Annotated in this window: 31 protein-coding genes (1 of these 31 only partly in view); 1 reads left to right on the top strand and 30 read right to left on the bottom strand. The window is 45.5% G+C overall.

Going from position 1 to position 57,671, the window contains the following annotated elements; translation table 11 throughout:
• From AB6735_RS17010 to AB6735_RS17115, 22 genes are all read right to left on the bottom strand, one after another.
• Positions 1 to 457, bottom strand: the 5' portion of a protein-coding gene (locus AB6735_RS17010; RefSeq protein WP_090463484.1) for a glycosyl hydrolase. Its footprint begins 2,900 nt before the window's first position; the window shows 457 of its 3,357 coding nt (coding positions 1-457); the start codon lies at positions 455 to 457; the stop codon falls past the left edge of the window.
• Positions 454 to 3,762: a glycoside hydrolase family 2 TIM barrel-domain containing protein gene (locus AB6735_RS17015; RefSeq protein ID WP_218128194.1), complete on the bottom strand. Its 3,309-nt coding sequence runs from the start codon at positions 3,760 to 3,762 to the stop codon at positions 454 to 456. Before AB6735_RS17015 ends, AB6735_RS17010 begins: the two co-directional genes overlap by 4 nt.
• A complete protein-coding gene (locus AB6735_RS17020) occupies positions 3,759 to 5,957 on the bottom strand; it encodes an alpha-L-rhamnosidase C-terminal domain-containing protein (RefSeq protein WP_090463480.1) in 2,199 nt (732 codons plus the stop codon). The genes AB6735_RS17015 and AB6735_RS17020 overlap by 4 nt, the downstream gene beginning before the upstream one ends.
• A 3-nt stretch (positions 5,958 to 5,960) precedes the next feature.
• On the bottom strand, positions 5,961 to 7,550 hold the full coding sequence (locus tag AB6735_RS17025; RefSeq protein WP_370997020.1) for a sodium/solute symporter: 1,590 nt from the start codon (positions 7,548 to 7,550) through the stop codon (positions 5,961 to 5,963).
• Between the two features lie 8 nt (positions 7,551 to 7,558).
• Complete coding sequence (locus AB6735_RS17030; RefSeq protein WP_090463477.1) at positions 7,559 to 8,638, bottom strand: Gfo/Idh/MocA family protein; 1,080 nt, start codon at positions 8,636 to 8,638, stop codon at positions 7,559 to 7,561.
• Between the two features lies 1 nt (position 8,639).
• Positions 8,640 to 9,353, bottom strand: coding sequence for an L-rhamnose mutarotase (locus AB6735_RS17035; RefSeq protein WP_090463473.1), 714 nt, complete (start codon positions 9,351 to 9,353; stop codon positions 8,640 to 8,642).
• Positions 9,350 to 11,272, bottom strand: coding sequence for a hypothetical protein (locus AB6735_RS17040; protein WP_370997021.1), 1,923 nt, complete (start codon positions 11,270 to 11,272; stop codon positions 9,350 to 9,352). The genes AB6735_RS17035 and AB6735_RS17040 overlap by 4 nt, the downstream gene beginning before the upstream one ends.
• A 7-nt stretch (positions 11,273 to 11,279) precedes the next feature.
• On the bottom strand, positions 11,280 to 12,164 hold the full coding sequence (locus tag AB6735_RS17045) for a sugar phosphate isomerase/epimerase family protein (protein WP_370997022.1): 885 nt from the start codon (positions 12,162 to 12,164) through the stop codon (positions 11,280 to 11,282).
• Between the two features lie 3 nt (positions 12,165 to 12,167).
• The gene (locus AB6735_RS17050) at positions 12,168 to 13,568 is read right to left on the bottom strand and encodes a S9 family peptidase (protein WP_090465704.1); all 1,401 of its coding nucleotides are present in this window, start codon (positions 13,566 to 13,568) and stop codon (positions 12,168 to 12,170) included.
• A 259-nt stretch (positions 13,569 to 13,827) separates the two neighbouring features.
• Positions 13,828 to 14,958 carry an exo-alpha-sialidase gene (locus tag AB6735_RS17055; RefSeq protein WP_090465701.1) on the bottom strand — a complete coding sequence of 377 codons (1,131 nt, stop codon included), beginning with the start codon at positions 14,956 to 14,958 and terminating at the stop codon, positions 13,828 to 13,830.
• A gap of 7 nt (positions 14,959 to 14,965) precedes the next feature.
• Positions 14,966 to 15,691 (bottom strand): DUF3826 domain-containing protein, encoded by a 726-nt coding sequence (locus tag AB6735_RS17060; RefSeq protein WP_255366838.1) that lies wholly within the window; start codon positions 15,689 to 15,691, stop codon positions 14,966 to 14,968.
• 12 nt (positions 15,692 to 15,703) lie between these two features.
• Positions 15,704 to 18,460, bottom strand: coding sequence for a family 78 glycoside hydrolase catalytic domain (locus AB6735_RS17065; RefSeq protein ID WP_370997023.1), 2,757 nt, complete (start codon positions 18,458 to 18,460; stop codon positions 15,704 to 15,706).
• 3 nt (positions 18,461 to 18,463) lie between these two features.
• Positions 18,464 to 21,250, bottom strand: a complete 2,787-nt coding sequence (locus tag AB6735_RS17070; protein WP_370997024.1) for a glycoside hydrolase family 2 protein — start codon at positions 21,248 to 21,250, stop codon at positions 18,464 to 18,466.
• An 8-nt stretch (positions 21,251 to 21,258) separates the two neighbouring features.
• Positions 21,259 to 22,686 (bottom strand): sialate O-acetylesterase, encoded by a 1,428-nt coding sequence (locus AB6735_RS17075; protein WP_370997025.1) that lies wholly within the window; start codon positions 22,684 to 22,686, stop codon positions 21,259 to 21,261.
• Between the two features lie 29 nt (positions 22,687 to 22,715).
• On the bottom strand, positions 22,716 to 24,551 hold the full coding sequence (locus tag AB6735_RS17080) for a six-hairpin glycosidase (RefSeq protein WP_090463461.1): 1,836 nt from the start codon (positions 24,549 to 24,551) through the stop codon (positions 22,716 to 22,718).
• Positions 24,544 to 25,494, bottom strand: a complete 951-nt coding sequence (locus AB6735_RS17085; RefSeq protein WP_370997026.1) for a glycoside hydrolase family 43 protein — start codon at positions 25,492 to 25,494, stop codon at positions 24,544 to 24,546. The genes AB6735_RS17080 and AB6735_RS17085 overlap by 8 nt, the downstream gene beginning before the upstream one ends.
• On the bottom strand, positions 25,495 to 26,880 hold the full coding sequence (locus AB6735_RS17090) for a glycoside hydrolase family 140 protein (RefSeq protein WP_370997027.1): 1,386 nt from the start codon (positions 26,878 to 26,880) through the stop codon (positions 25,495 to 25,497).
• Positions 26,881 to 27,071: 191 nt separating this feature from the next.
• Complete coding sequence (locus tag AB6735_RS17095) at positions 27,072 to 30,170, bottom strand: DUF6298 domain-containing protein (protein ID WP_370997028.1); 3,099 nt, start codon at positions 30,168 to 30,170, stop codon at positions 27,072 to 27,074.
• Between the two features lie 237 nt (positions 30,171 to 30,407).
• Positions 30,408 to 32,069, bottom strand: coding sequence for a polysaccharide lyase (locus AB6735_RS17100; protein WP_090463455.1), 1,662 nt, complete (start codon positions 32,067 to 32,069; stop codon positions 30,408 to 30,410).
• 56 nt (positions 32,070 to 32,125) lie between these two features.
• Positions 32,126 to 33,934, bottom strand: coding sequence for a RagB/SusD family nutrient uptake outer membrane protein (locus AB6735_RS17105; protein ID WP_090463451.1), 1,809 nt, complete (start codon positions 33,932 to 33,934; stop codon positions 32,126 to 32,128).
• Between the two features lie 12 nt (positions 33,935 to 33,946).
• Positions 33,947 to 37,132 (bottom strand): SusC/RagA family TonB-linked outer membrane protein, encoded by a 3,186-nt coding sequence (locus AB6735_RS17110; protein ID WP_090463448.1) that lies wholly within the window; start codon positions 37,130 to 37,132, stop codon positions 33,947 to 33,949.
• Positions 37,133 to 37,236: 104 nt separating this feature from the next.
• Positions 37,237 to 37,902, bottom strand: coding sequence for a DUF3826 domain-containing protein (locus tag AB6735_RS17115; RefSeq protein ID WP_090463445.1), 666 nt, complete (start codon positions 37,900 to 37,902; stop codon positions 37,237 to 37,239).
• Between the two features lie 433 nt (positions 37,903 to 38,335).
• On the opposite strand from AB6735_RS17115, the gene AB6735_RS17120 reads away from it, so the two are divergent.
• Entirely contained in the window at positions 38,336 to 39,229 is an 894-nt protein-coding gene (locus AB6735_RS17120; protein ID WP_090465686.1) for an AraC family transcriptional regulator, read from the top strand.
• Between the two features lie 78 nt (positions 39,230 to 39,307).
• On the opposite strand, the gene AB6735_RS17125 is transcribed toward AB6735_RS17120, so the two are convergent.
• The 8 genes from AB6735_RS17125 to AB6735_RS17160 form a co-directional block, all read right to left on the bottom strand.
• Entirely contained in the window at positions 39,308 to 40,234 is a 927-nt protein-coding gene (locus AB6735_RS17125) for a dihydrodipicolinate synthase family protein (protein WP_090463441.1), read from the bottom strand.
• A gap of 12 nt (positions 40,235 to 40,246) precedes the next feature.
• Positions 40,247 to 41,803, bottom strand: coding sequence for a sodium:solute symporter (locus tag AB6735_RS17130; protein WP_370997029.1), 1,557 nt, complete (start codon positions 41,801 to 41,803; stop codon positions 40,247 to 40,249).
• Between the two features lie 358 nt (positions 41,804 to 42,161).
• On the bottom strand, positions 42,162 to 44,561 hold the full coding sequence (gene galB, locus AB6735_RS17135; RefSeq protein WP_370997031.1) for a beta-galactosidase GalB: 2,400 nt from the start codon (positions 44,559 to 44,561) through the stop codon (positions 42,162 to 42,164).
• A complete protein-coding gene (locus AB6735_RS17140) occupies positions 44,558 to 45,679 on the bottom strand; it encodes a glycosylase (RefSeq protein ID WP_370997032.1) in 1,122 nt (373 codons plus the stop codon). Before AB6735_RS17140 ends, galB begins: the two co-directional genes overlap by 4 nt.
• A 12-nt stretch (positions 45,680 to 45,691) precedes the next feature.
• On the bottom strand, positions 45,692 to 48,454 hold the full coding sequence (locus AB6735_RS17145; RefSeq protein WP_370997033.1) for a family 78 glycoside hydrolase catalytic domain: 2,763 nt from the start codon (positions 48,452 to 48,454) through the stop codon (positions 45,692 to 45,694).
• An 8-nt stretch (positions 48,455 to 48,462) separates the two neighbouring features.
• The gene (locus AB6735_RS17150; RefSeq protein ID WP_370997034.1) at positions 48,463 to 52,065 is read right to left on the bottom strand and encodes a malectin domain-containing carbohydrate-binding protein; all 3,603 of its coding nucleotides are present in this window, start codon (positions 52,063 to 52,065) and stop codon (positions 48,463 to 48,465) included.
• 1 nt (position 52,066) lies between these two features.
• Complete coding sequence (locus AB6735_RS17155) at positions 52,067 to 54,865, bottom strand: glycoside hydrolase N-terminal domain-containing protein (RefSeq protein ID WP_370997035.1); 2,799 nt, start codon at positions 54,863 to 54,865, stop codon at positions 52,067 to 52,069.
• A 5-nt stretch (positions 54,866 to 54,870) separates the two neighbouring features.
• Entirely contained in the window at positions 54,871 to 57,618 is a 2,748-nt protein-coding gene (locus tag AB6735_RS17160) for a hypothetical protein (RefSeq protein WP_370997036.1), read from the bottom strand.
• Positions 57,619 to 57,671: the final 53 nt, after the last annotated feature.

The raw sequence follows: 57,671 nt of genomic DNA on the forward strand, positions 1-57,671 counted from the left end.
CAACCTCAGTTTTTGACCATACTACTTTTTGCATGGAAAGTTCAGGAGTTATCCAGGGGCCGCCTGCCAGCGCGAAACCATCGCTATCGTGCATGGCTAATTTTACACCTATTCTGTCGGCTTCCTGCATGGTAAATTTCACCATAGCCCACCATTCGGGGCTTAACTGCTTAATTGACGGCGTAAGATATGGCGGATTAGCCGGCCCTTTGATAGGCATTAAATAAGCCCCGGCAATACCGGCTTGCTTCATGGCCAGCAGGTCGGCAGTGATACCTTCCCTACTTACAGCGCCTTGCATCCAGTACCAGAACACCCAAGGCTTTGCCGATTCGGGCGGGTGTAGAAAAGCTTGTTTCAAAGCATCTTTTTGGGGTAACGGTTTGTGCTGCTGGGCCATCCCCTGAACAACCAGGAAGCACAGGCAAATACCGGTTATAAAAACGTGCTTCCTCATTGCGTTTTGTTAAATTTCATTTGATACGCCGCTTTTCCGGCAGCATCGGGTTTGCCCTGATAAGTCTTCAGATAAAAGCTGTAACCATAGTTTTTTGCCGGGATGTGGTACTGCTCCAAGGGCTCGGCTACTTCCGACCAGCTATCATTACCACCTACGCCCATTTGTACCAGATCGATATTAAGGGTTATAAAACCTGCATCCTGGAGTTTATTGGTGTGTTTTGCCTTTTGGATGTTTTCTTCGGTATAAAGCCAGGCGCTCATGCTGAGCAGGCTATCGGCAGTTACCACCAAGCCGCCGGTTTTATGGTGCAGCAGCATCCAGCGTACATCGGTGCGGTTACCGTTTTCCTGCGGTACCACATAAGGCTCCATGAATTGACTGATTGGTTGTGAATAGGTCCCCGCTTCCGAACCCGTACGCCTGTCAATATAGTTTTCATAAGGTCCCCGAGCGTAATAGCTAATATTACTGTCAGCCTGTGCTATCCCCATCTGCATACCAACTTTGGGCAGGTTTGGTAAACCCGTTTTAACATCAAGAAAATAAGAAACTTTTAACAACCCATCACCGCGAATGGTGTAGTTTATCTTTACCGAAGCGCTATCATTCAGCATAGAATAAATGCTGGTTATGATCACCGAACCGTCGCCGGGTTTAGAGACTGAAATCTTTTTCAATACAGGCACAGCATTAAACCACGCCTTTAGTTTTTTCTCCATTTTCCATCCCCGGTGGTCATTATCGGTAACCGGGCGGGTAAAATGAGGCAACAGCGGCGCAAATACCTGTTGCTGCCCTTTGCTGATATAGGAATTTAAAGCCCCGTTAACTTTACTGATGCCTATCTCAAAATCTTTACCACTGACGTGGTACACTTTGTCATCTTCTGAGATTTTCACTGCCGAATATTTTTTAGCATCAGGATGAACCGCTGAAAATTCGGGCTTAGTCAGCTGAAACTGATCGCTTGCTATTTCATAACCTTTAGCTGCCCATGGCTTATTTTCAGCAAGGGTAAAATGGATATCGACCAGGTATTCATGATTATGCTTTAAATTGGGCAGGTATCGTTTTATGCTGATGATGGTATCATGCCCGGCCGCAAGGTTAATGCGGGGGATTGGTTTATTAAGAATAACGTTACCATCTTCCCTAACCTGCAGGTCCACATCATAATCGGCCAGTGAAGCCACACTATGCCAATTTTTGATGCGGATGGTTCCTTTATCAGCGTCAAGCAGTTCGCAAACTGCGGGCTGAAAAACATGCTTGCACTCATATATCGCGGGCTTCGGCCTGCCGTCGGATGCTACAATGCCTTTGATGGTGAAATTATCAAAATAACGTTCGCCATAGTCACCGCCGTAGGCGTAGTAAGCCTTACCCGTTGAATCATGTTTTAGCAATCCCTGGTCTTTAAACTCCCAGATAGCCCCGCCAATTATCCGCTTAGTTGATCGCCATTGGTCCCAAAACTCTTTTAAATTTCCGTTGGAGTTACCCATCGCGTGCGAGTACTCCACAAAAAATATCGGGCGGTTATCGCCATTTTGTTGATTGGCCAGCAAGGGGGCGGTGTAAATTCCGGGATACATCCGGCTCACGATATCCACATAAGGCTGATCAATGGGGTTTTGCAGCCGATGCGAATGATCATTAGTTTTGGGATAGCGCGGATCGGTTGGATCGATATAGCCTTCGGCCTGCGGTGTGCCCTGTGCAGGCTCATAATGAACCGGCCGGGTAATATCAAAATCATGGATCCAACCGGCCATAGCCGCATGGTTTGGCCCGCGACCGGCCTCATTCCCTAAACTCCAGATGATCACGCTTGGATGATTTTTATCGCGCATCACCATCCGGGTTGCCCTATCGAGGTAAGCGCCGGTCCACATCGGGTCGTTACTTAGTTTTGAGCCAAGGCCATGTGTTTCGAGATTGGCTTCGTCTATGACCAGTATACCGTACTCATCGCACAGATCGTACAGGTACGGATCCATGGGGTAATGACTGGTGCGGATGCAATTAAAATTGAAGCGTTTGATGGTACGCACATCATTCAAAATGTCCTCACGGGATAGCGCTTTGCCTTTTACCGGGTCATGATCCGGCCGGTTTACGCCGTACAGGTAAGTCACTTTACCGTTGATGAGCAGCTTGCTATCCTCTTTGCTAAACTCAATACTCCTGATCCCAACCTTGCAGCTTTTAACCTCCAATGTTTGACCGGCACTGTCAACTAAAGATAAGGTAAGTGTGTACAGGTTCGGCTTTTCATCGCTCCATTTTTCCGGGTTTTTCATGGTGGTTTCCAGCAGACCGAACTTTACATTATCCAGCCGCGGATAGATCTCGTTGATGATGCTTTCCACACTCCGCTCCAGGGGTTGTTGAAGTACTTCTTTATTGTTCCTATCAAAAAGCCGGGCCTCAATTTTATAGCCGGGTACAGCTTTACCGGTCAGGTTTTCGATCCGTGGTCGAATACTGAAAACGGCGTCTTTATATTGTTTATCCAGTTTGGCCTGCCATTGAAAATCTGCAATCCGCAATTTGGGCTCGGCCAGCAACATCACCTCCCGGTGGATGCCGCTCATGCGCCATTGATCCTGGTCTTCCAGGAAATAACCATCACTCCAGCGGATCACCTGCACAGATACCACGTTTTCGCCTGCTTGCAGGTATGGGGTAATGTTAAACTCCGAAGGTAAAAAACTATCCTCCCCATAACCCAAAAACTTGCTATTCAACCAAACCTTAAAGCCTGAACTTACCCCGCCAAAATGCAGGGTGATGTTCATATCCTTCCAACCGGCAGGCAGGGTGAACGTACGCTGATAGCTGCCAACGCCATTATAATCTTGCGGTATATGCGGCGGGTTAACCGGGCGGAAAGGATAAACCGCGCTTTTATAAATAGGTTTATCGTAACCCTGCATCTCAATACTTGAGGGTACGACGATCTTTTTCCAGCCGCTTACCCTACTTTTATAAAAATCTTTTGGGGCATCGGCAGGTTTAGCTGCATAACTAAAATCCCAGTAGCCGTTTAAGGATAGCATCCTGCCTGATTTTTCCCTATCGCCCGCCAGCGCATCTTTAATGTTGCTGTATGAATACCCGGTAGCCCGTGCAGCATCCCGGTTGATACCATCAACCAAGGGGTTTTCCCATGGTTCGGCATCATAAACCGCAGGCACATTTGGGATAGGCGCGGGTGTTTTATCAACCAGCTGCGCGTAAAGCCCGGTTGACGAAAATGCCGTTAGAAACAGGATAAATAATCGCTTCTTCATCATTTCTTCGCGCTATAGCTTACAGTATACTGTTTTTGCTTTTGGATGGTAAGTTCATAGATGCCGTTTCCTTTTGCAGTTAATTCCCCCTCCTCACAAACCGGTTTCGATGTACTCGCAAACCGAAGCAGACCGGTTCCTGTGCCGCTGTTTACCTTGATTTGTTTGATGCTGCATGATACTTTAATATCGCCATTGGCGGTAGGCACACTGCCTTCCATCCATTGTAAACCACCCAAGTTAGGCTCGATAACATATTGCTGATAGCCCGGCGCCGTTGGTTTTACACCGAGATAATATTTTCCTAACAGGTATATCGGGCTTGCTCCCCAGGCATGGCACAGGCTTTTGCCAAACGGACGCCCGTACATGGCGTAATGCTCGGCACCGGTTTTAGTGGGGTTATACTCTTCCCAAAAAGAAGTTGCGCCGAGGTTCAGCATCCCTCCCCAGTAATCCTTCATTTCTTTCAGCACATAGCTTTGTTCGCCCATGGCGCAAAGGGCCTCGAGCTCGTAAAAGCGCATGTAGGGGGTGGTGATCTTCTGGATCTTATCGTTCAGTAATACATATTTTTTTACCTCCTGCTGCTGAGTGTCCGTCAGGTAATTGAAAAATATGGAGAACATATTAGTGTACCGGGTTACATTATCGCTTTGTTTACCATCAATTATGCTGTGCACAAAAGCATGTTTTTCTTTGTTCCAATACAGGTCAAAGATCTTTGATTTCAATCCGGTTGAGAGTTTTTGATATTGATCGTTGCCTGTTTTATCGTCCATGATATTGGCACATAAGGCCATGGTTTCGAGACTGCGGCAAAGCAGCAATTGTTCAAAGCTTACTTCTCCCTTTTTGCTCAGTTTATCGGCCCAGTCAATAAATACCCAGTCGCCGGGCAGGCCTTCCATCAGTCCGTTTTTGTCGCGGCGCTGCAGGCAGTAGCTCATCAGGCTTTGCATGCGCGGGTACATTTGTTTGATAAAACTTTTATCGCCGGTATACTGGTAATAATCATAAATACCCATGAACCAGTAAAAGGTATAATCCATAATGGTATTGATATGACTGGTTACCGGGTCTTTACCGCGTAGGGCATACAGCGTGCGCGTTACCGTTGGTGAGTCAAAGTACAGGTAATAATTCATGAGGTAGCTTTGATAAGCATCGCCCGACCAGATCCACCTGTCCCTCTTGATCCCATCGATAAAAAACTCCCTTGTATTCAGGTGCAGGGTATAAGCCGAAACATCCCAGATCTTATTGATCTGCTCATCCGAACATTTAAAACTCCCCCGCTGCTCAACCGGCGAATACTCATAAAACATGGAAACGCCATCGCCACTTACGTTGTCATCAAACAACACATTGATGTAACGGAAAGCGCGCGAGCCCTCCATAGTATAATCAGCTTTTTGAGGCTGATCTATGTGAATGCTATCCAGCAATTCGCAGGTTGCTGTAGCTAAAGCTTCTTCTTTGGACTCGCCGTAGCAGAGTTTAACGTTCCCTTTTCCTTTCAAGCCGATGAGTTTCGCATAACCGAAAGTTTCCTTACCAAAATCTACCAAAATGGAATGCTCTTTTCGCTCAGTCTTTTCCGGTTTGTGCTCCTCCGTAGGCAAACGGAATGCTGAAGGTAATTTATCTGCCGAATCAAAGTTCCAGTTGCCGGCGTTCACGTATTTGGTGGCCGATACATCAGAGGTTTTGCCCGATTCATCAATCCACTCCTTATCTTCATAGGTTACCAGCCAGGAGGTATCTGACATTAGCTGCTGCCCCTTAACAAATATGGCGGGTGCAGCAGCCTGGTTATAAACTTTGAGACTAAGCCTGTGCCTGCCAGCCGGCATATGAATGTTTTTTGGATAACCTGAAAAAGCCTTTCCATCAAGCTTTACATTGTATTGCCCTTCAACGGCAAACTCAACAGTTTCAGCATTTGCAAGCGTAAAATCCTTATGAAAATCAACCAGTACATAATGACTGTCCAGCTTCCAGAACGGCGGAAAGAAGGCCCCGCGCTCGGTGCGGCGGTTCTGCATCCGGTTACTCAGCCATACTTCATAATCGCCGGGATACCAGATCCAGGTTGCCTTTTGCGCTTTAGCTGTATCGGCAAAAAACATCAGGCTCAGCAGTATGACCAATACATATAGTTTGTTAAATTTTATATGGATAGATGTTTTGTACATAGTTTAATGTCCGTTGAAAATGAGGTATAAAGCAATCATCACTATTGTTAATAGTGCCCAGGCCACTTTTACGCGCCTGGTAGGCTTCGCGGTATTGTGTATTTCGGATAAGGTGGCCCTGTAAACTGTTGGTTCTTTATCGAGCAGCGAGATCAGGACCGCCGATATTGCCAGGAAGACAAAGATGAAGAACGACAGCATCAGGTAATGCGGCCAAAAACTGTACTTTGCGGATGGCAACACCCATAAATAAACCACACCGGTGCCAAGACTAAAAGCCGAACCCGCTGACAGGATGACATTTACAGCTTTACGGGTAGTACGTTTCCAATAAACCGTAAGCAGGAAAACCACGGCCAGCGGCGGCGCAATAAAGCCCAATACCGATTGAAATACATCGAACAGGTTGAGGCCTTTAATGCTGTCAATTGCCAGCGCCATGCCTATAGCAAACAGGCAGCCGGCAATTACGGTATAGCGCCCAACCCTGATGAGGTCTTTGTTAGTAGCGTTAGGATTGATCTTTTCAGCATAAATATCCATGGTGAATACCGTGCTCAATGAGTTAAGCGATGAACCGATGGTACCCACCAAAACAGCGATCAATACCACAATAACCAGCCCGTTCATACCCGGCGGGAAGAGATTGGTGACCATAGTCATATAGGCCAGTGCCGGATCGCTCAGATGTGGGTAGAGGATAAAGCACAGGATACCGGTGAGGATGAACAACGGCAGGGATAATATTTTGAGCCAGCCAATAAAGTTAACGCCGAGCTGTCCCTGTTCCAGGTTTTTAGCACCCAATACCGATTGTACCATGGCCTGATCTGTACAGAAAAAAGCTACTGCCGATACCGGGTAACCCAGCAAAATAGCATACCAGGGATATTTAACATCACTTGCCGGGTGAATCAAGTTCCAGTAATTATTGGGCGTTTGATGAAATACTGCTGATAACCCGCCTGCTTTGTTTACTCCCAGCACAGTTAAAATTAATGATACGCCAATGAGCAACAGCATCTGGAATACATTTACTTTGGCGATAGCTTTTAAACCGCCGGTAAAGGCAAACAAACCGGCAAATGAAACCAGTACAATAACGGATTGCCACATGGGGATCCCGAGGATCTGCCTCACCAGAAATCCACCGGCAAACAGACCTAAGGATAGCCACGAGATGAGCATTTTGATCAAAGCGTACCAGGCCAGGATGTTACGGGTAGAATCGCCATAACGGTTGCCCATAAACTCGGGCATGGTTGATACTTTGGCAGCGATATATTTCGGCGCGAATACCAGCGCCAGCAGCATCAGGAACACAAAAGCATACCAATCAAAATTTACGGCTACGATGCCTGTACTGTAACCGATGCTTGCAAAAGCCAGCAGCATGGACGGCCCCACGTTGGTGCCCCACATATTAAAACCAATACTCGCCCATCCCAGCGATTTATTGGCCAGGAAAAGCGTTTCATCCGTTTTGTTTTTATTGCCGAAACTGGCGCGATAACCGATTACCATTAAAACAATTAGGTACACAGCCACAACGGAGTAATCTAACAGCGTGAGGCGCGATACGATATTGCTCATGCCCAATATCATGCGCTTAACTCATTTACGGTTAAATTAAATTCGGTGAGGATATCATCAACCTTTACGGGTTTACCGCTTTGTAAGGAGCGGTCCATAGCTTGCAGCAAAGCGATAGTACCGATGCCTTCTTTAATATCGGGATAAGCTGTATAGCCTTGGGTGATACTATCCGCAAAATATTCGAGGTAATTTTGATACTCGCCGGCGTGGTGGCTTTTGCCCTCAAACCTGAAATAATGTTTCAATTTATGTTCCCAGGTTAGGATGCGCTCTTCGCCGGTATTATCGGTGATGGCATAGCGCAGGTCCATATAATCACCCTGGCTACAGCCTTCGGTGCCGCGTAAAATGCAGCTCATCTCACTGTCGCGGGTAACGGGCTGCACCGGACCGGTATAACAACCGCTTACACGTGCTATCCTACCGTCCTTCGCTTTGAAAATAAAGTGCATCGTATCCGGGTTCTTGAGGCCTCCTTTTGCTCCGTTAGAGCTCAGCATGCCGTAACCCATCACCTCTTCAATATCGGGCAGGTACCAGCGGATAAAATCTACCGGGTGGCTTAAGCCCCCGTACAACCACTTAAAAGCCTGCTGTAACGACCATGGCTTCTCCAAAAACCACCGGTGATCTGCATGGTAATAAGCCTCTACCGTGATCAAATCCCCTATTAAACCGGCTTCATAATCTTTGCGTTGTTTTTTCATTGGCTCAAAAAAGCGGGAGCTTTGACCTACAAATACATTTTTGCCGCTTTGTGCAACCAGTTCAAGCAGTTCGGCGGCTTTGCTCAGATCATCAATAAAAGGTTTAGTGCACACCACATGTTTGCCATGCAATAAAGCCTGTTTAACATGTTCCGCATGCAGATGATCGGGCGTATAAATGGCAATGATATCTATTTCAGCATCATTGAGCAGGTCCTGGTAACTGGTAGTGTAGTTATGAAAGTTAAATTCTTCGGCGCGTTGTTTGCACAATTCAATATTCTTGTCGCACACCATTTTCAGTTCAAGCTTATCGCTTTTCAATACTGCCGACATGGTGCTGCGCCCTTCGCCTAATCCTAATATTCCTATTTTCATTTTATAATGATCGTTTAGTGTCGCTGTTGTCTGTTACCTGTTTAAAAAATACCCATATCTCGCCCTTTCGCGTGCCGGGCACACCTTCCTGGTATTTTTTCATCAACCTGTTCCAATCGTTTACCCGCGGGTTATTTTCGATGGTTTTAGGATTGAGGTCGTCAAGCTTTTTGCCTTTCGGGATACTGATCACCAGCATCAGCCGACGCCCGTTCCTGAATACCAGTAATTGCTGAAAACCGGCATTACAAAAGCCCTTAGCCACCTCGGGCCAATTTTTAAACTGGGTAATGTGGTAATCGATATATTCCTGCTGCAGGCGTTCATCATTAACCAGGTTCGCAGTGAGTATAATATTATCCCATTGCTTAGCAAGGCCACTCCCGCCGCAACGCTGTTCGCGGTTAAAATCATAAAACGGGCTGCTGTAAACCGTAACCTGGCATGATGGGTATACCGCCCGAGCGCTGTTTTGGATGGATGCCGTATTTAAATGCTTGCCATAAACAATGAGATGATTATCCCAACGGTAAACAGCCGAAGCCGGTAACCCCTGCTTACGGGCGATATTCAATAAGGCCGCATAATTGAGTTGCTTGCCTTGCGAACCCGTCACTTCGATAATGGCATAAGGGTTTGAAGCTGCTTTTACATCAGATGCCAGCAACAGTAAAACCGCCGTTAGCCAAACTATATATGCTTTTAATATTTTCATTCTGTTTTATGATTGATTGGCCGGTTGTCCCGATTTATTGATCTGTATTGGAACAGGTAGCGATAAGGCACTTCCAACCCGGCGGCATTTTTGATGACCACATCAACCTGCGGACCATTATTTTCCCAAACATTGCCGGGGCCGTTTGCATTCTTGAGGAATTTATCGGCCGGGCACCAGTTGTTTTTTAGCGTGATGTATGACGAGCCCTCGTCGGTATACAGGTAAAACCAATGCTGCGGGTCATGCGCGTAAGGGGCTTTGTAAATGCTGTCGACATAGTTATTGCTGATCACCGAACCGGGCTGGGCCGAGAGCGTATAGATGCCGGCCACATCATACATATTACGGGCATAATGATGAATTTTGTTGGCCATGATGCGGTTATCGCTCATGGCATTGATAGTCTTTGTCCAGCCCCAACCCATGCTGATGCCGGTGTAGTTTACATCACAGACCTCGTTATGCGTTATGCTGATGCCTTTTACATAACCCGCACCAATGCCAACGCATCCCCAATCTTCATTAGTGGCATCAATTATCAGGTTATTGGCGATGGTATCATTGGTGCAGATCTCCCGTTTATCAGTTGGATTATAAGGCAGGTGAACTTCCTGTGCCTCATCGGAATATATACCGTCGAGGACTGCCGTACCGCCGATATCTTTAAACAGACATCCCTTAACCACATCATTATGCATACCGCGTTTAAAATCCAGCCCAGTTGAGGCCATATGTTCAAAACCGCAACCATCAAAAGCGATGTGCGATGCATAAGCCACCTCGACAGCAGCTTTCGGTCGACCTACCCATGCCTGGTTTTCCAGCCCTTTTTTATCCGGCGTGCCGGGGACTTTTAACTTGTAAGCATCCAGCATATACATCCCGGCCTGGTGAGGTACTAAACCCTCTTTTGATGGCCGAAGCCAGCTGCTGTGCTCAAAACTGATATTTTTAAAGCCGAAATAATTTACCGGGCGGTCAAGAGTGCCTTCCATTTTTACTAATGTTTCCAGTTCCGGCACAGCCACAATAGCTGTTTGCAGATCCTCGCCTTTGCGTGGGATATAATAGATCTTATTGGCCACGCGATCATGATACCACTCACCCGGGTGGTTCAAAAAACCGATAGCATTGCTAAGATAAAATGCCGAATTGCCCGTTTTTTTGGAGATCCATGGTGCGGGCCATGGGTGCTCCGACTGGATGCGGCTTTCTGGCTGGTAAAACGATAAGCGGGCACTATCCCCCATTACTTTAACAGCCTTAACCCGCAAAATGGCAATTGCCCACCATTGGTGAATAAACATTTCCATGCCACTGATATGTGAGGCATCCAGCGAAGCCGCTGATGGAATAATACAGGTTTCGGTTTTGTGATCCCAGGAAAGAATGCGGTTCATTACCGGGGCATCGGTATCACGAGCGCGGATCGCCTTTACGTTATTTACCCAAAGCTGTCTGAATTGTAAAGGTTCATCGCCAATCATTGGCGCATCTGCTTCCCAAACTTTGCCTTTAGCTTCGGCGGGCAAACCGGGAATCACTGTATTTACTTTACGCCATCCCGTTACAGTAACGCCGCCGCTTAAAACGGTTTTGCCTATACCTTCACCTTCAATAATGGTCGGGCTATCGGCTGTACCTGAATCTTCCGGGCGGACAAATAAAGGTTCAGCTAACTGGTAAACTCCCGCTAATACTTTAATATAGATGCCGCCTTTTATCGGTTCATCATTTAATCGCCTCAGTTCACGGGCTTTTCGGAGTGCCATAGCTACGGTTGCCAGCGGTTGCTGCTGGGTTCCGCTATTTTTATCGGAGCCTTTTGGCGATACCCAAATCTCGGCCGCAAAAACGCTACCGGTCAAAATAAAATTTGACAGGAGCATCAAAACAACTATGCGGCAGCGCTTCATTTATGGTTTAGTTAGTTTGAAATATTGACTTTACATATGTGGTATTGGCGCTGAAATTCCACTTTACATTGCGCGGGTCTTTGGCGTCGCGTGAGCGTTCGATAACCAGCCAGCCCGTCCAGCCCATTTTATCCAAAGTAGCCTTTACTTGCTCCATATTTATTTTTGGATCATTTTGCAGCCAAACACCATCATCATTAGTGCAATGGATCTGAACGATATTATTTTTGCCCAACACCTTAAGCTCGCTGCTCAAATCGCGACCGTTCCTGATAGCATTTTCAAAATTGAAATAGCTTTTAATAGCTAATGAGCCTACATCTTTGAGTAGCTGTAATTCGCCTTTGGCATCCAGCGCGGTTTCAATGCCTATTACAACACCCGCCTTTTCGGCTATTTTGCCGACCTCCTTTAAGCGGGCAACAATAGCGGGCCGCAATTCAGGAAATTTCACTAAATCGCCCTTTACGCCCATCGGCAAAAAGCCAACCTTAACGCCCATTTGTTTCATAGTGTTGATGCAATCAGTAACCGCCTTAATCGCTGTTGGCCGCTCGGCAAATGACTGAGCGAAAAAGCCGGTCATGCCCATGGAAGGGATCTCCAAATCCAGCTCTTTTGCCTTTTTCTGGAATACTTTTTTAATGGAATCATTGGCCAGTTGGTTATCAAAAGTTTCGCGGTCGCCAAGACCACCCATATCTACCTCAACGCCATCCGCACCGATATCTTTAACCAGCTGAAACGCCCCTAACTTTTGCCGTTTAAGGATCATCAGATCAACGACCGCTACTTTATAGCGTTGCTTTGATTCCGTTTGTGCAACCGACGGTGGGCCAAAAGCACACATCATTAATCCTATCCACAACCCCGGGATCAATCTGTTTTTCATAGTTTATTTTTTTGTTGCCTGTCCAAATACTTTTTCCAATTGCTCAAATCCCTTTATAGCATTCGATGGGAGTTTTTCGCCTTTATCACCAAATACATACATAGCGGGTTCTTTTTCAATGGTGACCTTTCCATCATCGAAACCACCTTTACTATCTTTAATTTTATTAATGTCGAGATGAAAGTTTTTGGCTATAAAGGCGTACAACGCCGCTCTTTTTGAAGGACCAAAATCATGGCCTTCATTGGGCAGATGTACATTTTCTACTTTATTGGCAGCACCGTAATAGCCGTACATTTTTTGGAGGTAAGGAAAATCATGTTCGGGCATATTGGCTGTCCAGTCTTGCCCGTCGGAGATCAGTAATTGCGGGCGCGGTGCAGCCATGGCAGCTATTTCTACATTATCAGTCCCGTTGCCGCATTGGTGAATTGGCATCCCGCTTTCGCAAGGGCATCCCCCATAAAAATAAGATGATACCGATACAACAGGAGCACTTAGTTTGATCCGGTCATCCATGGCAGTCATTAACACGGTATGGCTTCCACCGCCCGAGCCTCCGCTAATTGCCACCCGTTCAGGATCGGTTTCCTTAAGCGATAGCACATAATCCAGGATCCGGATAGCGCCAAGTGCCTGGATAGTTTGTGCCAGGCTGCGACGATGATCTTCATCCTTAAATTGCAGCAGGGATTCGCCCCAGGCAAAAAGGTCATAGCTATAAGCCATAGCCCCCATCCGCGCCAGCGAGGCACAACGGATCTGGCAATCGGCGCGGTAACGCTGGTGTTCCCAATGCCCATCAGGACTTAAGATCACCGGGATCTTTCCTTTTATTTTGGATGGTTTATAAAGAGAGCCGTTGATGTACAACCCAGGCAAAATTTCGATAGCGATATTCTCAACCGTGTAACCGTCATAGATCCGTTTAGGTGTGATGATGGGTTTTGAAGCAGGTTTAGCAGGCAAGAGCGATAGTTCCAAAGCTTTATACAATTGGGGTTTCAGTATCGCTTTACGTTGTTCCCAGCTATCCCGGTCGTGGTATTGGGCGGCTATTCTGTCAAGCTCCTTCCAGCCATCGCTTACCGACCAGCGGAAGTATTCATATTCCTTCAGTTTGTACCTGCCTAGGGCTTCCTTATTCACTTTTAAATCGAGCGGAGTAAGGATATTGGCCAGCGTGGTATCTACATTGGCCCTGAAACGCCACTGGGCATAGTTAACCCATTTATCATTTACCTGCGCAGGGGTATATTTGATCTTTACGTGGTATTTTTCCTGTACCTCATTAAGCACATCTTTCAGGGTTTTCCTGTACATGGCGTCTGTTGTTTGCTGCGCATGGGCAGTGAAACACATTGTTGTGAGGCAGGTTAGTTGTATGTAGATTAGTTTTTTCATCGCTTTATTTTTTTTGTGTAGACGCATCACATGCGTCTCCTTTAGGACAAGTGGCTTTACAATTAATTTGCTCACGGGAGACGCATGTAATGCGTCTATACATTTAAACAATCAATCAAATAAAGTCCCGACTTACGATGTTTTAAAAACTTCGTAAGCCTTAGCCTGCCTGTCAGAGGGTCGCGCGTAAAGGTCTGCCCACCATGCTTCGAGGGCATCAGTATGATACCCCGTTCAACTTGCTGCCATTTTCTCCACCTTACAAATCCTTAGTTTCACCACTGGCCACCGGAAGTGTATAACCCTCCACCTTAGGCCAAATACCATCTTTTATTTCTTTCAGCTCCAACTTTGAAGGGTCAATAACCACATGCTTTATCTTTTGCCGGCGCCAGGTATAAACCACATGTACCATACCATCCGAAGTTTGGATAACCGATGGATAAGAATACTGGCTGATAGGCGAATCCTCCAAAATCAACGCCGCATACCACGTAACACCATCTTTGGAAACAGCCACATTAAGCGGTGTACGGGCACCTTTGGCCAGATTTCCCGGCGGCAAAACATGGTTGTAAACCAATAGCTGCCGACCGTCTTTTAATGTCACCGCATCTGTACCGGAGTTATTATTTGGCAATGAAGTTTTCTCCAAAGCAGACCATGTTTGTCCATTATCTTTAGACCATGTGCTGAGAATAGCCCTGTTCTGGCTGCGGCAAAGCGCCTGCAACCTGCCATCTTTATAAGTTAAAATACTCGGCTGTATGGCTTTCATGTCTTTACCGTCACTGATCGGGCCTATCATCGTCCAGTTTTTGCCGAAGTCTTTAGTGGCTTCAAAATGTACCTGCCATGCTTTACCTTCCGTGCTTACCGGGCTCAGCAATGTGCCATCTTTCAATAACACAGGTTTGTTTTTGATCGGCCCTAAAAAGCCTTCTGGCAAAGCTTTCTGCTCCGACCAGCTAATGCCGCCGTCTTTGGATGTTTTTATAAAACCCTTCCATTTTGCCGGACTTGGGCCTATTTTATAATAAAGCTGTAATTCACCTTTGGGTACCTGATATAGTACCGGGTTCCAGCAGGCATAGCGTAAGGTATCGTTTTGGATGCCGTTGGCAACATTAATACCTTCCGTCCATATGCCATTAACAAAACGGCTCACCCAGATACATACATCGGGGTTGCGCTCCTTAGTGCCTCCGAACCATGAGGCTACAAGGCCGTTTGGTGTTTCGGCGATGGTTGCCGCGTGGCATTCCGGGTAAGGTGCTTTCTCATAAATAAACTCATCTTTGATAATGCCCTTGCGCCATGGATTTTGGGCAAATGCATTAGCTATGAATAGGCAAGCCCCGATACTGATAAACAAGATCTTTTTTAGCATCGTATTATTATTTTTGAGTGACAGCTTTATCTTTTGCCGCTTTATCAGCAGCCTTTTTTGCAATGATGGCCTTGGTGTAATCGCCATATAGCTTGTGCCAGTTACGGCCGTTGCTGTTGAGGTATTGTTCGTTTTTGGTTTTGTAGATTTCGAATATGGCCGATACCTGTTTGATATTTTTAAAATCCACGGCCTGTTCGCGGGCCTGTTTCAGGTTAGCGAGAATGGTTGCCTCTTCAACAGTCGTCAGATCAGGTATTATGGATTTGTAGCCGGCCAAAGTAAAAGCCACCTTACCGATGGTATATTTATCAAGCACATTTTCCACCTGCTCTTCGGTTAAATCGGCACGTAAACCGGCCATCAGGTTTTCGTGAACAGATTTCGGCAGGGACGAATTGATGATGATCTGCCTGTCCATTGTGCTCAGCATCTTGCCCGTTGCAGGGTCAATACCTGCGGGAACCATTTCATATGAATGGTTGTTGTTCCAATCGCGGATTGCCTTAAGGTGGGTTGCTATTACATTTTTTACACGGATAGTCTTTGCTGTATCGGTAAGGGACAAGGAGGCAACCCAATCGGTAGCTTTTTTATCAACTTCGGCATCGGCTTTGGCCTGGGTCTCCGGCGTTGGAATTGATTTGGCCGCCTGCTGTTCCTGAGCATTAACAGTGCTTGAAAGCGAAAGCAATGCAATCAGCATAATACCCGCAATATTTAATTTTTTCATATCGATGTTTCTTTAATACTTAGCTTCAAAATCATAATCACCTGAACCTATGCTCAAAATGGCACGGCCATTTTCCATCTTCAGGGGCTTAATTTCTTTTATCCCTAATATTTTAGCCCCGCCCTCGGTTACTTCACTTATATTTTTTGCAGGCACATAAACCCGGGCCGAACTATTTGGCGGCACAGTGACATGCCAGTTAAAACTTTTTTTGGTGCTGGTATAATTACTGCGCACAAGGCCATAAGGCGTTTGGTACGAGGCATTAACACTATCCAATTCGCCAGTAATTGCGGGCTGCATAACCAATTGCTTAAAACCGGCATTAACTGTTTTTATACCGGCTATGTCCTGGTAAAACCAGGCAATCAGATCGCCCAGCAGCATAATGTGGTTACGGGAGTTCATAGCCGGGTTAGCGGTATCACCGTTCCACAATTCCCAAATAGTGGTTGCGCCCCTGTTGGCCATATAACCCCAGCTCGGGTAAGTTGTATTGGAGGCTATCCTCCAGGCCAGGTCAGGGCGACCAAATTCGGTAAGCCCCCGCATGAGCCATTGGGTGCCAATAACGCCCGTGCTGATATGGTCATGAGCGTCATTTATTTTTGCTACTATATTTTTAAATACAGCTTGTTTATTGGCAGTTGGAGTGATCCCGAAATACATCGGCAGCAGATTGGCCGTAACTGTATTATTGCTGTATTTTGACGTGGTTTTATCAAAGTATTTATCATTAAATGCTTTACCGATATTCTGTTTTATTGTGGCGAAAAACTGCGCATCAGCAGGTTTGTGCAGCATACGGGCAAACTTTTCCATCAGGCCCGAAAGATTGTAATAGTAAGCTGTCGCGATCAGTTGCCCATCGGTGTTAAGCGAAGAATCTTTGGCATGGATCAGCTCCGGAGATTCAGGAGGTACGCACCAGTCGCCATATTTATCTTTGGTGACAATGTTGTTTTTCATGTATTTAAACCGCATGTAATCCATCCACTTTTTCATGGAGGCATAGTTCTTTTCGATAGGCGCTTTATCCGCAAACTGCCGGTAAAGCATATCGGCCACCAAAATATAAGTGCCAGGCCAGGTCATGTTATCGCTGTAATAATTCCAGTAGGCCGGGGCTACGTCCGGTATAGCGCCGTCCGGCTTCTGCGATTGCGCGATATCATCCAGCCATTTGGCATAGAAATTATCGTTGGCGAACACAAAACTTTCGCCCAGCGAACCAACAGCACGGTCGCCCAGCCATGGCATCCGTTCGTTACGCTGCGGGCAATCAACCGGCATACCTTTATAGTTGCTCAATATTCCCCAATAAGCATTATGATAAATCTTGTTGACGATATCGTTGGATGTTTCGAAATGGCCGATGGTCGGCAAGGCATCGTAAACAACATGTCCCTCAAAATCATTTAATTCGGGCTTACCGGGATAACCGCTGATCTCCACATACCGGAATCCGTGATACACAAATACGGGGTGCCAGATCTCTTCTGCTCCACCTTTCAGCGTATACACATCGGTTACTTTGGCGTCGCGCAGATTGGCTACATAAAGCTCATTGTTAGGCTGCACGGTTTCGGCATATCGAAGGGTTACTTTATCGCCCCTGTTCCCTTTCACCCGCATTTGAAGCCAACCGGCCATGTTTTGCCCCAGATCCAGGATCCATACATCTTTTTTCAATTGATTGATGCCGATGGGTTTGATGGTATCCATTACCCTGATGGGCTCGTTCATCTGCGCATCAAGCTTGCCGCCGGGTGCCTGTACTAATTCGGCCTTAAGCCATTGGCTGTCATCAAAGCCTGGCTTGCTCCATCCCGGAAATTCTTTGGTGGCATCGTATTCCTCGCCATCATACTCGTTATTGGTACGGATAGGGCCATCGGCAGTGAATTTCCAGTTGTTATCGCTTATGATGGTTTGCTTTGTACCATCATTATATTCTACCTCCAGTTGCAGCAACATTTTTGGAAAACCAAACTCCTTGATCTTTTTAGGCTTGTATTTTGGGCGCATGGTAAAATAGCGGCCATTGCCCAATACCGTTCCGATGGCATTGTCACCTTTTTTCAAGTGATCTGTAACATCAAACGTGTTGTACTTGACAGATTGGGTATAATCCGTAGGGGCCTGGGCCAGGACCTGGTCACCAATGAGTTGACCGTTCACATATAATTCGTAATGGCCAAGACCAACTATATAAGCCGTAGCTTTTTTAATGCCCGGCTTCAAATCAAACTGGCAACGGTAATACCGCGCCGAAAGACGGGAAAACTTCGATACGCTATCCCAGGCAAAACCGCGGTCGCAGCCTATCCATTTGGCTTTCCAGTCGGTGGGGTTTAAAAGGCCTACACTCCATTTTGCCGGTTTGCTCCAGGCCGTTGCACCATTGTTAGTCCACACCCTAACTTTCCAGTAACACGCTGCACGGCTATCTAACGCCTTACCCGAGTAGTTAACCATAACAGATGCATCAGAACTCACTTTATGCGAATCCCACAGGTCACCCCGCCCTGCTGTTAACTTTTCGGGAGTTGAAGCTACCAGGATTTGATAGGCTACCTGGTTTGTGTTACGAGCATCACTTGTGATCTGCCAGCTTAAGCGAGGCTTTATTGTGCCGATGCCTAAAGGATTGTTCAGCATTTCACAGCGCAGGTTTTGTAAACCGATGCGGCTATCCGCATAGCAATTGCCGGGGCAGTTTACAATAACCGCAGCAGCCAAAATGAGATATGTGAATATCCTTTTCATTTATTATTTACCCGAAAAATCAAAATACAGGTTGAGCGTGAGCGCATCTTCTATATTCCTATCGTAATTAAAATATTGGTTCTTTTGGCCCCCAGGCCCAAGTTTTTCAGGCTTTTGCGATTTGGTTCCTATCGGGGTTATACCGTGCATAAACGAGATATCGCCCGAAGGAAAAAGCGGGGCAGTGTTGTACACATTTTTAGGATTGGCTGGGTTAAACAACCTCATGAACACATCCCTGCTATTGCAAACAATGGTTACCGGCTGCCCGGTGGTTTGCAGTTTCATCCAGTAGAGGTTGGAGTAATAGCCTTTAAATTCGGGGTAAACGACCTTGCCTTGCCCGGTTATGGTATTGTTGTAAGTTTTATCCCAAACGCCCAGCGAAGTACCTTTCATCCGGTTTTTCCATACCCGGTAAGGGCCATCGCCCATATAAGTAACACCTTTGATCTCTTTTTCGGGGAAAGAAAAATTGACACCCATCAGGGTGGCTTCCTCGCCAATAGGCCAGTATTTAACAACAAGCTGCACCCAGCCCGATGGGTAGATCGTCCACTTTAATAAAGGCTCGGATTTTTTAGGTGGGAATACTGCTTCAACTATTAGGTTATCCCCATCGTAATGATAAGTGAGTTTTTGAAAACCTGTTTGATCCTGCCCTTCAACTAATATTGGCCCGTTGTTAAAAGGGATATCGCCTTTGGCATTTTTTACACTAACCAATATGCCCGAATTGCGGTTAAAAGCCAGCTCTATACCATTGCCGGTTCTCACATTATACAGCGAATCGGTTTCGCTGATCAGCGCTTTGTTTCCTCCTGTTTTGCTAATGATACGGTTGGTGATTTGATCATGACTGCTTATCGGAAAACTCCATGTAAACAGTTCATGCTTGTTTACATCAAATGCAGAGATATACAGTATATCAAAATTTTGCCAGCCTTTGGGTAGTTGTAATTGCAGGTTCCCATACTGCCGCGGTGCAACATCCGGCGAAGCGATGCTACCGGTTTTAGTTTTTGAACTGGCACCATTGGGCGTAGCCAGTTTATAACTGAATGTGCATTGTTTGAGGTTGGTGTAAGAATATCTGTTCTCTAAGCGAAGCGCGGCATTGAAAGCTGGCGTTATCTCCCGAGGTTCAAGATAAACTGGACTCCAGATCTCTTTGATGGCGTAGTAACTTCCCTCTTTTTCATGATACGGGCCGATGATTCCATCGGGGCCGTGATCGCCGTCGCTGTCGAGTTCGCCGTTCTTATCGGTGCGAACCACAGCTTCATCAGCAAAATCCCATATAAATCCACCTGCCGAAATTGGCGTATGCCACATCTGTTTCCAGAAATCATCTAAACCAGCACCAGCACCGCCGTCGTACAGGCCATGTAAAAATTCGGTTGGGAAAAATATGTCATGACCGTTGATGCCGGTATTGGTACCGTAGTCATAATTGATATAATGCTGTGTATTTGTTCCCCGGAAGATGCCCCATGGGTGGACCAGCGGCCGTTTCTGAATATCCAACTCATCAAACCAATGATCGAGGTTAAAGTTAAAACCGCCTTCGTTACCATTATCCCACACCACAATGGAAGGGTGATTAATATCTTTTTCGATAAGTTCCTTTGTCAACTTTGAACCAACTACGTCATCATAAGCGTGGTGCCAGCCAGTGAGTTCGTCTAACACAAAAAGGCCTAAAGAGTCGCACACATCCAGGAAATGATCATCGGGCGGATAATGCGACATGCGTACGGCGTTCATGTTCATATCCTTCATCAGCTGTACATCTTCAATGCTGATCTTTTTATTGAGCGCCCTGCCTGTTGTCGGCCAGAATGAATGGCGGTTTACGCCTTTAAATTTAATCTTCGCGTTGTTTACGTAAATGCCGTCGTGCGCCCTAAGTTCAACCGTACGGAAACCGATGCGCTGTTTTACTGTATGAACAGCTTTGCCATTCTCATTCAGCGTAAATACCACATTATACAGGTTAGGAAACTCCGGCGACCATAATTTAGGCGAAGCAAGATGCATACTGATATAAGCAACGGTGTCACCAGCATTAACCTTCACAAAAAACGGAGCGCCGAACTTTTGCCCTGCCTGTGTATAAACTTGCCCTGTTACCGAGCCCGATTTTACAGAAACCAGTCTGAGTTGCGCCTTTATATTACCATTAGCTTTAGCATCAACAGCATAGTAGCTGATGTGAGATTTTGGCGATGCTTCCAAAAATACCGGCCTGAAAATACCGCCAAAGATCCAGAAATCACCCTTGCGCTCGGCCGCGTTCACCGATGCGTTGGCAGAATGTTTAGATACCGTTACCTCCAGCAAGTTCGGTTTACCGTAATTGAGCAAAGCGCTTACATCATACTTAAAACGGTAAAATGCGCCCTGGTGAACTGGCCCTGCCGATTTGCCGTTTAATTTCACCTCAGTATCGGTCATAGAGCCATCAAAAACAATATTGATGGCTTTGCCCTGCCATGATGCAGGCACATTAAACCCGTATTTATAAAGGCCTTGCTCTTTACCCTTTACACTATCCTTCGCAAGTCCATAATTGTATTTGCCAAAGCCTTGAAACTCCCAATTTGATGGCACGGGGATGGTAGTCCATTTGCCGGCGTTATTGCCCCCGGTACAGTAAAACTGCCAGTTTACGGTATGATCGCTGCCGGTGCCCGACAGGAACAGCTTTTGTGTTTCCTGGGCACGGGCTGCTATCCCGCTTATCACAAACAGCAAAATAATCCATATTTTAAAACAGGCAGATCTCATTAGTATATTCAGTTAGCAGTTAAGGTAAACTTCAAAGGGTTATCCGTGCGGAAGGATGCAGCAGGCAAACCATCCTTATTATAAAAATTGGGCTGTGCAGATTCCGACCAGGCAAAACGCACGGCTACGGGTTTGGTAATCGATCCGGCAGATACTTCAACCGTATTGTCTTTTATTGTAGCGTTGGCCGCAACAAAATTTCCATCGGCACCGGCAATGGTAAAATCGGTAAGCGGTTTACCATCATGGCTTGTTAGTCCGGCACCTATGTGATCAAATTCCAGAATGATCTTGTTGCGGCTTATCTTCATGCTTTTATACACCGGCCCTGAAAAAACTACAGGGTGTTTATAGGTATTGGCCAATGCCTGTAATTCCAGCCTCCGGCCTACCTCCCATTTAAAAGGCGGGTGGATATTTTTAAGGTCATCGTTCAGGTCGGTAGTGATGATCATACCTGTATGCGGAACCTGCAAGGCGGCGGCCTGTGCTTCGCGAAATTCCGGCTCAGTGAACGGTGTATACGTTACCGGTCCCTTACCCTGGGTATAGTAATAGGGCGCTATCTGCACGTAGTAAAACGGCAGTGTTTTATCGCCCCATAATTTGCGCCAATTGTTGATGAGCGCTTCCATTTTGTAAGTATAGCTGATGGTTTCGCCTAAAAAGCAGTTGCTTTCGCCCTGGTACCATAAAAAACCTTTAAGTGCAAACGGGGCAAGCGGTTCAATCATTTTAGTATAGAATTTACCTGGATCGCCATCGATCTTAATATTGTTTGCTTTGAAATATGGGATAGCATCAAAACCCTCCCGCGATACCCATGGCTCTATCCGGCTTCCGCTCACTGCCGATGAAATAATACCCACCGGTACTTTCAAATCATACTGCAGGTTTTTAGCAAAGAAATACCCCGCCGCCGAAAACGCTCTCAAAGCCGAATCCTCGGCAACACTCCAACCAGAATGGATAGAATCAGGCTTAATCAAGTTTTTCTGCGTAGTGAGGAAAATCCTGATCTGCGGGTTATGCGCGCGTTCCAACTCATCAACCGGGGAATTTTCCGTACTGGTATCCGGCTTTTTCACTTTGCTGTTCTTGCGCATTTCATACTGCATATTCGATTGACCGGAGCAAAGCCATACCTCTCCTACTAAAATATTTTCGAGCTTAATCGTGTTTGTACCTGATATAACCAGCGTTGCGGGCTTGACAGATGCCGGCATTGGATCAAGTTTCACTATCCATTTGCCAGATGCATCGGCTGTGGTTGTTTTGCTCTGTTTATTGAACTTTACAGTCACCTTTTCGCCGGGCGACGCGGTACCCCAAACGGGTACGGGGGCATTACGCTGCAATACCATATTGTTGCCCAATATTTTAGGCAAAACCACCTGCGCCCCGGCAATCCCGGAGCTGAGCAGACAGATCGTCAACCAACAATATTTTATCAGGCGCGGCATTATTAGTAATTACTTGTTTTAAATGACTTGATATAGAAAACTGCTTGCTTCGCGGTTTCGCCGGCGTTTGGACGATCATAGTCCTGATCGGTAGGCGTATCGGCATCCGGAAACCTTCTGATATCCCCGGTACGGAATACAACCCGGTTTACGCTCAGCACCGGGGCAAAAAACAGCCCGGTAAGTACATCCTTACCATTTACATTCACAGTGTAAAAGCGGGTATCTGTATTCAGCTTTATCACTACATGGAACTGGGTATCTCCCTCATATTTCATGAAGTTTTTGTTACGGTACCCGGCCTTTGTCCTGAATTGCCCGGCAGAATCAAGCGTAAGCCTGATAGCAGCAGTACCTTTCTCATCCTGAAATTCAATATCCAGCATACCGGTGTTGTTTTGCCCGGCTGTGATGGTGAAATCGGTCATTAATTTTTTTGAAACAGGTACTACCCGCTCGGCTTTGGCAAAATCAAAAGGGTCGCTGTCTTTTAATGTCAAAGCACGTTCTCCGTCTGGTGTTTTGTCGATATCCGCAGGTGCCCATTGCGGGCTATAGGTATTCCATTTTTCCAGTTCTTTGCCGGCCGGCAGTTGGTTAAAAACTTCATTGGCATGTGCATCCGCCTTTTCGGTGATCGGTACCGGGATCGATGATACCCAGATATCCTCCTTGTTCATGCTATAGGTTACCCAAAGCTTGCCATCGGGCGGGGTACCGTTCCCTTCCTCAATACCACGCACATATTGCGGACCGTATGATTTATAAGCCCCGCCATAACGCATGGTGGTGATCTCGCCGTTAACCAGCAAAAGGTTGGTATAATCCAATCCATCCTTACTAACCGATAATGCCAGCGGCCAACGGAATTCCGATGGATTGTACACGGTAACATATTTACCATCAGATGTGCGCTGCCCCCAGATCTTGGCGTTGGCATTTACAAAACGCGGCGCGCGGGAAGCGTTGGTAGGCCATGTTTTACCGTTATCGGTACTGATAGCAGTAAGGGCATATTTCCATAAGCCAACAACCCGGCCATCGGGCAGGTGATAAAAGTTAAATGCTTTATAATCTTTATGCAGCGGGATCAGAGGGTCTTTCTTATTCGTTTCTTCTACCCACTGCATCATCATCAGCGGATTGGCCATCAGCTCATCACAGGCCTGTACAAAACCTTTGTCCTTACTGGTTTTATAAAAAGGAAATGAGGTATTCTTTTCGTTCCATTTAGGGTTATAATGGATAAAATATATCGGCCCGAATTTGCCGTTCGGCAAAACTTCGCGCACCACGCGGCCTATGCCTAAGCCATCGTTCGGATCGTCATGACCGTCTAAACAAATACCATAAAAGCCCAACACCAACAAGCGTTTTGACTTGGAAGTATAATAGCCCATGCGCTGGTGCATCACCGAATACAGATCTTTAGCCACTCCGGGATACCCTTCTTTAGTAGTACCATCAGGGATTTTATATTGAGGAAAAACCACCGTGGGTTTCGACCATGTTTCGCCATCCTTCGAGGTTATGAGCAGGGTTTGGCCTGGCGGCACGCTTTCGCCTACCTTATCGCTCAGGTATTCAACATAAAATGTATTATTCCAGTAAGCCAGCATGGGGGCATGGTTATAGGTAAAGCCATAACCGTCGGCCAGTTCAGGATGCTTCCGGTTGGCCCGGAAGATCTGCTTACTATGCACACCAATTACCGGCGTCAGTTGCCCATGATGATAATCGACATTGGCAACCGTATTACCGCTGTAATGCACGATATCCTGTGCCTTGGCAATCCCGGCCATCGATATAAAAAACAATATGATAATAAACTTATTCATGTTTAGCTTCCTTAGTTTGCCCGGCTGCCTGTAAAAGCTGCCCCAGCTGTTTTTTGGTGACTTTAAATATGGTACCATGCTTGTGCCCTACCGGTACGCTTACGCTATCGGCCAGATCTATAAAAGTTTTAAAGTCGGTTGTGCGCATAGCACCATATCTTTTTAAGCGGTACGAATCGTAATAAATAAGCCAACTGTTACCCGCCTTAGTCATGCTCGGGCCTTCGCTGTATGGTTCCGTAAATCTTGGTGTATAATTGCTGTAAGGCCCTAAAGGATTGTTGCTAAATGCTACCAAGATGTTACGATTGGGCCTTGTGTTATCCTTCATAACCAGCGCATAATCATCTTTTGCCCGCTTTACGATCTCCGCATCAATTACACTAAAGCCCGGATCAAGGAAAAGCTTTGAGGGACTAAACGTTTTAAAATCTTTGGTAGTAGCGTAGTAAAGGCGATGGTTATTATTCTCATCCTCCTGTCCTTTTGGAAACCTAAATGGAACAGTTGAGGCCCAAACAATAATGAAATATTTGTTCTCGTCATCATAAAACAACTCCGGTGCCCATGCATTCACCGCGGTAGGTTCATTGGCCATTACCTCAATATGTTGTTGTGCCGACCAGTGTATCAAATCCTTTGAACTGGCATAACCGATGCCTTTATCGTTTTTCCAGCCAGTCGTCCATACCAGATAATATGTACCATTGGGCCCCTGCACGATGGAAGGATCGCGCATGATCCTGGCATCGCCAACTTCAGGTTTAATAAAGATGTGGTCTATAGCGTTCCAGTGATAAGCGTCATAGCTATACAAAAAGCGCAAACCTTCATTGGCCGGCTCATGAAACGATGTAAAAAGGTACACGCTTTTACTTGCCCTGCATGAAAACATCAATGCAAGAGCTAATAATAAGCTGATATGTTTAATTGTCCTGTTCACTTATATCGCATCAATAATGAGCACCCAGTCGTTACCGTTTGATATTTTGCCGGGCGGTTTAAATTTGATTGTTTTGGCTTTCGCGAATGTGCCGATAGCTGTAATTTGTCCGTTACGGGGATTAAACCAGGAAGCTTTGAGCTTTGTACCTTCCAGTTTATCCGTATTTACATTGATTTCCCTGCCAGTATAGGTATATAAAAAGGCGTAGTTTGTGCCACGGGTAGCGATGAGCCTGTTATACTTTTCGCCGTTATTACCGGCAATTAATGACTGATCCGGTATACGATCAAGATACGGGCGCGAAAGCATCAGCTTTTTCAGGTAATCCATCTGTTTTGCACCGGGATCGTTAACCGAATTATACCAATAGCCTTTCGAGCCATATGCGCTGCCTTTATCTGTTGGTTTGTGCATTTGCATCACGTCATTATCGCCATAAGTATAACCACAGGCCCCGGCAAAAACCGACCAGTAGCCATAGCGCCTTACATCCGCAGCCGTCCAGCGGGGTAGTTTGATATCATGTAATCCGTAAGGGATTTTTTCGTACGATGGCTCGGCATCAAGCGTTGGTTTTACGGGTGATAGATTGTAATCCGTTTCCACATAGCGCCAGTTGTCTTCACCGTATTTTAAATCTTTTTTTGAAGTATCCTGTACATAAGTACGATGGCCGGACTGAAAGCAATTGAAATCTAACCAGCTTTCGTTATGAAACCATTTTGATGATTGTGTTCGTCCCCGCGGGTGGTAGGTAATGAGATGCGAGCCGTCCAAATCATGCAAAGTATTACCAATAGAATTCCAGGTTTTCCCTGAATCTGAACCGGCAATATCACCGCCATTCATCCAGATCACATTTGATCGTTCACGGTATCTTTTGGCTAAAAATCCGGCATACACTTTCGCTTTTTCAGCACCAATGTGGTTCTCTTTTACAACCGATCCCCAAACGGGTACGAGCGCCACGTACAAACCTTTTTCGGCAGCCTTGGTAATGATCCAGTCGATATGGTCCCAGTAATCATACGCCCTTCCCTTACCGAAAGTGTTGCCGGGAGTTATTTTAGGTTGAGCTATATTTTTATTGTTCAGGGCCGAATCGCCATAGGCATTGGTTTCCTTGATGCTATGCACCACCATCACCTGGATCACATTAAAGCCCTGCTTGGCGCGAGTATCAAGGTATTGTTCGGCTTCTTCCCTTTTTAATTTAGAGAATAGCAGCCAGCCGGTATCGCCTAACCAGAAAAAAGGCTTATCGCCGGCCATAAAGTAGCGATGGTTGGTGGATATGCTTAAAGGCGGCATAGTTGTTTCATTGCTTTTAAATGCAAAAAACAAACAGGCAATGGCAATTAATATGATGGCTTTTTTAAGCATAATATAGTAACGATAGCATTTTTTAAAGTTCTCCTCTTGAAGGGGGCGCGTTGGGTTGAGTGATGGCAGGGGTGTGTTTGATCCGCGGTTTATTATCGCTTTAATAAACACAACCCTCCGCCCCTCTCAAGAGGGGAATCGCACTGCCCTATGCCCGCTTTTTTATTCTTTTATGTATTTTTTCAAATCATTTAATTACGTCTCAACCACAAAATAGCAACCCCGTTCCCCTGTCCGTTAATTTCTGTGTTAGCGGCACCTGTTATCGTTTCTTCACCACGCAAGAGTTCGCCGGTTTTTGGATCGATCCATTGTGCTTTGTAACTGATACCAGCTGATAGATCAAGATGGATCTCACCGCTATTGCTGTAAATAATATATCCTTTTGACGATGCCAGCCCCCATTGGTCTTTTGGCGAACCGGGCAACGCAATGGGTTTCATACCGCTTGCATCAGTTAGGAAAGCTTTATTGGTACCTGCAGGCAGCACGGGTAATGATCCCCCAGCCATAAATACCGCCCAGCCGAAACGGTCATAATCATCGGCAGAAAACAATACCGCTTTATCAGGATATTTAGTGCGATACTCATGTACCGCCCGGTAAACCTGTTCAAATGATGCAGCCTTGGGTTTAAAGATCCGGGCTTGCTGGCGTGGTGCCAGGCTTTGGCCACCAATGGGTGCATAAGCCGTTCCGTTGGCCTGGTAATACCAATAACGGATGTCGATCACGTTGATAACCGAAGCAGTTGCCGGATCGGCAAGGATGGCGTCCTGTACATCCTTGGTAGCGCTTAAGCCAATAAATTGTTTCTTTTTATGCGTTGCTTCCCATTGCTTAATAGTTTCAACCCAAAACTTCATAAAATGCAGCGGACCGGTAAATTCCGCCCCGATTTGCTGGATCACCCCGGTGTTACCGGCAAAGTTGTCCATACATTTATTGATGTACGCAATGTGAAGCTTGCGCCTTGATGGATCGTTTTCGTCATAAAACTGCTCGGCCATAAACTGGCGCTTGTCACCGGCGTAAGGTACAGGCTCGGGGAAACCGGTGCCGTTAATATTGTTTGCTGTGCGCCACGGAAAGTCGGTATAATGCGCGCCAGCCTCAATAATATTATGCTGAAAATAGTTTTGATGAACCAACACCAGGCCTTTCTGATCGGCGAGATCAGCAAATTGTTTCAAGCGGCTCCAGTACCAGGTATTATATTTTGTAAGGTCGTATTTGCTTAAGCCGTCGTAAGCCAGTTCCTTTCCGCTGCGCGCGAAGGGTAGTTCATAAAACGGGGCCCAAACATCGCCATCCATCCTGCGGATGCGCTCGTGATCATCGCGGCGGCGGTCATACCATAAACCGTAATTATGCTCAAAAACTACGACATTATCTTTCCGCATCCAATCAGTTACAGCGTTCAGGTCATCAGTTAAACCTGTACCGGTTTGGCCGGGTACCCAGCGGGTGATGGCCGGTTTGGCTTCCTTTTCGGTATAATCAGGATGAACGGTGCCGCTCCACCATGGGGTTTCAAAATGCCTGCCTGTTAATACCACATTACCACGGGTTAACCAGCCGTTGGTAACAACCATTTTGGGAGCTAACGCAGCAGTTGCAGCAGTTTTGTATCCTATTTCATCAATAATTTTTGCATTTGCAGATGAAGTATTAATCGAATTTCTTTTAGGTGCCTGATCTATCCAGTTGCTGATAGTTACCGCAGATTTCCGGGCAGCGGCCATCAGCTCAGCAGCCTGTTCAACCGTCGGGCTGCTTGATGGTTCGGTAGCCGGATACAAGATCCCGGCCTGTTTAGTTACGTCTTTATTCAGTCGGTTAGCTAATTGCGTGTAGTAAAAACTTCTTGGGCTTATGGTGCTGTTTGATGTACTCCAGTATCCATCACCGGCAAATTGTGCCCAGGTGCCAAAAGCCCAGTTTTGAGCGGTTGGAGGTTGATAGCAATCAACACGGGCGGCAGTACAATTCCAAAACAAACTATTAGCGGCGCTCCATCCGGCGCCTTGTCCGTCCTGCCCCCGGTTCATATAACTTAACGGTTGCCCATCTATATTGGCAATATCAAATAAAACACCAGATGCCCAGCTATCGATACCTCCGCTAAAGCTTAGCGAGCCTGCCGACATACATTGTACAAAAGCATTTGGTCCCGGCGCACAATATCCGGTAGCAAAATCATGAAAGCCCTGCTCAGAATATAAGCGCTGAAAAAGGTTTTGCCCGCCCATGGTTAAAAACGTGTTGCGGCGCTGCCCACCTATTTCAGAAACCGGTGCAAGTGACTTACAATCCTCAACCGTGATGCGGTTACCTGTTGGTGCAACAAATACTGCCGAACCTGCAAAATGTTCAAATGTTACCTGGCGTACCCAGGCATCACTCACGTTTTCCATGGTGATGGCCACCCAACGGTGGGCCTCGTCTTTAGCATTAGCTGTATTATATGCCGACTGTAGTTTTATATTTTCGACACCAACTTGTGCAATCCTGCCAGGCCATTGATAAGAAGCTATTAAGCCGCCTCCATAAGCCGAATCTAAAGCTGTTGTTAAAGGAGCATCAAGGGTTACCGCGTTGCCATCAACCGCAACCACTTTCCTATCCCAGTAAATATCACGCTCGCCGGGTTTCCAGGCTAAAGCGGTCAAGTCACCTCCAAAATGGTCAGTTTTTATTGTATTGATCCATGCCTGCGTACTTGGGCGGTGGATCAAAACCATGTCGCCGGTTTTAATACCTGCGCCATCGGCAATGTGCAGGGTATTGGCATTTACCGGCACATAAGTATCGGTAATTTTAATTTCTTTAGATGTTTGCCGGTCACTTTTTCCGGTAATATGAATAAAAGTTTCCCTGTCGGTTCCGGCTGCAAATAATACAGTACCATTGGCAGCCATCCCGCTTCCCCGTAAAACAACGCCCGAAGCCTTAATTTTAAGACTGCCGTTTACCTGGTACACGCCTTTATTGAGCAATACTGCTCCGCGGAAACCATCTTTATCGGCAGGCAAACCGGCCACGTAGTCTAAGGCAGCCTGGATCCTCAATGTACCGTCACCGGCCTTTAGGGGCACTACAACTTTTACAGGCACAAATGGGACCGGTTTTTCGGAAGCCATATACCCACAGTACGAATAATCGGGAATGCGGTCGCCGTTGGGAGCGACTGTGTAAACCAGTTTGCCGTTTTTGTCGGCAGCTACAGGCGGTTGCGGTTTAGGAGCTTTCTTTTTATCCTGCGCAAATAAGGGGGTATGCAAAAGCATCCCCCCAGTCATTAAACCAACCAAAAAATAAATCCTTATAAACCTCAATCCCCGCATTATAGCAGTTTTTTAAAATGTCATTCATTGCCGTTGGTTTTAACCAACGGTAACAGAAGCTAAAAAATCCCGGCTTTAGCCTAAATATGCAAGCTGCATTTGGGCTAAAGCCCTCTTTGTTCCCATTTAATTATTCCGTTGGTTAAAACCAACGGCAATGATCTTCTACAATGGCAGCCTTTATTTCAAAGCAGCCAGTTTCTTTTCGCCTTTGGCAGCTACCGTATTTAAATATACTTCGATATTGGTATAACCGCCACCATTTTTTGCAGGCAGCGCCGAATCGTTTTCGTCTTTAGGGTTTAAACCATGTGCCAGTTCCCAGGCATCAGGCAAACCATCATTGTCCGAATCTTTATAGGGCGTACCTTTATATTCAGGGTAACCGCCAACCTGCCATGGGGCAGTGATAATGCCAAGTTTGTACGAGTCTTTAGGCAGTTTACGCACTTTAAACTGGTAAGCGGTATCGGTTTCCATTTCCTTATAAGTGATTTTACCCGTGCGTACCTGTTCAGTGATGCGCACATCCACCGGGTCGCGTTTTGGCAATGTCGCGCCGGCGTTTGCGATGACAAATTTAAAGGCATCCTTTGCCGACATGATAGTTAACGGCGGCATAGGGAAAGGCTCGTTGGCTTTCATATAATCCTTGTACGGGCCTGCATCAGGTAACTCCTTACCGCCAGGTCCTTCAACCTGGATACCGCCGTTCCATGCATTTTTAGTAACTTCAGGATAACCTTCCATGATATTGCCTGAGGCGTAAACACGACCGAATACTTTTTCTTTCAACTTGCTCCTGCCCGATTCCGGTTTCAGGATGCGGTGGCCAACGGGCTCGTTTTTAGGTGTAACCGGCCCTGGTTTAAAGTAGTTATTGATCACGTTATAATTGGTGGTGTAATCGCCGCCGTCCATTGAGCGATGGTGCCAGTTAAATACGACGTTGTTTACAAAGTTGTAAACACCATTCCAACCAACTGATGGGTTACGGCCGGTATTATCGGCCCAAAGGTTACGCATCAATGAGCTGTTTTCGCCGCCTGTTGTTGAACCGAAAGCATGGTTCCAGTAGTCAAGCGATTCGGAATAGATACAGTTTTGGATAGTGATGTTCACAGTACCCAGTTTCTCTTCTTTCGAGCCATCGCCCGGATCAAACATATGGCGGTACATGGAAAAATTTTCGTCCAAACCCCAGCTTGCAGATACGTGGTCGGCAATGATATTACCAACCGGGTTGCCGCCTAAAGCGTCATCACGGCGGCCAACATTGGTTTCGCCGCGGCGGAAACGCATATAGCGGATTACAACGTCATGCGTGTTCACCCAAAATGATTCGCCGGCAATACAAACACCGTCGCCCGGAGCAGTTTGCCCTTCAATACTGATATATGGCGCTCTTACAATGATCGGAGTTTTGATGCGGATGATACCCGCGACGTTAAATACTACGATGCGTGCGCCACCTTTTTCACAAGCCTCACGCAAAGTACCCGGGCCGCTATCCGCTAAACTGGTAACTACATATACCTTGCCGCCACGACCTCCAAAAGTAAATTTACCACCGCCTTCGGCACCTGGGAAAGCCGGGATCTTTGCCTGAGGCAGATCGGTTGGACGCGCGGCCCATGGTACATATACTTTTCCCCGGCGCTGATCGGCCTGTATTATAGGCAGGGCAACCGCCCATGCTGAATCTGAACGACGGGTAGCCTCTTTCATCAAAGCTTCACTTTCTGCTTTAACCTTCTCCGGTATCTCCGGGTATTGGGCAAAAGCCGGTTTAGCTAAACCCAATGCCGCTGCTACTAAAAATAAAGCTGTGTGTTTTTTCATATGCTATATAATGTATTCTCTTGTTAAAGTGGCGCACCCGCCGTTCAATTAATTGATTATTGAAGCGGATCAAACGGCCCGCCCCAGGTGTTGTTTTGCTGTAAATTGACATTGTTTAACAATGCAGCCGCGGGGATGCCGAAAAAGTAATCGCCCGCCTGAACCGCGATGGTATACGAATCCAAAGTTTTTGTTTTAACAGTGAACAATGTGCTGTACATATCATCTAAAGATGCCGCTGCGGAAGCATCACGTGTACCGGTGATATAATCTTTGCCGCTCGCGTTGTTGTTAAGCGTAACTGTAAGCCCCGTCCTCTTTTTACCGTTCAACGTGCTTTCGAGCAGTTTACGGCGACGAAGGTCCCAGTAACGTTTACCTTCAAAAGCAAACTCAATTTTCCGCTCGTTCATGATAGCTGTAATCATCTGGTCAGGGCTCATACCTGCGTCTAAACCATACAGGTTATCGGTACCTGCCTCAATCCCTGCACGTTTCCTGATAGCGGCAATATTGGTATAACCGGTGGTTACATTACCCAATGCGGCGGCGCATTCTGCCTGGTTTAGTAAAACCTCGGCATAACGGATCTCCATCCAATCGGTACCTACATATGGTGCATTGGCTACACTAACGTTTGGATCGATAGCTTTACGCAGGTAAAATCCGGAATTTGTTGCTGATGCAGGTTCAGTAGTTTTAACGCCCGATCCATCTGCCTTATTGTAGTAAAAGTAGGTCCACAAACGGTATGAAGTGTTACTGTTTATAGGCCAGTTACAACCATTGTATGCTATAGTTTTGTTAAACCTTGGATCGCGGTTATCAAAAAACTTTGAATCGTCATAAGCATATTTTGCTGATGCTCCCGGAGCCTTACCGTCAAGCATTGGGTATGATTTTACAATATCCCAGGTAGGTTGGTTTGAACCACCTTTAGTACCTAAATAAGCCGGACGGGTTGCGTTATCATAAGTATTGTTATTTTGGTTTTGATCGCTTGTTGACGTGTTAAAACCGGTAACCAAAATAGCTTCAGGGTTGCTGCCACTTTCGGTAAACCACATGTTATCGTACGATGGGTTTAAACCGTAATTATTGGCGGTCAGGATCTGCATTGCCTTATCATTTGCATCAGCAGCGGTTTGCCAGCGTGCGGCATCATTGCTTGGATTAAACTGAGGACTTGCATAGGTCAACAACACTCTGCCTTTAAATGAGGCAGCAGCTGCCGATGTGATCCTGCCGTAATCACTTCCGTTCCATTTTGCGGGCAGGTATTTGATACAGCTGTCGAGGTCGCTCACAATTTGTTTAAAGCACTCAGAAGTTTTGTTACGAGGCAATAAGGCCGCGTTTTTGGCATCCTGGCCAATGGCATCCAGCGGTTTTAATACCAGCGGAACACCACCGTATAGCCTTACCAGATCGAAATACCGGAAGGCCCTCCAAAAATAAGCCTGTGCTTTATACCTGTTTTTGGTAGAAGCCGGTAAAGTACTGGCATCAAGGTCCTGCAGGGTTTGGTTAATGTTACGGATACGGCCGTAGTTATTGGTGATGTTTACCGATGTACCGATATCACCAACGGTTTCAATAGTAACAGTTCCTTTTACAAAAGCGTTATCACTGTAAAATTCGTCGCACTTATCACCGCCGCCGCCTATAGCTCCGCCGGTGTCGCCAAACCAACCCGGCTGATTAGCAGTGTACAGGTAATTGATGTTTAATATAGCAACCGTTGAGTCATTAAATACCTGGCTTGGGGTGCTATGGGTAAGATCCTCTTTATCGAGCACCTTTTTACAGTTTGTAAACAGGGCTGATACGATCAAAGCTGCAAATATGGTTTTAAATAATTTCATGTCTTTCAAAGTTTAGAAGCCTAAGTTTAAACCAAAAGATACTGTACGTAAGTTCGGATATGCACCAAATGGTGATGAAATGTCACGATAATGATCAGGGAACGGGTTTACAAAGTTGATTGGGTTTGTAGCTACCACATATGCCCTTATGCTTGACATGCCGAGCCTTTTGGTTAAACCAACAGGCAGGGTATAGCTTAAATTAGCGCTGGAAATATTCCAGGTAAAGGGACTAACAAACCAGAAATCACTTGTAGCACTCACATCGTCTGAATAATAAGGATCGGGATATTTAGCATTTGGGTTAGATGGGGTCCAGTGGTCGGTCCAAAATACCGGCCTGTTCTGGTTAGCTGTAGCCTGTTTAATGGCCGCGCTCTCAATTGACTGGTTACCACCCCAGCTCATGCCCATCACCACATTTAAGCTTAAAGTTTTGTATGTGCCGCCAAAGTTCAGACCAAGATTGTAGTGGTTTGATGCTTTATGACCTAAATAAAACTGATCATTAACATCATTTTGTTTGATGATACCATCGCCATTTTTATCAACATAGTTGATCATACCGGGAGACGGAGTATAACCGAAGATCTTAACGTTTTGCGCACCACCGGCGGCGGCAGCCCTTTGGGCAATGATAGCATCAGCATCGGCTTGTGTACGGATGATACCAAGCGATTTGTAACCCAGTGTACCGGGATCACCTGATTTACCAGTCAAATCCTGGATGGTACCAACCTGTGCGGCAGCGATATCATATTTGATATATTTATTATCGCTCCAGGCAAAGAACGGGCTGAAACTATAACTGAAGTTTGATCCTATCTTATCCTTCCAGCTTGCAGAGATCTCGTAACCGAAAGTATTGATGATGCCATAGTTTTCGGCAGATGGCGCTGCACCAATAGTTACCGGAACAGAGGTGTTTAATGAAGCAAGCATGTCATAGCGGTGCTCCCAGAAATAATCTGCAGAAACTGATAAGCGGTTATTCAGAAAAGCAGCATCCAAACCGTAGTTCGTTTTTAAGTCGTGGTCCCAGGTTAAATTAGCGTTAGGGATAGCGATATTTAACAGCGCACCCAAACCCCTGTCGCCATTGCCACCGAAAACCGCGCCGCCTTTGTTACCGGTACCAAACTGGTAGTTAACCGCGTATAAGTACGATGGTGTATTATCAGAACCCAGCAAACCAACCGATCCCCTGAATTTCAGCAGATCAACAAAGCTTACTGATTTAAAGAAATTTTCTTTTGAAAGCACCCAGCCTACTGAAGCGGACGGAAAATATCCCCATTGATGGCCCGGCGCAAAGTTGGTATTAGCATCCGCTCTCATGGCCAGTTCAACCAGGTATTTATCGGCATAAGCATAATTTACCCTGCCAGCAACAGCCTTACGGCCATATTCTTTTACCAAAGTAGCCTGGTTTGATGACTGATCGCCGGTGGTGAAGTTCTGGTTGTCTTTTCCGCCCACAATTACTCCGATGACCTCAGCTGCCACACCTTCGCTATATGATTCGTACTGCTCATATAATGCCAGCGCAGTAATTTCATGTGCACCAAACTTTTTGTGATAAGTGAGGTTCGCGTTGAACTGGTAATTATCGGCCAGTGACGGGGTAAGGCGAACCTTGTCACCATTTTTTATGGCTTTTACGCCTACTACAGTCCCTCCCGGAATATGGTTGTTATCCCCTTCGCCGGAATATTGATTGTAATAAAATGTTGAGCCATATTGCTTGTTGAAAGCATTATTTATGTTACGGTTATAGCTTACATTGGCCGTTAGCCCGCTAATACCCGGAATTTCATAACTCAAATTGGCTAAACCATTAAATATGGTATTATTATTACCTGTGTAGTTATTGGAGTTTTGAACAGCAAAAAAGTTAAGGTTATCGTTATTGCTGGTTCCTAAGTATACAGGGTGTCCGTCAATAAAATATTTTTGCCATGGTGGTGCCTGGTTAAGCGACAGAAAGTCGTTGTCCGGACTTTCACTGGTGCTTGAAAGCTTATACCAGTATATTTTGCTTTTGGCGAGATCTTCGCTCAATGACAATGACAGTTTTAAGCCTTTTGCCACCTTTGCATCAACACTCGCCCTAAACCCAAAGCGGTTGGTATTTACACCTTTAAAGTTAGAGTTTTGATTTACATAGTTAGCACCTGCAAAATAAGTCACCTTGTCGTTACCGCCTGTTATGCTAAGCGCGTTACGGGTTGTTACTGCCGGTTTAAATGCCTGCTCCAAAAAATTTTGATTATTAGCTTTGAAATAGTCAAGCTCATCAGGCGTGTAATATTTTAAATCTTTATTGCTTAAATCGCCGTTGATATAACCTTCGGGAGTGATGGTATGGTTATACCTTGTTTGCTCAACATCATTTAAATAGGTAGCCATCTGAAAGCCCGACATCATTTTAGGCAATTGAATGGCATCGGCCACACCAACAGAGGAGCTAAAGCTCACCTTTGGCCCGCCGGCCTGGCCACGTTTGGTTGTTACAACAATAACACCGTTCGCGCCCAAAATACCGTAAATGGCCGCTGCAGCATCCTTCAGTATCGAAATGTTCTCAACCTCGCTTTGATCAAGCAGGTTGAAATCTGATTCGGTACGCTGCACGCCATCAATGATATATAAGGGTGTAGTACTGCCGCCATTTTTTGCCAGGAAAACAGGGTTACGGATAGTGATTGTTCCGCTTTGGCCCGGCCTTGCAATACCTCCGGTTACACTAACCGCGGCATTTGTTCCGCGTAGCGCGGCCGCAAGGTTGGTAGTAGGGATATCCTGAATAGCTTTCATATCCACAGGCGCAACCGCACCCGTTAAGTGGATCTTCTTTTGGGTACCGTAACCTACTACTACCACCTCGTCAAGGGCATTTTGTGATGGCATCATTTTAAAATCGGCATTCATTTCGCCAATTTTCAATGATTTTTCCTGGTAATTGTACCCAAGAAACTTAGCTCCAACCACAATAGCTTGCAGGTTAGTAGCCTTAATTGAATATTTACCATCGGCATTGGTAATAGTGCCGGTGGTGCTGCCTTTTACCTGGATGGCAACTCCCGGCAAAGGAGCACCTTTTTCGTCCACAACAGTACCTGTTATGTTACGATCCTGGGCTTTTAGCGCACTGCCTATGCACAGCAACACCGAAAGTAAGAGGAAAAGTTTTCTCATAAACTTGATAATTTAATTTTCATGATCAGGTTAATTAATTGGTATAATTGGTTTGCCCGGCTAAAGCTTATATCATGATACCGGGAATATTAGGTTAGTTCAAATTATTGTTTTGCGGCTTGCCGCTCCTTGATCCTTTTTTGCCATTCTTCCCCCTCCTTTTTCATATCATAGCCTTGTGCAGACAGATAGTTATTAATGCGGCCCTTAAACTTGCCAAACCACGCATGTTTTTTTTCCGCCGATTCTGCATCTATCGCGTTCTCCCTTGCTTCCAGCAGCCACCCTTTTATCTTACCTTTTTGTTCTTCGGTAAGATTAGGGATTTCGTCCTGGTAGGCAGTGTAGGTAATGGGATAGATGCGATAGGTCATGCCGTCTTTTATCTTGTCAACCTCATCGGCACTTACCTCTTTGTTCAGCTTTTTGATATATGAAGCATGTAGTACTTTAACCTGCTTTACCGCATCGCTGTCAACAAGGGCAATTTTGGCGTTGGCCCCGGCTTTATCGTCACCCATTTGCGTTTTGATATCGTTCACTTTTGTTTTACGGGCATCATAAACGGCATTCAAACCGCTGTACTGCGCAACCACAATATCACGTACCTTTTTAAATTTCACCGAATCGGTAATGCCGGCCCCCGTAACAATTTTGTTTGCGCGTTCGGTAATCACCTTTATATAGTTATTATCGGTTGCTGTTTGTGCAAAAGCTACGTTGCCTGCAACTGATAATAACAATATTGCTATATATTTAAAGTGTTTCATGGTTGTTTCAATTGGTTAAATTCTTTATACAGCTTATCTAAAGCCTTCAAAAAGTTTATAATATACTGCCATTTTTTACTTAATTAATTGTTTACATTACAATTAATTAAGTATTAAAATCTTGTCAGTTCTAAAAGCCTGATAAAAAGTATAATTAATTTTATTGGTTTATTCCCTGGTATCTTGCAGCCTGATTTACAAGTTGCTTTAACAAATATCAATGGTTAGCCTTTGCGTTTCCTGTTTGTATTTATCCATTTATTATACAATCTTATCATAAGCTATTTTTCCTGTTCAGCTAAATTTTTGTCAAAAGAAAATTACATTGCTGCAAATTCGGTTTAATTAAAAATTGCTACTTTTAAAAATATAAACCGACGAGGCGCGCACCTAATTGCCGACCGGCCTGCTAACCTTTATTGATTTTTACAAAATGAAGCCCCATTTTCTCAAGGTTGCGGTAAAACCGCAAAATTCATTCAGTATCAGGCACGATATTTTGCCCACCTTCCGCGGCATCTGGCACTACCATCCTGAGCTTGAATTACACTTCGTAATCAAGGGCGAAGGGGTTAGGTTTATTGGTGATAATATCAGCAATTTTTCGCCTGGCGAAATTACATTGCTTGGTGAAGCCCTCCCGCACTGCTGGCGGTGCAAGGATGAATACTTTTTGCCCGAATCCGGATTGAATGTTGAGGTAATCGTAATCCATTTTTTGCCAGACTGTCTCGGTCGTTACCTGTTAAATTTACCCGAAGCATTCATGTTGCCCAAACTTTTTGAAAAGGCCAAAAGTGGTATGGTCATCAAGGGCGAGGCAAAAACCGAGTTGGCCAAACTGATGCGGCAAGCGGTTGAGGCTACTAATCTCGACAGGATCATTATCCTGCTTTCGATATTAAAAGTGCTGGCCGAAAATGAAGACTTTGAACCGATAACACTGTCGCACAGTGACTTTCACCAATCCAACGAATCAGATACCATCCGCCTCAATAAAGTATGTTCATATACACTGGCCAATTATAAACAGGAGATCAGCCTGGAAAAAATAGCCGCTATTGGCAACCTGAGCGTTACCTCCTTTTGTCGATATTTTAAGCTGATGACCAAGAAAACTTATTTTGATTTTTTAACCGAGATCAGGATCAGTCATGCCTGCAGGTTTTTGATAGAAGATAAATTGCCTACCGAGGTTTTGTGCTTTGAATGCGGCTATAATAATATTTCAAACTTTTACCGGCACTTTAAAAGGGTTACCGGCATGACCCCGCTTGAATATAAACGCCGGTATATTAAAGGACAAAAGCAGGCAATTTCTGCTTGATTTAGTGAAGTCTTAAGTTGTTAGTCAGAAGTCTGAAGTAAAAATAAAAAAGCATGACTTCTTACTTTCGACTTAAGACTAATAAATACCTATCTCGCTTTGCAGTGCGGTATAGTTACTGTACAGATCTTCTATTTTGTTACGGATAGCCTGCGAAAAATACCCAACATCGCGGCGCGTTATAGTAGTTATTTTTAAACCCCGTTTGGTAAGATAATATTTAGCAATAACCGGATAAACATTGTGCATTACGTCCATATTTTCGGTTAAAAACTCTTGTACCATGGCCACCTCGTGCTGGCGCGATGCATCGGCGTAATGATCACACAACCAAACAATAAGCTCCGGAAAAAAATTCCCCTGGATACAGGATAAACCTGCCGAACCAGCTTTCAGCGATTCAACCGCATGGACCATGTAGGCATCATACAAACCAAAAGCCGGATTAATTTTACTCGCCTCCAGTTTCTGTTTTACCATATCCAGGTTAAGGCAGGTATCTTTATGATATATTACCCTGCCGGTGACAGCAAAGTGATGAAGCTGTTCTGCCGATAATAACCTCTTGTATGGCACCGGACATTCGTAAAAACCCAAAGGGATTTTTTCGGTTTGATCGAACAGCTCAAATACGCGGTCGCTAAGTGTAGTATCCGGCTCATCAACATCGGCCAGTAAACTTGTAATGGCAATTACCGCCGAAGTGCCCGTATCATACACCCGTTTTATAAAGTCGGCTTGTTTTTCAATTGGGCCACCAAAAGTGCCGGTGGCTACAACCGGAACAGCGCCATCAACAGTTTCAACCACATGTTTGATTATTGCCAGGCGCTCTTCGCCGCTCAGTTCAAACATTTCACTCGACAGGCAATTGGCAAATACACCGGCAGCACCGGCATGCAGGTACATTTCGGTTAAACGGGTTAGCGCTGCATAATCAACCGCACCGTTATCTTTAAAAGGCGTTAACATTACCGGGATAAAACCCTTTTTTGATTGCTCCATTTGATGATTAAATTAAACTGTTAACTGCCTTGTTTTGGTTAAGAATATCCCTGTTAAAAATATGGCCAATGTGCCTGCAACAATGATCATATTGGTATTCAGCGTACTGCGCAGGGCAGCGTATTGTTCTGGAATGAGGGCCGGAAAAGTAAGCCAAAGAATCACCAAAACACCTATGATACTGGCAATAATAGCCTCGTGGTTACGGGTTTGTCTGCTGATAATCCCCAACAAAAACAAACCAAGCATGCCCGCCGCGAAAATCCCCGAAAGCTGCCACCATAATTCGAGGATGCTCTTTACCCCTATCATGGCTATGCCCGCCGCCATACCTGCAAACCCAAAAAGCACAGTACCAATATGCAATGCATTCAGCGTATCTTTTTCGTTGAGCTGTGGTTTAAAATATCTTTTGTAGATATCAATGGTAAATACGGTAGCCGATGAGTTCATGCCCGAACTGATGGTGCTCATGGCCGCCGACAAAATGGCGGCTACGATAATACCAACCAGGCCCGCAGGAATTTTGGTGACCATGAAATGCGGCATGATCTTATCACCATAATCGGCAGGCGTAAGTTTGCCCATAAATGCGGTAACCTCATTTGCCGTAGCAGTTGCAGGCAGGCGTTCAATAGCTACCTGATGTTTAAGGATTAAGATCAGATCCGGGTGCTGGCTGTAATACGCATATAAGCATGAGCCTATTACAAAAAACAGGAAAGATGCCGGCACATAAATACCAACACAAAGCCATACCGATTTTGCTGCCTGTTTGGTAGATGTAGCCGCATGATACCGCTGGATATAATTTTGATCCATCCCAAAGTTATTGAGATTGATAAAGAAACCGTAAAACAGGATCACCCAAAATGTTGGCTCGGTAAGGTTAAGCGAAAAACTGCCCAGGCTGAATTTATGATCGGCTTTGCCAATTTCTACAATCTTACCAAAACCGCCGGGAATGCTGTTTACCACCAGGTAAATGATCAGCAGGGCCCCCAAAGTTTTAATGATGGCTTGAACAACCTCTGTCCAGATCACGGCTTTGATGCCGCCGGATACCGTATACAGGATAATGGAGATCCCCATTACAATCATGATGGTTTTCATAGATAGGCCAGTAAGTGCCTGCAAACTCAGCGCGATGCCAAAAAACACAGAACCCATACGGGCGATCTGCGTAAGCAAAAAACAAATAACCGCGTAAACCCTTGCCCAGGGGCCAAAGCGTTTTTCAAAATGTGTATATGCTGATATGTTGCCGGTGTTACGATAAAATGGTATAAAATATTTAACCGCTATCCAGGCCGCAAAAGGCATGGATAAGCTAAATACAAAAGCGTTCCAGTTGCCGCCGTAGGCTTTGCCCGGTACTCCCAAAAAGGTGTTACTGCTTAAAAAAGTGGCATAAATAGATAAACCGATAGCCCAGCCCGGTATTAAACCGGATGCAACGGTAAACTGCTCTGCATTTTTATTTTTACGCGAAAAATAAAAACCCACCAGCACCATGGCAATAAGGTAAATACCTATAATGGTAAAATCTAACACGGGCAACACTTTCATGCGTTTATCGGGTGGTATAGTAAATTTAGTATTATGGTTTAAAATTGCATAACAAATGTAATCTACTAGTGTTAGCCTTTACTGTAATATTTTCGCCGGCTATTGTAGGATATTATCTTCAACGGAAAGGATATCAAACAGAAAATAAAAAAGCACGGTCGAGCGTCCACGCCCGAGTGTTGTCTTTTTTCGAGCGTCCATGCTCGCGTAATAATCAAAAAGGTAAGCGTGGACACTTACTTGAACCATAATTCAAGCGAAAGACGCTTGAACTTGCGATTATATATTAGAATGCAACAGTCCTGCTCTTACGAGAAGAATCGCACAAACCCGCACTTTTCCGTAAGGTAATGACTCATCAACGCGCGCTTTCAATAATTAAGCGGGCAGACTGTAGCCCATCGGCAGCAGCCTTAATAATAATTTCCCCTGCAACAGATTTAGATTGAATAATAGCCAGCCCCAAACCGTTAAATACACGATGCTGATTGGATACAAATGGATCCAGATCTGTTTGCGAACCATTATCAACAGCTTTCAGGATTCCCCGCCCCGTTACTTTAAATTTAACCAATTGATTGACATCGGGCACCGGAACGTTATTTTTATCCAAAACAGATACGGTAATGTATGACAGGTCTTTTCCATCGGCTTTAATTTTGCTTCTGTCGGCCTTTAACTGTATTTTATAAGGTGCGCCTGCTGTAACTACCTGCGTGGTCATAACTACTTCACCATTACGGCGGGATACCGCTTTCAATATTCCCGGCTCATATTTTACACGCCACATTACATGCAGGTCGTCACCGTTCTTTTTCTTAACCCCTATCGATTTCCCATTTAAAAAAGCCTCTACCTCATCAGCATTATTGTAATAGGCCCAAACGTCAATCAGCTGGCCAGGTTTCCAGTTCCAGTGCGGAAAAATGTGTAAAACAGGTTTGCTTGTCCACTCGCTTTGATACATGTAATACACATCCTTGGGGAAGCCGGCCAAATCAACAATACCAAAGTATGAACTGCGGGCCGGCCACAAATATGGCGTTGGTTCGCCAATGTAGTCGAAGCCCGTCCACACAAAAAGTCCTGAAAGGAAATCATATTCCTTGATGATCTTCCAGGTTTCCTCGTGCGTTGAGCCCCAATAAGCCGATACATTATCGTAGGCCGATACAGTAAAATCGACATTGCCATCCTTCAAAGGCGTTTTACTATCCTTTGGCCAGCGCCTGATACTATCCGATGGCATATCATAATGCCCGCGCGTTGCCAGTGCCGACATATTTTCGGTACCGATAATTTTTTGACCAGGATAGTTTTTCTGAAAATCAGCATATACTTCCTGGTGGTAGTTTAGCCCAACCAGGTCGAGCGCACCCGACTGGTAAATGAAATTCCTTTTAGGATCAGCATCGCTTAATGCTGATGTAACGGGCCTTGTGCTATCCAGTTGCTTTACAATTTTTACCAGTTCGCGGCCTATGCTTACACCTGTGCTATCAAATTGCTCCCTGATCTCGTTGCCGATGCTCCAGGCAAAAATGGATGGGTGGTTCCGGTCGCGTAAAACCTGGTCTTGCAAGTCTTTTACGTGCCACTCGCCCCAATCCTCGTGGTAATCATGTTTGCTCTTTTTCTTCTTCCACATATCAAAGGCTTCATCCATTATCAGGAAACCCATTTTATCGCATAGGTCGAGCAATTCGGGTGCTGGTGGATTATGCGCGGTACGAATAGCATTACAGCCCATATCTTTTAAGATCTGCAATTGACGCTCAATGGCGCGTACGTTAACAGCCGTACCTAAAGCACCCTGATCATGATGCAGGCAAACGCCAAGAATTTTCATCGGTACGCCGTTCAGACTAAAGCCTTTATCAGCATCAAAGCTAAAATAGCGAATACCTGTAGTTGTGGTATAATCATCAATAACCTGATCAGCAGCTATCAATTGCAATTTCACTTTGTACAGGTACGGATGATTCACCGACCACAATTGAGGATTGTTTAACTGGATACCCTGCTGTATTACAGTATCTTTTACAGCGCTCACTGTAGCGCCGACAACCTCACCCTTATCATCCAAAATAGAAGCTTTGAGTTTCAATTCGCGATTAACAGAACCAGGTAAAACCGTACGGATATTTATCGTCGCACTTTGCTGGTCAACCTGCGGTGTGGTTATAAATGACGACCATTGAGGCAGATAGGTTTTATTTGTAGTAGTTAACCATACATTGCGGTAAATGCCCGAACCTGTATACCAGCGTGAATTAGGCTGATCGCTGTTATCTACCCTAACCGCAATCACATTTTGCCGCGCTCCAAATTTGAGATAAGGCGTTAAATCATACCGGAACGAAATATAACCATTGGGTCTTTTACCTAAATAATGCCCGTTGATCCAAACTTCGCTGTTGTGGTAAACGCCATCAAAATCAATAAAAACGTTTTTGCTTTTTGACGATGCAGGAATCACAAAGTTTTTGCGGTACCAGCCTTTACCAGCAGGCAAACCGCCTTCGGCTTGGGTAGTTGGGTTTTTATCGTCGAATTTCCCTTCAATACTCCAATCATGCGGAAGATCAAGTTTGCGCCAGCGACTGTCGTCATATTTTGCTTGTTTGGCAGTAGTATCATCGTCTAAGAAAAACTTCCAGCCGGTATTGAAATTTTCTGTTTTGCGTGCGTTTTGAGCAGATGCAAAATCAACCACAAAAAACATTAAAAACAGTGTATACAGATAACAGAGCCTCATTTTGATTTGCTTTTCTTAACAGGAGGGGCAACAAAGTTCAATTCGCTTTTACCCAGATCTTTTGAGGTAGCCAGAGCTATGCCTCGCTGATCAGCTTTGTTTACGGCACAATAAAAATGGTAAACCACGCCTTTATACTTCACAACGCACGATTTATGGGCAAACATATTATCATAAGGTTCGGATGACTGAATAAGCTTTTCGCCTGTCCAATCTGTCCAGTGTACCAGATCATACGAGCAGGCAAAGCGGTTAAACACACCCGGGTCACGGGTTTTCCAAAAGGCACCAAAATAGAACATGACATACACATTTCCTATCTGCTGGATGTAGGGATCGCCGGTAATGCCATCGCCGTGGTTAAGCACCGGGTCTTTTCCAAAACGTTGCCAGTGCAGCATATCGTCAGATACAGCCATACCAATCCGCTCGGCACCACGCTTTTTATTTACGCTGTCGCCATTGGCATTATAATACATAATGAAAGGGTGACCGGTCAGCTTCTTTTTATCCCAAATCACGGTTTGCTTATATTGGGTATGGTTATCCCACCAGCTTACATCTTTATCGATGCTTGACAGCACAGGATGATCTAATCCCTGCCATTCATGCACCGTACCCGGATTCTTATCAGTAGAAGCTACACTTATTGACAATAAGCCTTTTTCATATCCCTTACTTTGCCCCCCGAAATACGATAACCAATATTTGCCGTTATATTGTTGCAGCTTATAACTTCCGCCCCATTTATAATCCTGCAGGCCTACATAGCCTGCTTTTTGGTTATTGTCCCACCGGGTGGTATCGTCAGAGAACGAGAGGATGCGGCCGCGGGTTTTCCAGTGCAGCAGGTCCTTACTATCGGCCAGCCAGGTTTCATAACCTCGGCCGTTAAAAATAATATAACTCATATACCAGCTATCGTCCTGGCGAAAAACCGTAGGGCAGTCGGCTTTTTGACTATTATCTTCGGGCGCTATTACCAGGCCATATTTATGAGGTGTTTTTACCTGTTTGTAAATGCTTTTCATCACCTTTTCGGGTACCTCCTGTGCGTGTGCCTTCAGCAGTAAAAAAACGCAAATAAAAAATGTAGAGGATTTAAAAATGCTTTTCATTTTGATTAAATATTATTTGGCGATGAATGTATAATTACCCGACCCGGCTTTTATTTCCGCTTTTCCATCGTGATAACCGACGAACTTAAGATCGTGCCTTGCTTTGATATTTTGCCCATCCACCATAATTACAGCAGTATTTTTAGCAGGCAGATAAATGCTTGCCATAGTATTTGCGGGAATGCTCACCTCCAATTTAAACTGTCCTTTTTCCTTTTTCCAGCTGCTAATGATGCTGCCATACGGCGATTTGTAATTGGCCTTAGCCCAGGTAACATCACCCACAGTTTCGGGTCGGATCTCGATTTTATTAAATGCGATAGCATCATCCGCAGGTCGGATTCCGGCCAAACCACTGTAAAACCATTCCATCAAATGCCCTAACATAAAATGGTTATTGGATACCGAAGTAAGTGCAGCCCATGATTCGGTTAAGGCTGTAGCACCATGGGCGAGCTGGTAACCATAGCCCGGCACATCGGCGCGGCTATTCATATCATAGATCACATCCGATCGTCCTTCGTCATCCAACACACGCAGCAGGTAACGGTAACCAATATCACCGGCAGTAAGGGCATTGCCACGGTCGCGGATATCTTTTACAATGCTATTTACAACCGCCTTTTTGTATTGCGGTTCAACCAGTTCGGCATAAACAGACATGGCATTAGCGGCCTGGCTGCCTGTGCCGTATTGTTTGGTATCGGCATTAAAAAACGTTTTGTTGTAAGCCTGTTTAACTTCTGCCGCCAGTTTTTTATATGATGAGGCATCATCAGTTTTGCCGAGCAGGGTTGCTATTTTACCGGCGAGATCCAGATCATAATAATACAGCGAAGTAGCTGTAATACCCTGCGGCGTTAGCTGCGAAACGCCGGGAGGTTTCGGGCCAAGATCATACCAATCGCCCAGGCCCTGGTACAATAAATGGTTTTGAGATTTTTTATCGAGATAAGCCAGGTACCGTTTGATCATATCATAGTTTTGAGCCAGTACTTCTTTATCGCCATACCATTGATATACATACCATGGCAAAATCACCGCGTTGCTACCCCACTCCGGCGAATCGCGGAAAGGTTCGTCAAACTTCACGTACTCGGGCGAGATCTCGGGGATCAGCCCATCTTCTGTTTGGGAGATACGCATATCGTTAATGCACTTGCGCGCCAAACCTACTATGTCATAATTGTAATGCAGGGAACTGCCAACGAGGTGCGCTTCTTCCAGCCAGCCCAGTTTTTCGCGGTGAGGGCAATCAGTAAATACGCTGGCTATATTGCTTTTCATGGCCCAGTCAATCAGCTTAAAAGTTTTATTAAACAGTTGGTTTGAGCAGGCGAAACTACCTACAGTTTCAGCGGCGTTACGGGTATGCAGTCCTTTGATAGCTACAATTATAGGTAATTGCCGGTTGTTAGCTTCATTTTGCGGAACAGCACCCTGAACCTGCAAATACCGGAACCCGTAATAGGTAAATAGCGGGTGCCAGGTTTCAAGCCCATCGCCCTTTAAAACGTAATTATAATAATGCGGACTGCCGGAGGCCTTTTGATTTGCGCTGCCATCTTCATTCACCAGTTCAGCCGGAATAATCCTCACTGTATCCCCCTTTTTACCCCTAACGCAAATTTCAGGGATCCCCGAAAAGTTTTGACCGAGGTCATAAATCCATGCACCGTTAGCAAGTTGCTTTTTATTTTGCGGCTCAAACGCCTGCATGATTTTTAAAGGCTCGGCCATTTGCGCGTTTAGCTCAGGTATTCCGTCTACCTTAACCACACTGCGCCATTTGGAATCATCAAAATTGTTGGTATCCCAATCGGGTTGTTCAAGGTTGGCATTATTATCCTCGCCCCCATAAATACTACTAAATGTAACCGGTGAAGGCGCTGCTTTCCAGGTTCCATCACTTACCACATTGTCCACCAGACCGTTATCATACTCCAACATTAAACGGCAAATCATTTTAGGATAGCCGAAAGCGCCGGTTAGCTTGCGATAACGCTTGTCGCGTGGGATGTAGTAAAACCCGTTGCCCAACATTACACCAAGGGTATTTTTACCGGCGATGAGCTGATTGGTTATATCAAAAGGCACATACAATGCCTGCTTATCATATTTTGTCCATCCGGGATCAAGAAAATGATCGCCCACTTTTTTACCGTTCAGGCTTAATTCAAAATGTCCTAATCCGCATAAATAAAGCGTGGCTTTTTTTAGCTTGCCTTCCACATTAAAGGCTTTGCGCATCAAAGGCAAAACATCATTAGCAGCACCCAGTTTTTTAGGTCCCTTGCCATGATAAAATGGCACAATGGCCGATGAATCGGGCAATTTATCATAGGCTATCCAATTTGCGCCATGCCAGTCGGCCTTTGTGAGCAAACCCATTTGCCAGCTGGCGGTACTGCTCCATGCAGATGCTTTGCCATGATTATCCCAAACCATTACCTTCCAGTAATAAGTTTTGGCAGCCTGCATTGGCTTACTATTGCAGGATATTTGCAACGAGGAACTTGACGGCACTTTGCCCGAATCCCAAATATCGGCGTTGTCATTTGTAAGCTGAGTTGCGTCATCAGCTACCAAAACCCGGTAAGCCCTTTGCATTACATTGTGGGCATCGCTTTGCATTTGCCAGCTGAGTTTTGGCTTGAGCGATTCAATACCCAGCGGGTTTGTTTTGTACTCGCATTGCAGGTTAAGCACCTTCGGGCTTTGAGCAAAAGCGCCGAAAGGAAGCAGCAGAAACAACAGGCAGATCTTTCTTTTCATTTTAATATTTATTGCATTTCGATGCCCGAAACAGCCAAACCATCAGCTTTAATGCCCGTGATTACCAGTTTATAATTACCCGCGTTGATACTTGTGCCCGTGTTAGTTGCAACCGTGCCCGATTTATTTTTAGCGACCGGTTTAAAACTTAGTTCTTCCTCCTTCATCAGCGTACCATCGGCAGCCAGTAACTGCATTTTTGCCGTGAAAATTTCGTTGGTTTGGTTATAATATTTGATGCGCAAAGCGTACAGATCGGCAACACCCGGGGTTATCGCGAATGCCACACTGCCACCTGCTCCGCTGCTAAATTTAACTACTTTTTTTCCGTTCAGGGTGCCGGGCTTTAAGCCGTCGCCCTTTAATTCAGCAGTCTCGGCCTTATAGCTCACGGTTTTGCGAAGGTCCGTTGCCGGTTGCAGCGAAGTAACAGGCAGTACCACTACAGTATACATGAACTTACCCTTATTTTCACCTAAAGTGACTACATCAGCTTTTTTGAAACGTTTCCTGTAAACAGGTAATTGATGCCCGCCATGAGCGTCAGTTTTTACAAATAAGCCGGTGTTTTCATAATCTGAGAGCCAGGCTGGTCTTTGAGATGCGGGTACATCCATCGCTACATAAACGTCCGCATTAGCATTTAAGGTAAAAGCCCCCTCTAAATCTCCCCCGGTAAGCGAGACTTTTAAAGCCCTCCCTTCCGGGAAGGGTTGGGTGGGGCTGATCCAATCGGCACCATAAAATATTGGAGGGAGATCGTTAAAGGTTATCCTGGCATCAGTATACTGTTTTTGGCCGATATCCATCCAGCTTTTTATGGCCCATTTAGTATTGCCCTGCAATTGGCCGATTATTCCGGAACCCGCTTGTTGAGGTTTAATTTGTTTGTTTAAGGTACTGATAGCAATAGCAGAGATGATCGCTTCGCCTGCTGCCTCGTTTGGAAAAGATATCGTTAGCATCCCACCCGTAACATGTGCCGTGATGCTTTTTTTAAGTGCTTTATCGTACCCTGCTTCCTTCCAGATGTCGAGGTTACGGATCATCGTTTTATCGTTTACAGCTACATCAAACAAACGCCAGCCGGAGCAATCCATTCCACCACCCGTACCATACCAGGGCTCGGTAAAATACAGTTCGATGCGGTAATCTCCATCGGGTACCGGGAAATTGAATTTCAGCTTATCTAAACCATACCTGAAAGTCTGGAACAGTTCACCATCCGCCGTTCCGCCAATCCTGTCAAAAGTGCGTTGCTGGCTGGCGAAGAAGGATGGCATACCGGGATAATCATCCGTCCATGATATGGAGCCGGGCTGTTGTTTATTGCCCTGATGCCTGTCGGCCGTCCATTTATTGCCGTAACTGTCGGTATAATCAGAGCCGCCGCAATTGAGCCTGTATAAGTAGTTGTAACCTGTTGCAGGTTGCAGAATGGCAGGATCCTCCCTTGGTAAATGTGGCGCCGACGGCAAATGGTTCAGCATGATCTCATCATGCGTTACTGGTTTACCATTTGTATATCCCACTGCATATAACACATTGTATTTAATATTCGCGTCATCCCATTGAAAGTGTGTGCCAATACCCTGCCGCGTTCTTTTACCTAAAGATTCATGGTTGAGATCGTTAAAAAGCTCCACCTCATCACAGTTGGAATAAACAATAATGCTGTCTTTTTTACCCGAAGTTATCCAGCGGTTGGGCCAGGTATGCGATACGATGTAGACCATCGGCTCCTTAGCTTTTGGCGCATAATTGGCCCTGTACATGTAAAATGCATCGGTAGGTTGCCCCCATGGCGTAAATAAACCTTTGTAATTAATGGGGCCTACCCTGTCGAGTTCACGCTGACCTTCGCCGCCCTGCGTGCGGCCGGGATTTTCGTGCGAGTACAGTAACCATTGAAAATGTCCGGCAACTCGATCTTTCACCGATTCGGCCAGACTGACTTTGGTTTCCATGAGCTGGGTCATGCGATCTTCACTTAACGGGCCGTTTGCATTAAAAGGGCCTTCGGTGTGTAAGCCGAGGCTTCGCCAGGCGCCGTATTCGCCAACCAGGATCTGTTTTTTCAAGTCATCGCCATATGTTAGCGGGTTGCCGCCGTAGGTACCCGTCCAGTTTTGAGGCACATCCCAATCGGTACCTTCGCCGCCATTACAGGTGGTTATTTTGCGTTGCGATGAAGCCATAGGGTCAAGTTTTCGGATGATTTCGCTGCACTCACGGGCAAAATCGGCGGGCAATTTACTTTCATTTTGTAATCCCCAAAGAATAATAGAAGGACTGTTGCGGCGCTCTTTTACCCAATCAACCAATAAAACCTTGTAATTAGCCCTGAACTCCGGCGAATCATACCAGATATGCGCCGAATATTGCGGCCACCATAAAATCCCCAGTTTATCCCAATATTGCTGATAAGCCAGGTTATGAGGCTGGTGCGCATCCCTGAAAGCATTAAAACCAGCGGCTTTTACCTGCATCACACGGGCTTTGATTTCCTGATCGCTAAAAGCATGGCTTTTCCCTATCAGGTGTTCATATTCGGCAATGCCATTGATAAAAACAGGTTTTCCGTTGAGGTAAAAACGGTTATCGTTGTTATTCCTGCCAACAGGCCAGCTGATCCAGCGAATACCGTAAGGCGTTTGAATTCTGTCGATCAGTCTTCCATTGGCCCAAACCTCTGTAGTTACCTGATACAAATAAGGTTTTTCTAACGACCATAAGTACACGTTTTTAATATCGACAAATTGTTGAGCTATTACATTAGTCTCTCCGGCGTTTAGTGTTTTAATTGTTTTAGCTTGCGTGATAGTTTTACCACCGGCGTTGACCAAACTATTTGTGACAGCTATAGTAGATGGCTTGGCTCCATAGTTTTTAACTTCAGTTTCAAGATTAAGCGTTGCCGATTTTTCGCGAACGGTAGTATCATTCCAGATGTGTACGCCGAAAGGCTCAATCCTCACGTCCTTGGTAACTATCAAATGTACCGGCCTAAAAATCCCCATTGGCTGCGAGCCCTCTGAAAAACCAGGATCATCAGAACAACCGCCACAAACCCAGGGCAAATCTTTGATAAAAGAGGGATGATCTGCTTTAACACACAGCAGGTTTTGCTTGCCTGCTTTAACAGCATCCGTTACATCAAGAGTAAATGAAGTGCGGCCACCGGCATGATAGCCAACTTGCTTACCGTTAAGCCAAACTGTTGCATAAGAGCCGACGCCTTCAAACCACAGAAAATAGCGTTTATCATTTTGTTTTTTTTCAAGCGCGAATGTTTTACGATACCATGCGGTGCCGTGCCTGTTGCCATGTTTCAGCCGGCGATAGCCCTCATACGTATCCCAGTTATGGGGTACGTTTACTGCTTGCCATTTAGCATCGTTAAAACTTTGCTGTTCAAAACCGTTGTGCGCTTTGGAGTTATAATCATCAGCAATGCTTTTCCAATTAGCATTTAATGAGATTTCTCTGCGGATATTTTGCTGAGCGTTGACTGTAGATAAATTAAAGCCTAACAGGGTCATAAAAAACAAAAATGCCAACCGATAAATCAGCCTGCCATTTTGCTCATTAAATGTCTCTGTTACCCGCATTTTACAATTGCTTCAAATACGCATCAAAGCGATAAATCTTACCTTTTTGAGTATCGAGATTGACCGTTTTACCGGCATAATTTAAACGGCAGGGATTACCAAGTTTTGAAAGCACCTGCAGGTTTTCCAACCGTCCATTTTGCCATTCAAAATCCAGCACAAAACCACCTCTTGCACAGATACCTTTGATATTTCCCTTTGGCAACGCAGTTGGTAAAGCGGGCAGTAACTCAATAGCATCACCCTGACTTTGTAAAAGCATTTCAGCTAAACCAGCCGCACCGCCAAAGTTGCCATCAATCTGAAACGGCGGGTGCGCATCGAACAGGTTGTGGTAAACCCCACCTTTTTCCTTGCCCGAACTTACATCAGCAGGCGAAAGCAATTTGGTTAACATGAGATAAGCATGATCGCCCTGGTGCATCCTCGCCCAGATATTTACCTTCCAGGCAATGCTCCAGCCGGTACCTTCATCGCCCCGGTATTTCATAGATTGTTCGGCAGCTTTCATCAGTTTAGGAGTTTTAAAGGTAATATCGGTACCGGGATAAACACCCCACATATGCGAAACATGGCGGTGGGTATCCGTGGTATCGTCCTTATCTTCCAGCCACTCCTGCAACTGTCCATATTTGCCAATTTTATTCGGTGCTATCTGGCTGTATTTGAGTTTTAGCGTATCGGCAAAAGCTTTATCAATGTTTAATATTTTGGAGGCTTCAATACAGTTTTTAAACAAATCGCGGATGATCTGGTGATCCATCGTTGGCCCGGCAACCAAACCGCCATGCTCGGGCGAATTGGATGGTGTACTGATCAGGTAGCCTGTTTTTGGATCTTTTATTAAAAAGTGTACAAAGAACTCAGCCGCCCCTTTCATTTCGGGATATGCCCGATTTTGCAGAAAGCCCTTATCGCCGGCATACAAATAATGTTCCCATAACTGGTGGCAAAGCCAGGCCGCGCCACTCACCCAGATGCCATGATTAGAAGCATTGACAGGCGCGGTTCCGCGCCATAAGTCAGTATTGTGATGCAGTACCCAACCCGGCGCGCCGTAATGCTCAACAGCAGTTTCATGACCAGTTTTAACGAGATCATCGATTATGCTAAAAAACGACTCGCTGCAAGCTGATAAGTTAAGCAGCTCGGCAGGCCAGTAATTCATTTGGAGGTTAATATTGGTGGTGAACTTACTGCCCCATGGCGGTGTCAGCAGGTTGTTCCACAAACCCTGTAAATTCGCCGGGCCATTACCCGGTCTTGATGAGGAGATGAGTAAATACCTGCCATACTGCACATACAAGCTGATAAAAGAAGGATCAGGAGAATGCCCAAACTTCAGAATCCGCTCATCAGTTGGCAGATCAGCATTTTCTCCTTTGCCTAAATCAACGGAAAACGTATTGAAATACTTTTGATAATCCTTGACATGGGCCGCTTTGATACCCCCATAACTCTTATGGACTATAGCAGCGATCTGTTTTCTGCAGATAGCTTCCGGACTACCCGATACATCATGATAGTTTTTAAAATTGGTTGCCGCCGTAAGATAAAAAGTTGCCTCGTTAGCTTCCGTAATTGATATATTTTTTGAGCTTACAACTACGTTACCGCCAGTTGCCTGTACACACAGATAGCTTACGCCACGTAAAACGCCACCTTTTACTTTCAACGACAGCGCAATTGTATGGTCATCAACTTTACGGGTGACGTAGTTTTTATGCAGACTGCTCAGCAATGCTTTCAGGGTAATTTTACCGGGCTTATCCGCCGTCAGATGCACAGCCATAACCTGATCTGGTGCGCTGCTGAAATATTCACGGGTGTAGGTTACGCCATCGGCTTTGTAGCTTACATGAGCCGTTGCATTGGTAAGATCGAGATCACGTTGATAATTTGTTACTTCCTGCTTTGGAAATTGCAGGTACAAATCGGCAAACGACTGATAATCTCCATTATAACGGGGATACGACGGTGGATTATCATCCTCTATCCAATATTTCCATTTTCCGGCAAGACTGATAGCGGCGCTTTCATCTCCTTCAGGATAAATTGATAGCGTTTTGGCGTTGCTCGTAAAACCACCCTTATCATAAAAATTAACTACCAGGACTGATAGCTCATTACTACCGAAATGCAAGTCGCCTACCGGGATAGTGTATTTCCGGTAGGCAGTGCCATTGGTTGTTCCAATACGCTTCCCATTGATGTAAGTAAAATCTACATCGCGGATGCGGCCAAGATTTACAACCAGGTTTTTACCTTTCCAATTGGCAGGTACATTAACGGTCGTCGTGAACCAAACTGCACCATCCAGCCCCTCCATGCTGGGCGTTGTTTCCCAGCCCTGCTCGGTTGGCAAGGTAATGTTTTCCCATAATTTGTCTTCAGCTTGCGGTCTTTTGGCCTGTATAGATGCAAACCACTTAGCCGAGTCAGCAGCATAGCTTAGCTCGCTGCTCTTCATCCCCATAAAATGCTGTTGCGCCAATGCTTCCCCCTCAGCTTGCTTACCTTCGGACAGCAGTTTGCGGATAGGCTCCAAATATTTCACAGCTCCTTTACGGTTGTAGTCGCGGGGACCACCTGTCCACAGTGTTTGTTCGTTGTATTGGATATGGTCTTCGGTAACGCCGCCATAGATCATGCCCCCTATGCGGCCATTGCCAATAGGCAAAGCATCAGTCCATTTTTGGGCGGGCTGTTTATACCAAAGCTTCAGGGGTTGCGACTGGCCAAATGCTTGCGCAATTCCAAACATAAATATTACAATAAATAAATTCTTCCTGCCTTTCATAAATCTCAGTTAAAAAGCCAGCGTAAATCTTTGATATTTCCTTCGTTGCTTAAGCCTGCATCGTAAACCGGTACATTGACATCTGCATCAACAATACCCAAAACCAGCGCCGCACCCTTGCCTAAGGTAAGGGTGTTTGCCCCCGCTTTAAATGTATAAGTATGAATATTCACAGGCGGCAAGCCATCAACTTGAATAGCATTTGCAATTCTGATATCCGCCTGACCGTAATCATTGGCGCTGGCATCTGTTTCCAGTTGCGGCTCGGGCAGGTATTGGGCCATTTTGCTGTTAAAAAAGCCAACCAGTACTTTTACTGGCTTATCACTTTTGAAATTGATCGCCGTTCCGTTCTTCTGTTGATCCGCCTTGGACAGCTTGATGCCTTTTAAACCTGCCAATTCTTTTGCTATATTTTTGATGATCGCGGTAGTATCCGTGTATACCTGTTCTCCGGCTTGTAATTGATAGTTGCCGGTATTAAGAATCACTGGCGCATCTTTCAAAACCGTAACCTCTTTTTGTTTTTGCTGCGTTTGCGGCGAATTCAGCGAATCGATATTCCTTTTAAAGTTGTCCAGTTCCTTTTGATAAACAGGCAATAACTCAACCCAGGTTTTCATTTTTGCATCATTACCGCCAATCGGGATTTTGCGCTGTTTAGTTTGCATGCTGTTGGCGTACAGGTAAGTATTTTCGGTTAGTTTAACCAGTTGTTTATAGTAATCCAAACTGGTTTGCAGCTCGGGCAGTGCCTTTTCCAGGTCGGCAACGCTGTCCGAATATTTATAGCGCAGTACCCATAAGGCTGCCTTTGCCTTGTAAGCATAACTTTTGGCCATCGCGTTATAGCAGTATATATCGTTCTTTAAACGGGTAAATTCAGCTTTATCTTTACTTACCCGGGGAAAGGCTTTGTCGATAGCCTCGACCGCTTTTTGCCCTTGCTGTATTACACTATCGATAACCTTAACCGGTGTTTCGCCGGTGTGAGGTTGGTGTCTCCACTCCTTTTCGGCATACTCGCTCATCATTTCACCAACCGGGCCTTCCGAATTATACAGTAAAGAAAACAAGCCAAACTTTTCGGGATTGACCAACTGGCTCATCAGCATTCCTAAAGTCATGGTTTGGCGGTTACCGTCAGTAATACCGAAACGGCGCAACAACTCTGGCGAGATATTGCCTGATTGTTCATAAGCTTTTAAAATGGCCTCGCCGCCGGCCTGATCACATCCATATTTATTGGCCAGTTGCTTTGCCCAGTAACGGATCTCGCCTGCCCGGTCCCTCTTGCTATCCCAGGCATAGCGCGACCATGCTTTGTACCAGATCCAATCCCTATCCAACTGCAACAAACGCTTGCCTCCTGTATTATCGGCCGTGTAAGGCCAGTCCCAGTAGGATGCCTGCGGATATAAATGCAGGGCATTTGCACCGTAAACTGTATGCATGGCCTGCACGCATTTTTGTATAAAATCGGCTGAGCCATAGCGGAATGGCTCCAGGTTGGCGAGGATATGTACATTTTCTATCTGCACGGTACCGATATTACTCAAGGTGCGGTGCAGATCGGCCCATGGGCCATGTACCTCGTAAGTGGTGAGGGCTTCACCATTGTATTTGGCCATAGTATACAGGTTGTGATACAACGGTTTGGCATATTTCATTACCGCCGGCGCATCACTGTCATGTGCGCGAAGTACAATCGGCGGTTCATCCGTGCGGCCTAAAGCTTTTAAGCCATCCTTCACTCCCGGAATAATGGTTTGCGTAAACCAGTCAATATCGTCCTGGCCAACGCCTTCCATGGCTTCGCCAAGGGTAACCAGCAAACCTACATGTGGGTATTTTTGTACAAAGGCAGCGATAGATTTACGGGTATAATCGGCAATTACAGGTAAGATGTGCCGGTTCCTGTCCTGTGTTTTGAGGTTATTTTTTTCGGCGAAGGGTTTGGATACAATAATATTGTAAAATCCCTGGATAAGCCAGATTCCCCGCTTATCAGCTTCATCGGCCAAAAAACTATAAATCTCTTCGTTTTTTTTGAAGGTAGCATCATCAACCTCAACAGCATAAGGATATTCTTTAACCCTCACTAATGATGCAAAAGGGTGTCCATTCCACAGATACAATGAATTCATGCGGTTTTGGGCCAGTGAATCCAGGTAGCGGATCCATAAAGCCTTGTCATAAAACCAGGGAAAGTTTTGCGGTGTATAAGGATACTCATAAGTACCGCGACCGGGCAGCAAGGCAGGCTTCTGTACGCCCACGCAGGCACCCCGCAAAACCATTTCAGGCTGGTCATGCACATTAATATTTACAGGCAGCTTTTTATTCAGGGCTATCTGGTCGGTCAGTTCAAGGCAGCCGTAAAGCGCGCCGGAATTGTCAGCACCACCTATTAGCAGTTTATTTTTAAGCCCATGATCACTGATGATAAAGCCTTCTTTGCCGGGAGGATTAATTGCAGAACCGACTAATTTCATAACTGGCGCATCAGTAAGTAAACCGACAATTATTGCATTGCCTGAGGGCATCGCGCCTTTATAGGATTGTTCTGCAACCGAATAGCCTGCGTGCTGCAAGGCAATCGTTAGCTTTTGCACGCCATAACTTATCCTTGCGTGATGTTTAGGCAAGGTAATAATGGTGATTTTTTTTGAAGGTTTTTGCGCGTGTAAGCTTGAATGAAAAGAAAAGATCAGCGCGAATAACAGCAGGAGATAACGATTGGACATCTTCATTTTCATTCGTATTAAACAGGCTTACCAAAGCCCGTTTTTTTAAAACGAAGGCT

Source organism: Mucilaginibacter sp. RCC_168 (assembly GCF_041355315.1).
Taxonomy (GTDB): domain Bacteria; phylum Bacteroidota; class Bacteroidia; order Sphingobacteriales; family Sphingobacteriaceae; genus Mucilaginibacter.

Excerpts from the sequence above, each read along its gene's own strand:
- AB6735_RS17070 (WP_370997024.1), bottom strand. The coding sequence starts at position 21,250 with ATGAGATCTGCCTGTTTTAAAATATGGATTATTTTGCTGTTTGTGATA.
- AB6735_RS17035 (WP_090463473.1), bottom strand. The coding sequence starts at position 9,353 with ATGAAAATATTAAAAGCATATATAGTTTGGCTAACGGCGGTTTTACTG.
- AB6735_RS17115 (WP_090463445.1), bottom strand. The coding sequence starts at position 37,902 with ATGAAACACTTTAAATATATAGCAATATTGTTATTATCAGTTGCAGGC.
- AB6735_RS17100 (WP_090463455.1), bottom strand. The coding sequence starts at position 32,069 with ATGAAAAAACACACAGCTTTATTTTTAGTAGCAGCGGCATTGGGTTTA.
- AB6735_RS17155 (WP_370997035.1), bottom strand. The coding sequence starts at position 54,865 with ATGAAAGGCAGGAAGAATTTATTTATTGTAATATTTATGTTTGGAATT.
- AB6735_RS17125 (WP_090463441.1), bottom strand. The coding sequence starts at position 40,234 with ATGGAGCAATCAAAAAAGGGTTTTATCCCGGTAATGTTAACGCCTTTT.
- AB6735_RS17105 (WP_090463451.1), bottom strand. The coding sequence starts at position 33,934 with ATGAAATTATTTAAAACCATATTTGCAGCTTTGATCGTATCAGCCCTG.
- AB6735_RS17055 (WP_090465701.1), bottom strand. The coding sequence starts at position 14,958 with ATGCTAAAAAAGATCTTGTTTATCAGTATCGGGGCTTGCCTATTCATA.
- AB6735_RS17095 (WP_370997028.1), bottom strand. The coding sequence starts at position 30,170 with ATGCTTTTGCATACCCCCTTATTTGCGCAGGATAAAAAGAAAGCTCCT.
- AB6735_RS17110 (WP_090463448.1), bottom strand. The coding sequence starts at position 37,132 with ATGAGAAAACTTTTCCTCTTACTTTCGGTGTTGCTGTGCATAGGCAGT.
- AB6735_RS17025 (WP_370997020.1), bottom strand. The coding sequence starts at position 7,550 with ATGAGCAATATCGTATCGCGCCTCACGCTGTTAGATTACTCCGTTGTG.
- galB (WP_370997031.1), bottom strand. The coding sequence starts at position 44,561 with ATGAGGCTCTGTTATCTGTATACACTGTTTTTAATGTTTTTTGTGGTT.
- AB6735_RS17140 (WP_370997032.1), bottom strand. The coding sequence starts at position 45,679 with ATGAAAAGCATTTTTAAATCCTCTACATTTTTTATTTGCGTTTTTTTA.
- AB6735_RS17020 (WP_090463480.1), bottom strand. The coding sequence starts at position 5,957 with ATGTACAAAACATCTATCCATATAAAATTTAACAAACTATATGTATTG.
- AB6735_RS17065 (WP_370997023.1), bottom strand. The coding sequence starts at position 18,460 with ATGAAAAGGATATTCACATATCTCATTTTGGCTGCTGCGGTTATTGTA.
- AB6735_RS17015 (WP_218128194.1), bottom strand. The coding sequence starts at position 3,762 with ATGATGAAGAAGCGATTATTTATCCTGTTTCTAACGGCATTTTCGTCA.
- AB6735_RS17145 (WP_370997033.1), bottom strand. The coding sequence starts at position 48,454 with ATGAAAAGAAAGATCTGCCTGTTGTTTCTGCTGCTTCCTTTCGGCGCT.
- AB6735_RS17050 (WP_090465704.1), bottom strand. The coding sequence starts at position 13,568 with ATGAAAAAACTAATCTACATACAACTAACCTGCCTCACAACAATGTGT.
- AB6735_RS17130 (WP_370997029.1), bottom strand. The coding sequence starts at position 41,803 with ATGAAAGTGTTGCCCGTGTTAGATTTTACCATTATAGGTATTTACCTT.
- AB6735_RS17120 (WP_090465686.1), top strand. The coding sequence starts at position 38,336 with ATGAAGCCCCATTTTCTCAAGGTTGCGGTAAAACCGCAAAATTCATTC.
- AB6735_RS17160 (WP_370997036.1), bottom strand. The coding sequence starts at position 57,618 with ATGAAGATGTCCAATCGTTATCTCCTGCTGTTATTCGCGCTGATCTTT.
- AB6735_RS17090 (WP_370997027.1), bottom strand. The coding sequence starts at position 26,880 with ATGCTTAAAAAAGCCATCATATTAATTGCCATTGCCTGTTTGTTTTTT.
- AB6735_RS17080 (WP_090463461.1), bottom strand. The coding sequence starts at position 24,551 with ATGAATAAGTTTATTATCATATTGTTTTTTATATCGATGGCCGGGATT.
- AB6735_RS17045 (WP_370997022.1), bottom strand. The coding sequence starts at position 12,164 with ATGAAAAACAGATTGATCCCGGGGTTGTGGATAGGATTAATGATGTGT.
- AB6735_RS17040 (WP_370997021.1), bottom strand. The coding sequence starts at position 11,272 with ATGAAGCGCTGCCGCATAGTTGTTTTGATGCTCCTGTCAAATTTTATT.
- AB6735_RS17150 (WP_370997034.1), bottom strand. The coding sequence starts at position 52,065 with ATGCGGGTAACAGAGACATTTAATGAGCAAAATGGCAGGCTGATTTAT.
- AB6735_RS17030 (WP_090463477.1), bottom strand. The coding sequence starts at position 8,638 with ATGAAAATAGGAATATTAGGATTAGGCGAAGGGCGCAGCACCATGTCG.
- AB6735_RS17060 (WP_255366838.1), bottom strand. The coding sequence starts at position 15,691 with ATGAAAAAATTAAATATTGCGGGTATTATGCTGATTGCATTGCTTTCG.